The organism is Streptomyces sp. BK208, assembly GCF_004364245.1.
Classification (GTDB): Bacteria; Actinomycetota; Actinomycetes; order Streptomycetales; family Streptomycetaceae; genus Streptomyces.
The window spans coordinates 520867-578537 of sequence record NZ_SOAV01000003.1 but is presented as its reverse complement, the minus strand read 5'-3'; the positions used below and the strand labels follow the sequence as shown (position 1 = coordinate 578537).

At 71.3% G+C, this 57671-nt stretch carries 39 protein-coding genes and 4 pseudogenes (1 of these 43 running past the window's edge); 27 read left to right on the top strand and 16 right to left on the bottom strand.

Going from position 1 to position 57671, the window contains the following annotated elements; all coding sequences use genetic code 11:
* On the bottom strand, positions 1-2530 hold the 5' portion of the coding sequence (locus EV562_RS10855; protein ID WP_133886500.1) for an MMPL family transporter. It extends 11 nt beyond the left edge of the window; the window shows 2530 of its 2541 coding nt (coding positions 1-2530); it begins with the start codon at positions 2528-2530; its stop codon lies off the left edge, out of view.
* A 153-nt stretch (positions 2531-2683) separates the two neighbouring features.
* Between EV562_RS10855 and EV562_RS10850 the strand changes: the two genes are divergently transcribed.
* The 4 genes and pseudogenes from EV562_RS10850 to EV562_RS35065 form a co-directional block, all read left to right on the top strand.
* Positions 2684-3280, top strand: a complete 597-nt coding sequence (locus EV562_RS10850) for a TetR/AcrR family transcriptional regulator (protein ID WP_133886499.1) — start codon at positions 2684-2686, stop codon at positions 3278-3280.
* Positions 3281-3604: 324 nt separating this feature from the next.
* A pseudogene (locus EV562_RS10840) lies at positions 3605-4422 on the top strand (IS5 family transposase).
* Positions 4423-4483: 61 nt separating this feature from the next.
* Positions 4484-4678 (top strand): hypothetical protein, encoded by a 195-nt coding sequence (locus EV562_RS10835; RefSeq protein ID WP_003973114.1) that lies wholly within the window; start codon positions 4484-4486, stop codon positions 4676-4678.
* Positions 4675-4964 (top strand): annotated as a pseudogene (locus EV562_RS35065) (type II toxin-antitoxin system death-on-curing family toxin); the annotation flags it as partial. The gene EV562_RS10835 and the pseudogene EV562_RS35065, both read left to right, overlap by 4 nt.
* Before the next feature lie 427 nt (positions 4965-5391).
* Here the strand turns inward: EV562_RS35065 and EV562_RS10825 are convergent.
* Complete coding sequence (locus EV562_RS10825; RefSeq protein ID WP_133886498.1) at positions 5392-6957, bottom strand: ABC transporter substrate-binding protein; 1566 nt, start codon at positions 6955-6957, stop codon at positions 5392-5394.
* A 447-nt stretch (positions 6958-7404) separates the two neighbouring features.
* Here EV562_RS10825 and EV562_RS10820 point away from each other — a divergent pair, with 447 nt between their 5' ends.
* Together EV562_RS10820 and EV562_RS10815 are read left to right on the top strand one after the other, a co-directional pair.
* Positions 7405-10002 carry a collagenase gene (locus tag EV562_RS10820; RefSeq protein WP_133886497.1) on the top strand — a complete coding sequence of 866 codons (2598 nt, stop codon included), beginning with the start codon at positions 7405-7407 and terminating at the stop codon, positions 10000-10002.
* Positions 10003-10166: 164 nt separating this feature from the next.
* On the top strand, positions 10167-11402 hold the full coding sequence (locus EV562_RS10815) for a protease (protein WP_125537117.1): 1236 nt from the start codon (positions 10167-10169) through the stop codon (positions 11400-11402).
* 174 nt (positions 11403-11576) lie between these two features.
* Here EV562_RS10815 and EV562_RS10810 read toward each other — a convergent pair whose 3' ends face one another.
* Entirely contained in the window at positions 11577-12569 is a 993-nt protein-coding gene (locus EV562_RS10810; RefSeq protein ID WP_133886496.1) for a LysR family transcriptional regulator, read from the bottom strand.
* A gap of 242 nt (positions 12570-12811) precedes the next feature.
* On the opposite strand from EV562_RS10810, the gene EV562_RS10805 reads away from it, so the two are divergent.
* The 3 genes from EV562_RS10805 to EV562_RS10795 all read left to right on the top strand — a co-directional run bounded on the left by EV562_RS10805 (position 12812) and on the right by EV562_RS10795 (position 14419).
* Positions 12812-13327, top strand: coding sequence for an ATP-binding protein (locus EV562_RS10805; protein ID WP_133886495.1), 516 nt, complete (start codon positions 12812-12814; stop codon positions 13325-13327).
* Between the two features lie 508 nt (positions 13328-13835).
* Positions 13836-14030, top strand: coding sequence for a ribbon-helix-helix protein, CopG family (locus EV562_RS10800; protein ID WP_030583974.1), 195 nt, complete (start codon positions 13836-13838; stop codon positions 14028-14030).
* On the top strand, positions 14027-14419 hold the full coding sequence (locus tag EV562_RS10795; RefSeq protein ID WP_133886494.1) for a type II toxin-antitoxin system death-on-curing family toxin: 393 nt from the start codon (positions 14027-14029) through the stop codon (positions 14417-14419). The genes EV562_RS10800 and EV562_RS10795 overlap by 4 nt, the downstream gene beginning before the upstream one ends.
* 563 nt (positions 14420-14982) lie before the next feature.
* On the opposite strand, the gene EV562_RS10790 is transcribed toward EV562_RS10795, so the two are convergent.
* The 5 genes from EV562_RS10790 to EV562_RS10765 are packed head-to-tail and all read right to left on the bottom strand — an operon-like array spanning position 14983 to position 20551.
* On the bottom strand, positions 14983-15432 hold the full coding sequence (locus EV562_RS10790) for a hypothetical protein (RefSeq protein WP_133886493.1): 450 nt from the start codon (positions 15430-15432) through the stop codon (positions 14983-14985).
* A gap of 10 nt (positions 15433-15442) precedes the next feature.
* Positions 15443-16510, bottom strand: a complete 1068-nt coding sequence (locus EV562_RS35525) for a hypothetical protein (RefSeq protein WP_243860025.1) — start codon at positions 16508-16510, stop codon at positions 15443-15445.
* Positions 16507-18495 carry a hypothetical protein gene (locus EV562_RS10775; protein ID WP_133886492.1) on the bottom strand — a complete coding sequence of 663 codons (1989 nt, stop codon included), beginning with the start codon at positions 18493-18495 and terminating at the stop codon, positions 16507-16509. The genes EV562_RS35525 and EV562_RS10775 overlap by 4 nt, the downstream gene beginning before the upstream one ends.
* Entirely contained in the window at positions 18492-19244 is a 753-nt protein-coding gene (locus EV562_RS10770; RefSeq protein WP_133886491.1) for a toll/interleukin-1 receptor domain-containing protein, read from the bottom strand. The genes EV562_RS10775 and EV562_RS10770 overlap by 4 nt, the downstream gene beginning before the upstream one ends.
* Positions 19241-20551, bottom strand: a complete 1311-nt coding sequence (locus EV562_RS10765) for a helix-turn-helix transcriptional regulator (RefSeq protein WP_133886490.1) — start codon at positions 20549-20551, stop codon at positions 19241-19243. Before EV562_RS10765 ends, EV562_RS10770 begins: the two co-directional genes overlap by 4 nt.
* Positions 20552-21352: 801 nt before the next feature.
* On the opposite strand from EV562_RS10765, the pseudogene EV562_RS35520 reads away from it, so the two are divergent.
* Positions 21353-21535: pseudogene (locus tag EV562_RS35520) on the top strand (short-chain dehydrogenase); the annotation flags it as partial.
* Positions 21536-21583: 48 nt separating this feature from the next.
* Here the strand turns inward: EV562_RS35520 and EV562_RS10755 are convergent.
* A complete protein-coding gene (locus tag EV562_RS10755; RefSeq protein WP_133886489.1) occupies positions 21584-22435 on the bottom strand; it encodes a helix-turn-helix transcriptional regulator in 852 nt (283 codons plus the stop codon).
* Positions 22436-22574: 139 nt separating this feature from the next.
* Here EV562_RS10755 and EV562_RS10750 point away from each other — a divergent pair.
* From EV562_RS10750 to EV562_RS10720, 7 genes and pseudogenes are all read left to right on the top strand, one after another.
* A pseudogene (locus tag EV562_RS10750) lies at positions 22575-22841 on the top strand (Atu4866 domain-containing protein); the annotation flags it as partial.
* A gap of 118 nt (positions 22842-22959) precedes the next feature.
* Positions 22960-24396 (top strand): MFS transporter, encoded by a 1437-nt coding sequence (locus EV562_RS10745; protein WP_133886488.1) that lies wholly within the window; start codon positions 22960-22962, stop codon positions 24394-24396.
* An 82-nt stretch (positions 24397-24478) separates the two neighbouring features.
* Positions 24479-25273, top strand: a complete 795-nt coding sequence (locus tag EV562_RS10740; protein WP_133886487.1) for an SDR family oxidoreductase — start codon at positions 24479-24481, stop codon at positions 25271-25273.
* A 483-nt stretch (positions 25274-25756) separates the two neighbouring features.
* The gene (locus EV562_RS35995) at positions 25757-26575 is read left to right on the top strand and encodes a helix-turn-helix domain-containing protein (protein WP_347877069.1); all 819 of its coding nucleotides are present in this window, start codon (positions 25757-25759) and stop codon (positions 26573-26575) included.
* A gap of 242 nt (positions 26576-26817) precedes the next feature.
* A complete protein-coding gene (locus EV562_RS10730; protein WP_133886486.1) occupies positions 26818-27822 on the top strand; it encodes an asparagine synthetase A in 1005 nt (334 codons plus the stop codon).
* Positions 27823-27838: 16 nt separating this feature from the next.
* Positions 27839-28765, top strand: coding sequence for a response regulator transcription factor (locus tag EV562_RS10725; RefSeq protein WP_133886485.1), 927 nt, complete (start codon positions 27839-27841; stop codon positions 28763-28765).
* Between the two features lie 12 nt (positions 28766-28777).
* Positions 28778-30034 carry an ATP-grasp domain-containing protein gene (locus tag EV562_RS10720; protein ID WP_133886484.1) on the top strand — a complete coding sequence of 419 codons (1257 nt, stop codon included), beginning with the start codon at positions 28778-28780 and terminating at the stop codon, positions 30032-30034.
* 132 nt (positions 30035-30166) lie between these two features.
* Here the strand turns inward: EV562_RS10720 and EV562_RS10715 are convergent, their stop codons facing one another.
* The 4 genes from EV562_RS10715 to EV562_RS10700 all read right to left on the bottom strand — a co-directional run bounded on the left by EV562_RS10715 (position 30167) and on the right by EV562_RS10700 (position 36630).
* Positions 30167-33271: a non-ribosomal peptide synthetase gene (locus tag EV562_RS10715; RefSeq protein ID WP_133886483.1), complete on the bottom strand. Its 3105-nt coding sequence runs from the start codon at positions 33269-33271 to the stop codon at positions 30167-30169.
* Positions 33272-33345: 74 nt separating this feature from the next.
* A complete protein-coding gene (locus EV562_RS10710; RefSeq protein ID WP_166661706.1) occupies positions 33346-35151 on the bottom strand; it encodes a non-ribosomal peptide synthetase in 1806 nt (601 codons plus the stop codon).
* The gene (locus EV562_RS10705) at positions 35148-35372 is read right to left on the bottom strand and encodes an MbtH family protein (protein WP_133886481.1); all 225 of its coding nucleotides are present in this window, start codon (positions 35370-35372) and stop codon (positions 35148-35150) included. The genes EV562_RS10710 and EV562_RS10705 overlap by 4 nt, the downstream gene beginning before the upstream one ends.
* Positions 35350-36630, bottom strand: coding sequence for a glutamate synthase-related protein (locus tag EV562_RS10700; protein ID WP_133886480.1), 1281 nt, complete (start codon positions 36628-36630; stop codon positions 35350-35352). The genes EV562_RS10705 and EV562_RS10700 overlap by 23 nt, the downstream gene beginning before the upstream one ends.
* Positions 36631-36868: 238 nt before the next feature.
* Between EV562_RS10700 and EV562_RS10695 the strand changes: the two genes are divergently transcribed.
* Positions 36869-38035, top strand: a complete 1167-nt coding sequence (locus EV562_RS10695; RefSeq protein WP_133886479.1) for a pyruvate carboxyltransferase — start codon at positions 36869-36871, stop codon at positions 38033-38035.
* A gap of 231 nt (positions 38036-38266) precedes the next feature.
* On the opposite strand, the gene EV562_RS10690 is transcribed toward EV562_RS10695, so the two are convergent.
* On the bottom strand, positions 38267-39262 hold the full coding sequence (locus EV562_RS10690) for a TauD/TfdA family dioxygenase (protein ID WP_133886478.1): 996 nt from the start codon (positions 39260-39262) through the stop codon (positions 38267-38269).
* Between the two features lie 238 nt (positions 39263-39500).
* Between EV562_RS10690 and leuC the strand changes: the two genes are divergently transcribed.
* From leuC to EV562_RS10660, 6 genes are all read left to right on the top strand, one after another.
* Positions 39501-40898: a 3-isopropylmalate dehydratase large subunit gene (leuC, locus tag EV562_RS10685; RefSeq protein ID WP_243860023.1), complete on the top strand. Its 1398-nt coding sequence runs from the start codon at positions 39501-39503 to the stop codon at positions 40896-40898.
* Between the two features lie 122 nt (positions 40899-41020).
* On the top strand, positions 41021-42070 hold the full coding sequence (gene leuD / locus EV562_RS35990; RefSeq protein WP_133886477.1) for a 3-isopropylmalate dehydratase small subunit: 1050 nt from the start codon (positions 41021-41023) through the stop codon (positions 42068-42070).
* An 88-nt stretch (positions 42071-42158) separates the two neighbouring features.
* Positions 42159-43268, top strand: a complete 1110-nt coding sequence (locus EV562_RS10675; RefSeq protein ID WP_133886476.1) for a branched-chain amino acid aminotransferase — start codon at positions 42159-42161, stop codon at positions 43266-43268.
* Positions 43265-44533: a Zn-dependent hydrolase gene (locus EV562_RS10670; protein WP_133886475.1), complete on the top strand. Its 1269-nt coding sequence runs from the start codon at positions 43265-43267 to the stop codon at positions 44531-44533. The genes EV562_RS10675 and EV562_RS10670 overlap by 4 nt, the downstream gene beginning before the upstream one ends.
* Entirely contained in the window at positions 44530-48555 is a 4026-nt protein-coding gene (locus EV562_RS10665; RefSeq protein WP_133886474.1) for a non-ribosomal peptide synthetase, read from the top strand. Before EV562_RS10670 ends, EV562_RS10665 begins: the two co-directional genes overlap by 4 nt.
* Positions 48539-49789, top strand: coding sequence for a class I SAM-dependent methyltransferase (locus tag EV562_RS10660; protein WP_133886473.1), 1251 nt, complete (start codon positions 48539-48541; stop codon positions 49787-49789). Before EV562_RS10665 ends, EV562_RS10660 begins: the two co-directional genes overlap by 17 nt.
* A gap of 77 nt (positions 49790-49866) precedes the next feature.
* On the opposite strand, the gene EV562_RS10655 is transcribed toward EV562_RS10660, so the two are convergent.
* Entirely contained in the window at positions 49867-50460 is a 594-nt protein-coding gene (locus EV562_RS10655) for a TIGR00730 family Rossman fold protein (protein ID WP_133886472.1), read from the bottom strand.
* A 276-nt stretch (positions 50461-50736) separates the two neighbouring features.
* Between EV562_RS10655 and EV562_RS10650 the strand changes: the two genes are divergently transcribed.
* A complete protein-coding gene (locus EV562_RS10650) occupies positions 50737-51345 on the top strand; it encodes a helix-turn-helix domain-containing protein (RefSeq protein ID WP_133886471.1) in 609 nt (202 codons plus the stop codon).
* Positions 51342-52862 carry an MFS transporter gene (locus EV562_RS10645; protein WP_133886470.1) on the top strand — a complete coding sequence of 507 codons (1521 nt, stop codon included), beginning with the start codon at positions 51342-51344 and terminating at the stop codon, positions 52860-52862. The genes EV562_RS10650 and EV562_RS10645 overlap by 4 nt, the downstream gene beginning before the upstream one ends.
* A gap of 147 nt (positions 52863-53009) precedes the next feature.
* Here the strand turns inward: EV562_RS10645 and EV562_RS10640 are convergent, their stop codons facing one another.
* The gene (locus EV562_RS10640; protein ID WP_133886469.1) at positions 53010-54071 is read right to left on the bottom strand and encodes a zinc-binding dehydrogenase; all 1062 of its coding nucleotides are present in this window, start codon (positions 54069-54071) and stop codon (positions 53010-53012) included.
* 253 nt (positions 54072-54324) lie between these two features.
* Here EV562_RS10640 and EV562_RS10635 point away from each other — a divergent pair, with 253 nt between their 5' ends.
* Complete coding sequence (locus tag EV562_RS10635; RefSeq protein ID WP_133886468.1) at positions 54325-57540, top strand: cytochrome P450; 3216 nt, start codon at positions 54325-54327, stop codon at positions 57538-57540.
* The last annotated feature ends 131 nt before the right edge of the window (positions 57541-57671 follow it).

Genomic DNA, 57671 nt, shown 5'->3' with positions numbered 1-57671 from the left:
GAGTTGGGCTCGGGTCCGCGGCCGGTTGAGGGAGCCTGCCTGTGCGGCGGGCCCAGATTTCGAACGCGATAGTCATGAACGGGGGTACGGCGGCCAGCAGGGCGAAGATCGTGGTCCGGCCCAGCCGCCACTTCAGCCGGATCGCGGCCAGGACGGTCAGGAACACGTAGGCGATGAAGGCGGCGCCGTGGAGGGTGCCGAAGATCCGTACGCCCAGTTCGGTGGTTTCAGGAATGTACTTGAGGTACATCCCGACCAGTAGACCTGCCCACGTGCACGCTTCGATGACCGCGATCCAGGTGAACGCGCGCAGCAGACGCCCGGACCCGGGTTCGGCAGCCTGAGCGGCCGGCGCGTCGGCGGAAGGCGGTTCGGGAGTGGGCGTGGAAGGCGTCGGGGTGCCTGGGCGTGCGGGCCACAGGGCGCGGTCGCCGAGCAGGCGGACGATGGCGGGGACCAGGAGCGGGCGGATGAGGAAGGTGTCCAGCAGGATACCGAAGGCCATGGCGAAGCCGAACTGGAACAGCTCGCGGATCGGCTGGGTCATCAGGACGGCGAAGGTCGCCGCGAGGATGAGGCCCGCGGAGGAGATGACGCCGCCGGTGCGTGTCAGGGCGGCGGTGATCGCCTTCGCTGGGGGCTGGGTGCGCAGTTCCTGCTTGAACCGGCTCATGATGAAGATGTTGTAGTCGACGCCGAGCGCGACGAGGAAGACGAAGATGTACGCGGTGACGCGGTTGCCGATGCCGTCGTCACCGAGGACGGTCACGGTGAAGAAGGTGGTGGCGCCCAGGGTGGCCAGGAACGACAGGATCAGGGTCGCGACCAGGTAGAGCGGGGCAAGGAGCGAGCGGAGCAGCAGGACGAGGACCGCGGTGACGAGGGCCAGGACCAGGAGCACGATGAAGGTCGTGTCGCGGTCGAGGGCGGAGCGGATGTCGGCGTTCTGCGCGGTCTCGCCGCCGATGAGCACCGTGGCGTCCTGCACTCCGGCGGCCTGGGCCGCGGATTGTGTGGCCTGCTTGAGGGGACCGATCGCGTCGAGTGCCTTCGAGCTGTAGGGGTCGAGGTCGAGGACGACGTCGTAGAAGACGGTCTTGCCGTCCTTGCCCATGCGGGGGTCTGCTACACGGCTGACGCGATCGGCGTCGGTGAGCGCGGTGGCGATGTCGGCGGGTGCGGGGCCGGAGCGCAGGTTGTCCTGGGAATGAACAACGACGGTACTGGGAGCGATCTCGCCGGGCCCGAATTCCTCGTGGATGAGGTGCTGGCCGTGCTCCGACTCGGTGGCGGCGCGGAAGCCGCTGAGGGTGTTGAAGCTCTCCTGGTAGCCGAGCAGTCCCGCGCTCAGCACCACCAGGAGTGCGATCACGGCCGAGGCCACCCTGACGGGAGCCCGTGCGACCAGGGCGGCGATGCGGTGCCAGACGCCTGCGCCGCGACTGCGTTCGGCGGCCTTGTCCACGCCCCCGGGCCAGAACACGCCCTTGCCCAGCAGGAGGACCAGGGCGGGGATGAAGGTGAACGCCACCAGCGCCATGACGGCCACGCCCAGAGCGAGGTACGGTCCGAAGCCTTGAAGTGCCGGGGAGACGGCCACGAGCAGGGCAAACATGGCGAGCACGATGGTCGAGGCGCTGGCGAGGACGGACTCGGCGGTGCGGCGCACGGCGGCCTGCATCGCGCGGGCGCGGTCTGGCTCGTCGAGCAGGGTCTCGCGGTAGCGGGCGGTGATGATCAGCGCGTAGTCCGTGCCCACCCCGAACAGCAGCACGGTCATGATCGAGGCGGTCTGGGAGCTGACCGTGATGACTCCGGCGTCCGCGAGAATCGCGCCGAGAGTCTCCGCCACGCGCATAGCCACGCCCACGGCAAGAAGCGGCACGAGCGCCATCAGGGGCGAGCGGTAGATCGCCAGCAGGATGATCAGGACGAGCACGACGGTGGCCAGCAGCAGGACTTTGTCACCGCCGCTGAAGACCTTCACGGTGTCGGTGGCGATCCCGGCGGGGCCGGTCACCGCGACGTCGGCGGGCCCGGCCCGGTCGGACGCGAGGGCACGCACCTCGTCGACCGCATTCTGGAAGGACTCGTCCGAGGGGCTTCCCTCCATGGGCACGATGACCAGCTGAGCACCGCGGTCCTGCGAGACCAACTCGGCCGCAGCGTCGGGAGCGGTCACCGTGGAGACCACGCTCACGACATGGTCGGGTCGGCTGGTTCCGGAAAGGGCCGAGGTGATGGCGGCGACCGATTGCGTGGCGCTCTTCGCGGCGTCGGTGCCCTTGCCGCGGACCACGATGATCGCCGGCGTCGCGTCCTGGCCCGGAAGCTGGGCGCGGACGAGATCACGGGCCTTCATGGAGTCCGAGGCGGCGGGCGGCAGGTTGGCGGAGGCGTTGTCCTCGACGGATTCCAGGGCCGGGGCGACCCCGGCGAGGAGGCCCGCGATCAGGACCCAGAAGGCCACCACCACGGCGGCGCGCTTCTTCGATCCCAGGAGACATCGCAGCAGAGCGGGGGAGTTCATCGGTTGCATCGGGCAGCCTTCAGCAGGAAGTACGGACAGAACTTAGCGACAGGGTGTCTCTAAGTTGCGTCAAGCTAACACGCCCCCTCGGCCTCTCGGGCGTGGGGGTAGGTTGGCGGGAGACGGCACAGCGTCCGAGGTGAAGCGGAGAAAATGCCCAAGATTGAAGCCGGCAGCGTCCGGGAGCACCGGGCGCAGCGGCTCGCGCAGCTGATCGACGCGGCCGAGGAGCTCCTGGAAGAGGGTGGTGCCGAAGCCCTCACGGCCGGAGCGGTTGCCGCGCGAGCCGGGATCGCCCGCAACAGCATCTACCGCTACTTCAACTCCATCGACGACCTGCTCGAACTCGTCGTCACCCGCGAATTCCCCGCCTGGATCGACGCAGTGGAGCAGGCCATCGCGGCCGAGACCACACCCGCCGCCCAGGCTGCCGCCTACGTCAGGGCCAACCTCGAACAGGCGGCTCGCGGCACCCACGGCTGGCGGGCCGCGCTCTCGCGCGACTCGCTCTCCCCGTCGGCGCGGGAGAGGGTGAGGAATCTGCACATCTCGCTACATGAGGCGCTCGCCCGGGTCGTGCGCGAACTGGGGCTGCCACAGCCAGAGCTGACCGTGGCGGTGGTCCAAGCAGTCGTCGATGCGTGCATCCGCAGAATCGACCAAGGCGACGATCTGACGACCGTGTCCGACTTCGCGGCCGGAGCGACGCGTCGACTGCTCGCGGATGACGACTTGCCACATCACCCGTGACGCACCCCGCCCAGGCGGCTCGCAGGCCCGTCGACAGCGAAGCCCCGGCAGAACGAGCCCGATCTTGAGCCGCACGGGACCGTGACGCAGACCGCTGGTGGCTCATGTCTCGTCTCATCCGATCTTGCCACCGGGCGGCCGACCGGTCAGTGCCCGACGCCCATCGATTACGAGGTCCACGACCCGAACCAGCGCGTTCAGTGCGTTGACGTTCGTGGTGCGCTCATTGGTCACCCGGCCTCTGGGGGTCACCAGCGCTTTTACTGGCTCTAACAAAAGCTGCTGATCATGAGGCTGTCGGCCTCTCTGCTCGTATATGTGGGTATGGGAAACAGTCAGTCGCGGCCGTGGATCGTGTCGGATGAACTGTGGTCGCTGATCGAGCCGTTGCTGCCGAAGCCGGGTCCGAAGAAGGTCCAGGGCAGACCGCGGGTGCCGGACCGCCAGGCCCTGTCGGGGATCCTGTTCGTCCTGCACACCGGCATCCAGTGGGAGTACCTGCCCCAGGAGCTCGGCTTCGGCTCGGAGATGACCTGCTGGCGGCGTCTTGCGGCCTGGAACGAGGCCGGCGTCTGGGACCGACTGCACGTACTGCTGCTGAACGAGCTGCGGTCGAAGAACCAGCTGGACTGGGAACGGGCGGTGATCGACTCCTCGCACGTGCGGGCCGCCCGACGGGGCCCAAAAGCGGGCCCAGCCCGGTCGACCGCGCACGGCCGGGCAGCAAGCACCACCTCATCGTCGACGGACAGGGCATCCCGCTCGCGGTGTCGCTGACCGGCGGCAACCGCAACGACGTCACCCAGCTCGAGCCGCTGCTCGACAAGGTTCCCGCCGTCGCGGGCCGGGTCGGCAGACCCCGTCGACGCCCCGATGCACTGCTGGCGGACCGCGGCTACGACCACGACAAGTACCGCCGCCTGCTCTGACAGCGCGGGATCCGCCCCGTGATCGCGAGACGGGGCGAGCCCCACGGCACTGGCCTGGGCATCTTCCGCTATGTCGTTGAGCGCACGATCGCCTGGCTCCACGGCTTCCGCCGCCTGCGCATCCGCTGGGAACGACGCGACGACATCCACGAAGCATTCCTCGGCCTCGCCGTCTGCCTGATCACCCACCGTCACGTTCGACGCCTCTGTTAGGACCTCTTTAGGGCACGAGACTCGACGGTGGCGCGTGATACCAGGCAGGCATCATGACCTTATGGCGATGACACTCCGGCTTCCCGACGACCTGGACACGAAGCTTACGGAGCGGGCTCGTGGGGAGGGTTGCAGCAAGCAGGAGCTTGCCATCGGGGCCATTCGTGATGCCCGGGACCGGGCCGAGCTGAAGGTCGATGACGTTCTGGCCGGTCTGATGGACAGCGATGCGGAGATTCTGGACTACCTGAAGTGAGCGGCGTGCGCTACCTCCAGATCGACGAGATCCTGGCCATCGTGCGCACGGTCAACGGTGCCGAGCACAGCGTGCGTGACATGGGCCTCCTTGTGTCGGCGATCGAACGGCCCCGGACGAACGTCTTCGGAGCCGAGCTGTATCCCACCCTGCACGAGAAGCCGCGGCACTACTGCACTCCGTCGCCCGCAATCACGCGCTGATCGACGGCAACAAGCGCACCGCCTGGCTCGCCATGCGCGTCTTCCTGCGGTTCAACGGCGCCAGCGCCAGTACCGTCCCGCCGCACGGGCGCCGGCCCGACGGACCCGAGGCCCGTCACGCGCTGCTCACCAGCAGCCCTCTCCTCAGCAGCGCACTGGGACCGGCGCTGCTGATCGCCCTGTCCGCCCTGGGGGTTCTCGCCCTGGACACGGCGTTGTGGGTCTCGGTGGTCAGTGAGGTGGCGGCGCCGGCCCGGTGGGGCTTCGTGAGCGGGCTGCGTGTCGGCGCCGGGCGTCTGGGAGCCCTGATCGCCGGCGTACTCAACGCCGTGATCGGTCTTGGCGTGGTCGCTGTCAAACTCGTCGCCGGGCATGAGAGGGCCTGTGGTGGTGTTCGCAGAGCGCATACGGTGGCAGACCGGTCGGAATCCTCGGCGCCGCGGCCGGAGCGGTCCCGGCACCCCGGCGAACAGCCGCACGTCCCCGTCCGGTCGGGTCAGGTCCGAGCCGTCAGATCCAGGTCAGTCGCCACAGGCGCAGAAGCCCGGTGCCGTCCACCGCGTACTGGCCGCCGCCCACGTCCTCCCCGGACACCACGAAGTCCTTGGCCTGCCACAGCGGGACGACGGGCACGTCGCGGGCGACGATCCGCTGAAGGGCTTCGAGGTCGGCTTCGGCGTCGCTCCGGTCGGCGAAGCGCTGACTGCTCGTGATCAGCCGGTCGGCGGCCTTGCTGCCGTACCCCGTCGCCATGGTGCCGTCCGTGCCGACGAGAGGACCGCCGAAGGTGTCGGGATCGGGGTAGTCGGCGACCCAGCCGACGGCGTAGGCGTCGAGCTCTCCCTCGGCCCAGCTCTTCTGGAATTCGTCCCATTCATATCCTCTGAGGGTCACCTTGAACAGCCCGTCGGCCTCTAGTTGCTTTTTCACCTCCGCAGCCTCCTCGTGGGCTGATCCGCGTCCCGCCGCGTAACCGTAGGTGAAAGACAGCGGGATTTCCTCACCGGCCTCGACGAGGAGGCGGCGTGCCTTTTCGGCGTTCTTGTGAGGGTAGTTGTCGAAGAAGGAGGTGGTGTGGCCCGTGATGCTCGTCGGGATGAGGGAGTAGAGCGGGTCCACGGTTCCGTCGTAGACGTCGTAGGAAATCCGGTCCCTGTCTATCAGCCAGGCCGCCGCCTGCCGTGCGCGTCTGTCGTGAAACGGCTTGCCGCGGCGGTTGTTGAGATACAGGTTTCGAGTCTCCGCGCTCTGCGCCTCCGTCACGCGAAGCCCCGGATCGCTCGGGTTCAGATCGGCGAGCATTTCGGGGGGAAGCTGTCTGAGGGCGACATCGATGCGGTGGGATATCCAGGCCCGGGCGAGTGAGTCGGGGGTGTCGTAGAAGTGGAGTTCGATCGGCCGGCCGGTGTTCTCGGCGGCGCCCTTGTACCGAGGGTTGGGCGAGAGGGAGATCTTCTCGCCCTTCGCGTAGGAGACGACGCCGTACGGTCCGGTCCCGTCGATCCGGCCGTCCGAGCGCAGGGAGTCCGCCGGGTACGTGGTCGAGTCGACGATCGAGCCCGCCCCGGTCGTCAGCTTGAAGGGGAACGTGGCGTCCGGTGCGGTCAGTCGGAAAGTGACGGTCCGGTCGCGGGCGTCCATCGACTCGATGGTGTCCAGGAGGGACGACGGCCCCACATCGGAATCTATCTTCTTGACCCGTTCGAACGAGAACCGGACGTCCTTGGCTGTCATTCTGCGTCCGCTGGAGAAGGTGATGTCATCCCGCAGCCGGCATCGATAGGTGCGTAGGCCGGAATCGGTGAAGGAGCAGCTTTCGGCTGCGTCGGGTACGGGCTCCGCCACTCCGGGCTCCAGGGTCAGCAGTGTCTGGAAGACATTGCTGTACAGAGCCGTCGAGCCGGAGTCGTAGCCGCCGGCCGGGTCGAGTGACGTCGGCGGTTCCGTCGTCCCGACCTTGATGGTGGCGCCCTCCTGGTCGTCCGTCGGGTAAAGCAGCAGACCGGCTGCCAGTGCCGTGGCGATCACCGTGGGTGTGACGACGGACGCACGGATGTGCGCACGAATAGGCCTCATGAGGCTCGTCCTCGCAAGATCGAGACGAACAGGAATTCTCGTACCCGTGGGGGGAGAGTGCGTCGGCCAAGTATGCGCAGGCGTCGCTTCCTTCGGAGCCCGACGGCGCTTCCGGAACGAAGTCTTATGACTGACACGGCGGAACTGTTATGCCCCGTTCGGCGAGAGGGCCGCCAGGAGTCGGCACCCCCTCCCAGCAGCCGTTCCGACTCGTCTCCGGTGGTCCTGCGGACCCGCTTGCACCGGTCCCGCCCACGGTCTCACTCCTCGACGCCATTCCCTGTGCAATGTCACCTGTGCCATGTTCCATGTTGCAGGGCGTGGCCATGCCAAGACGGAGAGGACATCCGTCTTCCGTCAGGTGGCAGCGCGGTACTCCGTTTCCCACGCCCTCTCCCCCTTCAGTCGGCCGTGCTCCGCACGGCCGGATCCCCCATGGGAGGCGCTGTGAGAAAGTCACTGGTACGGCGAGGTCTGGGGGCGGCGCTGCCGCTGGCCCTGACCGTCGCCATGAGCGTGGGCCTGCTGTCGCAGCCGGCTGGCGCAGCCGGGAACACTGGGTCCGTCGTGCACGTCGCGGCGGACGACCCGGAGCACGCGGGACCCCCGCCCGTCGCGCAGTCCCCCACCGCCGAGACGGAGCACGTCGCGCAGGGACGCACGAAGGCGTCCGAGCTTCCGCCCGTGGCCGCGAGTAAGGACGCGCTCAAGGAGGTGTACGGCAAGACCGCGAAGGCGCCGGTCCGTCCCTCGAAGTCGACGGACAAGGCGGTCGCCGGCAAGACCGGCAACTCTCGTGCGCGTGCCGCCGCGTGCAACGTCTCCGACTTCACCAGCCGGAGCGGCGGCGCGCTGGTCCAGCAGATCAAGGCGTCCACGACCGACTGCGTCAACACCCTGTTCAACCTGACCGGGAACGACGCCTACTACGCCTTCCGTGAGTCGCAGATGACCTCGGTCGCCTACGCCCTGCGCGACGGCTCGACGTCCTACCCGGGCAACGCCTCCACCGGTATGCCGCAGCTCGTGCTCTACCTGCGCGCCGGCTACTACGTGCACTACTACAACGCCGGCACGGTGGGCACCTACGGCAGCAGCCTGCAGACCGCGATACGCGCCGGGCTCGACGCCTTCTTCGCCAGCCCGCACTCCCGCGACGTCAACGACGCCAACGGCGAGACGCTCGCCGAGGCCGTCACGCTCATCGACAGCGCCGAGGAGAACGCCCGCTACATCCACGTCGTCAAGCGACTGCTGGCGGACTACGACTCCACCTGGAACTCCTCCTGGTGGATGCTCAACGCCGTCAACAACGTCTACACGGTGACCTTCCGAGGCCACCAGGTGCCCGCGTTCGTGAGTGCCGTGCAGTCTGACCCCGGCCTGATCGACGCGCTCTACAACTTCGCGAGCGGCCACCTCGCGCTGCTGGGAACGGACCAGTCGTACCTCACGTCGAACGCGGGACGTGAACTCGGCCGGTTCCTGCAGCATTCCGCGCTGCGCTCCAAGGTCAGCCCTCTGGCCGGCGGCCTGCTCAACTCCAGCTCCATCAAGGGCCGGACGGCCCCGCTGTGGGTCGGTGTGGCCGAGATGACCGACTACTACGACAAGGCCAACTGCTCCTACTACGGCACCTGCGGCCTCCAGGCCCAACTGGCCCGCTCCGTCCTGACGGTGACCTACCCGTGCAGCTCCAGCATCACCATCAAGGCGCAGCAGATGACCTCGGGCGAGCTGTCCTCCAGCTGCAGCAGCCTGCGCAACCAGGACGCCTACTTCCACAACGTGGTCCGTGACAACGGCCCCGTCGCGAACGACAACAACAGCACCATCGAGGTCGTGGTCTTCGACTCCAGCACCGACTACCAGACCTACGCCGGCGCGATGTACGGGATCGACACCAACAACGGCGGCATGTACCTGGAGGGGAATCCGTCGGCGGTCGGCAACCAGCCGCGCTTCATCGCCTACGAGGCCGAGTGGCTGCGCCCGGACTTCCAGATCTGGAACCTCAACCACGAGTACACCCACTACCTCGACGGCCGCTTCGACATGTACGGCGACTTCAACGCCAACATCACCACCCCGACCATCTGGTGGGTCGAGGGCTTCGCCGAGTACGTCTCCTACTCCTACCGCGGTGTCCCCTACACCGAGGCGACGACCGAGGCGGGGCGTCGCACGTACGCGCTGAGCACCCTGTTCGACACCACGTACAGCCACGACACCACGCGCATCTACCGCTGGGGCTACCTCGCCGTGCGGTACATGCTCGAGAACCACCGCGCCGACATGGACACCGTCCTCGGCCACTACCGCGCGGGAAACTGGAACGCCGCCCGCAGCTACCTGACCGGCACCATCGGCACCCGCTACGACAACGACTGGTACACCTGGCTGGCGGCCTGCGCGGCCGGCAACTGCGGTGGCGGGGGCACCAACCCGCCCGGGAACCAGGCGCCCACCGCCGCGTTCACCACCGCCGTCCAGGGCCTGGACGTCACCTTCACCGACCAGTCCACCGACGCCGACGGCACCATCGCCTCCCGCTCCTGGAGCTTCGGCGACGGCACCACCTCCACGGCCACCAACCCCGTCAAGACGTACGGGTCGGCCGGGTCCTACACGGTGAAGCTGACCGTCACCGACGACAAGGGAGCCACCGCCACCGCCACGAGGACGGTCACCGTCGGCAGCGGCGGAGGCGGCGGAACCGAGTGCACCGGGACCGACACTCGGGAACTGGGCCAGAACTGCCAACGCGGCAACCAGTCCGCCACCACCGGCAACTACGCCTACCTGTACCTCTACGTCCCGGCCGGCACCACCCAGCTGAAGATCACCACCTCCGGCGGGACGGGCGACGCGGACCTGTACTACAGCACCAGCGGCTGGCCCGGCACCACGAGCTACACGCAGCGGGCCACGGGGTCCGGCAACAGCCACACCCTGACCATCAGCAACCCGCCGGCCGGCGCCAACTACATCAGCCTGCACGCCGTGAGCAGCTTCAGCGGCGTCACCGTGAGTTCCGCCTACTGACCCACGGCTCCGCACCAGGGCACGACCCTCACGACGGCCCGGGGCGGCTCTCCCCGCCCCGGGCGGCGTCCGGGGCGGCGGCAGGGGGGAGACCTCCGTCGCCCCGGACCGAGAACACATCGCCCGCCCGCACACGGGCATCCCTACCTCCCAGGAGGCACAGCGTGAAGTCATTACCCGCACGCAGGCGACGCCGCGCCATGTGGTCCCTCATCATGTCCGTCGGTCTCACCTGCGCACTCGCCACACCCGCCGTCGGCAGCGGTGACCAGGGCACGTCACGGCTCAGCGCCTCGCAACAGGCCGCGGCCGGCCAACTCGCCGCGGACCAGCACATCTCCACCCAGGAGGCACAGCGGCGCGTACTGCGGCAGGAGCGGCTCACCGGCGTCGCAACAGCGCTGCGTGAGCGCCTGGGTTCCCGCTTCGCAGGAGCCTGGATCGACCAGAAGCACGGCGGCAGGCTGACCGTCGCCGTCACCCGGTCGACGGCCACGGCCCTCGTCGAGGCCCGGTCCGCGCAGGCTCAGGCACCCGACACGACCACCGTCGTCGTCGACCGCAGCCTGCGGCAACTCGACCGCATGTCCGCAGGACTGGCCCACCGTATCGCCGCAGCGAACAAGGGCGCCGCCCACGGCCTGCAGTCCGCGGTGGTGGTGCAGGACAACAAGGTTCGTCTGGACCTGCCACGGGGCAAGACCCTCACCCCCGCCCAGCACGCAGTCGTGGAGTGGGCGAAGCGGACCCTCGGCGAGGGCCTCGAGGTCAGCACCTACGCGCATGCCTCCGAACCCTTCTACTGCGGCGGCCAGTACTCGTGCGACCCCCCGCTGCGCTCGGGCCTGGCCATCTACGGCACGAACGTCCGCTGCTCCAGCGCCTTCATGGCGTACAGCGGCAGCAGCTACTACATGATGACCGCCGGCCACTGTGCGGAGGACAGCTCGTACTGGGAGGTCCCCACCTACAGCTACGGCTACCAGGGGGTCGGTCACGTCGCCGACTACACCTTCGGCTACTACGGCGACTCCGCGATCGTCAGGGTCGACGACCCCGGCTTCTGGCAGCCGCGCGGCTGGGTCTACCCCTCGACCCGCATCACCAACTGGGACTACGACTACGTCGGCCAGTACGTGTGCAAGCAGGGCTCCACGACCGGCTACACCTGCGGGCAGATCACCGAGACCAACGCAACGGTGTCCTACCCAGGCCGCACCCTGACCGGCATGACCTGGTCCACCGCATGCGACGCTCCCGGTGACAGCGGCAGCGGCGTCTACGACGGCTCAACGGCCCACGGCATCCTCAGCGGGGGGCCGAACAGCGGATGCGGCATGATCCACGAACCGATCAGCCGAGCACTGGCGGACCGCGGGGTCACGCTGCTGGCCGGCTAAGCAGCCCGGGCGGACCGTGAGTACGCCGCCCCGGTGCTCATCACGAGGACGTCGACCGCCGCACGCGCGGTCGGCGTCTTTCCCCGTGCTCCGCTTCGTCCGCCACCCAGCGGACTGGGGGGCGGGGGCGTGGCACGTCGTGCATGCCGCAGCGCGGTGGAACCCGTCGGCCGATTAGACCGTACCGGGGAGCGCCTTTCCGGCTCCGTTCGTGGGACGGGCGGGTGCGTATGCGCGCGTCACCCATTTCTGGAAGTGCGTAGCCTGCGACAGCAGTTGCCAGTGGGCGCGTACGGCATGATGGTGCACCACCTCGACGGCCGACGCCTCGACCGAATCCCGCCGCCAGACGAGCAGATGCCGCTGCCACAGCGGATCCCCCGCGAGGGGTTTGACCAGTACTCCGCCCACCGGGCGCATGGTGGGCTGGACGGCGGCCACCCCCAGACCCTTGGCGATCATCGACTGCAGTTGGTCGAGCATGTGGAACTCGTGGGTGACGGCGGGCCTGAATCCCGCGGCCCCACAAGCGTCGTAGAAGGCGCCGGGCCAGCCCACCCCGTCGTCCGCGGAGACGAACCACGCGTCCTCCGACAGGTCGGCCAAGGGCACCTCCAGCCGGTGCGCCAGTGGGTGATCGGCAGGGGTGGCCACGAACACCGGGACGGTTCTGACAGCTCGGTGGTCCAGCTTCGGAGAGTGTCGAAGAGGAAGCCCTGGGTAGTCGCAACCCAGGGCGACGTCGAGCTCGCCGGCCTCTAGGAGATCGATGAGTTCTCCGGTCGCGTACACACTGCTGACCGAGACGGTCAGATCGGGGCAGGCTTCACGGAGGACGTCGAGCAAGGTGGGTACCACCGGTGTGTTGATGGCCCCGAGGCGAAGCCGACGTGTCGCCCCGGACGAGCGGGGAGGCCGCAGCCGTGCGAGATTGTCGGAGAGCGCCAGGATCTCCCGGGCCCGGCCGACGACCTGGGCGCCGTAGGCGGTGAGCTCCACGCCCGCGCTGCTGCGCAGGAAGACCCCCTCGCCGAGCAGTCCCTCGATGCGGCGCAGTTGGGTACTCATCGCCGGCTGGGTGTATCCGAGCGCCGCAGCAGCCCGGCCGACGCCCCCCGCGTCGGCTATCGCACACAGCACGCGCAAGTGGCGCAGCTCAAGTTCCACGGGGGCACCTCGCTCCGGGCGAACAGAGTTCCATTATGCGCCAGGAGGAAGGCGGTGGGGAATCCGGGACGGCCTGACGCCTTCGGTCGACCAGTAGCCCGAGGGTTATGGATGAGCCGGAGCCTCTGGTATGGCCTGGCCGGTTGTTCCCGGGTGACCGCCGTGGAAATCTCGGACCTGCGTGTTGGTCCGCAGAGGCGACTGCGGAAGCCTGAAGCGCACCGCCATCGAGGAGCGACATCATGCCTCACACCTGCATCAGCTTCACCGTCGAAGCGACCGGGGCCGCGGTTCACCGCGCCCGCCACCGCGTCTCCACCGCGCTGAGCTGGTGGGGAGGGCCGGTCGAGGAAGAGCTCCGCTTCAGCGCGGAACTCGTGACCTCCGAGCTCCTCACCAACGGGCTGCGGCACGCGGGCGGGCCCATGACCGTCGAGTTGACGCTGGTGCACGACATGGTCGTCGTCGCGGTCCTCGATGACAGCCGGGAGCTGCCGCGGCCTCGGCAGACGGAGGCGGACGACGAGTGCGGGCGGGGACTCGCCCTGATCGAGGACCTCAGTCTGATACGGGGAGCCGAGACCACTTCCCGCGGGAAGCGCTGCTGGGCGGTTCTGCCGCTGCGGACGCCACAGGAGCGGGCTATCGAGTCGGCTCCGGCTGAGGAGTCGGACCACGGCTTCGAGGCGGACCGGGAACGCTGGTCACTGGCTCCCCAGGGAAGCGGACTACTGGCGAGTCTGTTTCCGGCGATGTGAGCTCGTCCTCCTCGGGCGGCCCAGTAGCCGACCCAGGGCAGGCGGGTGTGCCTGAGGGCGTGATGACGCTCGTCTGACGCTCTGGCCGCTTTCAAGCTGCACAGCGAGCCGAGAAACAGCCTTTGACCTGGCCTTTTCTGCGGCTGCCTCAGGCCGACATCTTTCCGATGACGCATCATGTGGAGTGCGTGGCGATCCTCGAACCTGCTGGCAAGGGGTCCTGACCTGCGCTTTTGGTTGTCCGGGTGGGTTGCTCGACCCGTTTCCCTCCGTGTAGCGGTTCGTGTGGACGGTCGCTCTTCAGAAGCCCTATGACCTGGGAAGATGTGAGTGACGCGCTTACAACGGCGACGCCTTCGGGAATCCTTGACGCTCGGATGACGCTCGCAACGGAGGTCGCTGCTGCACCTCCGCGGTAGCGGTGCGAACGGCCATGCGTGCCCGCACTGCGCGGAGCCGAAGCGCGGCCTGACCGCGCCGTCTGATACCGGTCTGGTATCATCTCTGTATGGCGATGACACTCCGGCTCCCCGACGACCTTGACGCGAAGCTCACCGAGCGTGCTCGCCGAGAGGGCCGTAGTAAGCAGGAACTCGCCATCGAAGCCATTCGTGACGCTCAGGACCGGGCCGAGCTGAAGATCGACGACGTCTTGGCCGAGCTGATGGACAGTGACGCGGAGATCCTGGACTACTTGAAGTGACTGAAGTGCGCTACATCCAGATCGACGAGATCTTGGCGATCGCCCGCGCGGTCAACGGTACCGAGCACAGTGTGCGCGACATGGGTCTTCTGGTGTCGGCGATCGAGCGGCCCCGGACCAATGTGTTCGGGGCCGAGCTGTATCCCACGCTGCATGAGAAGGCGGCAGCACTCCTGCACTCCGTCGCTCGCAATCACGCGCTGATCGACGGCAACAAGCGCACCGCCTGGCTCGCCATGCGCGTCTTCCTCCGGTTCAACGGCGTCAGCGCCGGTACCATCCCGCCGCACGTCTCCGTCGCCGGCCCGTTTGTCGAGGAAGTCGCGCAGGACAACATCGATGTACCGGCCATTGCCAAGCGCCTGGCGGCCTGGTTCCCCGTTTCCTGACGTTCGACGAGGTGAGGGCAGGGCACGCGCGTGCCCTGCCCTCACCTGCTGTCAGCCGGCGGGGTTACCAGCTCCGGCCTGCCGGTCCGGTGCCTTGATTCCCTGCACCAACTGGCGGGACACCATTTGCTCTGCGGTATCGCACCGGGTTTCGACCGTGTCTGGCTCCCCGAAGTCCCCCACATGTGGCCGCATTGGCTGGCTCGGGAGTATCGGGGCTGTGCCGATCAAACGCCTCGACGCCCCGCATTGGGTGCTCTGCCACGGCGTCACGTACCCGGCGCCGTCACGACCGACGACTCCTTGGCCAACGCGGCGACGGGGGATATGTGAGTCGACGCACACCTCCTGCCGGTCCCCGCCCCGTCGCTCGAGGTGATGTCGACGATGACGACGACCTCGCCGGATGGATTCCGGGGCGCCGTGGCCATCAGGCACCGCGTGGCTAAGCGGCTGCCTGGGGACGGTCGATTCACGCTGCCCACGACACCCGTCTCAGCCGAGCCGGGGCAGGACCGGGTTGACCGGGTACAGGAGCGCGCGGTGCCTTCCCTGCGCTGGCGCTACTGAAAATCCTCGCGATGCACGTGATCCACGTGGAAGGTCAGCCCGGCGACGGTGCCCGACTGGACGACGGGACCGTGCTGGACTCCTCCGCTGATGCGATTGTCCACCGTGCGCCAGGCGCCTGCCGCGGACGCCGAGAGCTGCAATAACGAGGTCAGCAGAGCACGCAGGGCTTCGTCGCTGCCGTCGTCGGCTTCCGCCAGGCGGCGCAGACGGTCACCGTATTGTCGGCTGATCTCGCGGGCGGTCCGTTCGCGTTCCGTGACGTCGGTGGCGAGGAGCCGGGTCCTCGCGTCCTGCAGGTCGTCGAACGTGTCGGGGTCCGCGCCCGTGCGGGTCATGTACCGCCCGACGAGTTCCCGGGCGTGTGTCCAGGAGTCGGTGACCATGAGGGAGACCAATGTGGTGGCGCCCGACGCCGCGAGTACGGCCAGTTCGCTGTTCAAGTGTCTTCTCCTAGGCGAGGGAGGAGCCGGAGGCGGGCGTCTCGTCGTCGTCCGGAGCGAGGGACGCCGGCGGATCGAAGTGGTGCTGGATCTCCTCGGCGGTCTCGTGGCGGTCTTGCTCCTTGATGAGGCCGGCGATCTGTGCCGCGAGCATCGGGCGGCGTACATCACCGTCGGAGAAGCCGATGCTGTCGAGGAAGTCGGAGAGATGCATCGTGGCCGTCTCCCGTCCCTGCGGTGCTGAGGGAGGCTCCGCCTGGGAAAAGTCCGACGTCGTCGGCTCGCCGGCCTGCTGAGGGATCAGATTCTGAAGCCGTTCGGGAATGTCGGTGTCATTGGCCGCCGAGGTGAGCTGAGCGAGCAGGGCCAGGTCGTTCACCGTACGTTCCACGTGCTCGTCGTTCCTGGCGAGCCACCAGACCACGGCGCTGCCGGTGTCCTTGAGGACGTCCTCGCCCAAGTACCGACGCTTGCTCTGCTCGTACTTGCGCTGGTGCGCCCAGACCTCCTCGTCCTTGCGAACGTCGGCGAGCTTGTCGAGGCGCTCCTGGTCCTGCTGCGCCAGGACGAGCTGGACGCCCTCCGCCATCGCCTGGAGGTGCCCGGTGGACTCGGGCGCCATCCGGCTGAGGGCGCCGGACAGTTCCTGCTCGACGAGTGAGGCCCGGACCGGTTCTCGTTGCTCGGTGATGGAGCGGGCCCGCTTCAGGACCGCGTCGACGGCGAGGCCCGCCGGGTTGAGAACGGGGGCACTCGCGGGAGCGTCGACGAGGTACCAGCGCACCGTCGCGGAGAAGACGAAGTCGTAGTCGGGCCACTTGCTGGGCAGCACCACCTGGCTGACGCGGTGTTCCGTGCGTTCTACAGGGGCGGCCGTGAGCTGTTCCTCGAAAGCCACCGGTACCGTGCCGCGGCGCATCGCGGCGATCCGGAAGACGGCTGCGGGGACGACGAGCAGCAGCACTGCCAGCAGTGGCCAGGCCCATGCGGGCCACCGCTGCGTCAGACCGACGATGCTCAGCAGGAGACCGCTCAGAACGGTGAGGAAGATGGTTGTGGTTCTCCGTGCGGTGGTCATGCTTGAGCCCTCCTGGGTGTGGTCGTCGGCGGTGTGGCCGGAGTGATGCCTTGAGCTGCGCTGATCTTGTGGAGCAGCAAACCGGTGGTCTCCGCGGCCCGCGCCGCATCCCCCGGACCGGTGCGCTCGGCGTCGCGGGCGCACGCGTACAGCAGAGCGAAGACCTCGCCTCGATTCTTCGTGCACCGCTGTGCCGCGCTGACGAGGAGGTCGAGCAGGAGTCCGCCGTGCGGTCCGGTGCCGGCTGCCGCCCAGTGGAGCCAGCGTCGCGCTTCGGCCTGCCACTGCGGAGGTGGCAGCTCGGTCAGTACCGCGTGCCAGCAGGTTGTCAGGGAGCGCTGTGCGCTCTGCTCGTCGACCAGGGCATGCGAGGTGCCGGGGCGTAGCGTCAACAGTGCGGGGTCGCTGGCCTGGAGGAAGATCCCGAGATGCGCGGGCGAGAAGTCGGAACGGGCGAGACGGTCGAGCAGCACGCGGTGCAGCCTGCGGCTGCGCGCCACCAGATCGCACAGCGCCTGCCGGGCACGCGTCGTGCCGCGCTCACGCCGGGCCAGGTGGTAGAGCCTGACCAGGGCTTGATCGGGATGACTGGTCGCGAGGACGTCGGCACAGACACGGACCAGCACCTGCGCGAGCTCCCCCTTGAGGCGCCGGTTGGCGCACCACTGGTAGATCTGCTCGCGGAAGTCCCTGGCGTGTACCGGGTCGGCCAGCCCGCTAGTGAGCGCATGGACGGCCGCTTCCAGGCGAGGCCGACTCGTCGCACCGGTGCTCCAGCGTTCGACGAGGGCCACCAGCCCGTCCGCACGTCCGGTCCGCAGGTATTCACCGGCCACTCGTTCCACCAGGCAGTCGCGTACGACGGTGACGACGTGCGGGTCGTTCAGCTCAACCACACTCGCGGCCCAGGTGCCGAGGTGGGGGCGGAGGTCGGGCATGTGGTCCCAGAAATGGGCACGAACAGCGGAGTCGAAGTCCAGCCTCTCGAACCGGACCTGTCCGTTGGGGGCGGCAGTGGCCGAGATGTCGAGGAGTCGCTCGGCGAGGTCCCGGTGCTGCAGCGGCGAGTCGCCCTGCGACGGAGGCCCGAGGGCACTCAGCAGTTGCTCGGCCGCGCGGTGAACGACATCAGCATGAGCCCCGTGCAGCATGGACACGGCGATCAGCAGGGCTCGTTGCGGCGCCTCCCTCAGCTTGGTGACGAGCGCGGCGGCTTCCCGGCGGCCGTCGTTCCGCGCCCGCCCGGCCGCCTCGCACCACTGATTGAACCCGTCCCCGGGCTGCCCGGCCTCGCGTGCCCGGCGCACAAGGTCGGCGAATTCCGCGATCTCCCGCATCGGCCTGTTCGCCGTCAGGAACCCGGCGACGGTGCCGTCCGACTGGAGATATTCCTCAGGCGGCACACCGTGCAGGCGCAGATGCCGCCGGAGAACGCCGATACCGGGCGGCCGTTCGAGCACCACGCGGCAGTACTGCAAGTCCGGGTCGAGAACGCCGCGGTGCGGCATGACCACGACCAGATGAGCCCGCCGCTCGTGCACGGCCTTGCGCAGCGCCGGAAGATCCGCCTGGGCCGCGGCCCAGCGGCGGTCGTCCGCGGCGGACAGGTCCAGCAGCAACTGATCACCGGTCCCGACCAGAGCGGGGTCCTGGAGGGAGAGCTCGCCCTCCTCACCGGGCAGGAGTTCGTGGAAGACACCACTGTCCCGGTGGTGTTCGTGCAGCAGTACGCGGGCCGCAGCCGACCGGCCGCTGCCCGGGACACCATCCAGGATGACGGTGCCGGAGTCGGCGAGCACGGCACGCGCCTCGCCCATACCCGGCGGGGCGACCAGTACGTAGTTCAGTCGGCGGAGTTGGTCCTCGGCGACCCGGCGGAAAGCCGGTTTGTCCGAGTCCTGCAGCTGCGTGCCGATGTAGACGTCACCAGGGCCCGTGACCGTGACGCCCGAGTCCCGGACCCAGGTGCCGGTGTGCTGGTTCACCTGTCCTTGTCCTCGTGTCCGTCCCGTTCGCCGAACCGGTGCTGGATGGCGCCGTGGTGGTCACCCTCGAAGTTCGTCATCCCGTCACCCGAGTAGTGACGGTCGCCCGAGACATGGCGTGAATGCGAGTAGATGTTGCCGTTCCCAGTATGGACGGGACCGGCGGCGCCCTTGACGACCGTGCCGACGTCACCGGCGAAGTCGCGGCTCTGTACCGCTGTACCGTTCACGGTCCCGATGGAATTGCTCACGCCGCCCGGCGCGGGCGCCCCCGCCTCGGCCCCGGACCGGTCGTCGAGGCCGGGAATCAGGTCGGCCATCAGATCGCCGATGCGCGCGACACACACGTCGGTGTCACCGGAGTCGAACGCGATGGACTGAAGATCGGCGAGCCGTCGCAACGCGGGCGGAAGATCGGCTCTGCTCAGCCGGCTGGTCTTGCGTCCGTCCAGAACGGGGACCACCGGGACCTCACACGTGAAAGCCTCCTCGATCTCCTTGCGCACCCAGTCCTCGGGATCCTCCAGCCGGGCACGAAAGTTCGTCCAGCCCGGTCCGATGACGGCCAGGAGGACGGAGCTGCGCCGTACCGCGGTCAGTAGCCGTTCGGGCCAGCTTTCCCCGGGGACGATGGACTGTGACGCATGGAACGCGTGTCCCGGGCCGAAGCGGTGCGAGAGCCCTTGACGGAGCAGGGCCGCGGTCTTCTCCCCGTCCCCGGTGCGGTAGTTGATGAAGATCTCGCTCATGACGATGACTCCTTAAAAGGGGTTTCCGGGCGTGACAAGGTGCCGAGCCGCGGCGTCAGCCGGCGTACCGGTGGATGGTCCGGGTAGCGGCCCAACACCCGGACGAGCCGACGGAGATCGGTCGTGACAGTCGCAGAGCGCACCGCCGCCACGCCGTCGAGCAGGGGCTCCGTCAGCGCGCACGCGTGGTCGATCTCGCCGGCGGAGGCATAGGCGAGTGCGCGGCGTACGCCGTACCGGACCTGCGTACGCACCGCGTCGGGGCCGACCAGGGTGAGCTGCCGGTCCAGTTCCTCGCCCGCCTCGCGCGGTCGCCCGAGATCGACGAGGCACCAGCCGGTGACCATGCCGACCGAATCGGGAAGATGCATGGAGCCGATCACCGGACCGTCGGCACCGTCGTTCCGGCGGGCGAGCAGAGTACGAGCCCGGTCCAGGGCACCGAGACAGGCGCTGACATCACCGGCGAGGGCATGGCCCTGCGCTTCGCGCTGTGCGGCGAGACCGCGGATACGTGACGGCAGCACGCCGCTCTGCGCCCGGTGGGCCAGCGCGATGGTCTGCTCGGCGTCCTCCCGGTACAGCGTGACCAACGCCCTGCGGACCAGCGCATAACCGGCCAGTGCCTGGTCACCTCCGGCGGCGGCCAGGTCGACCGCACGCTGCGTCCACCACAGCGCCGCCCGCTCGTCCCCGGTCTCCTGCACCAGCCAGCCCACGTACTCGGCGTACCGGGAACCGAGCGCCAGCAGGCGGCGCCTGGTGCCGCTGTCGCTCTGCGCCGACAGCTCCCGCAGCGTGTGTGTCTGCGTGATCAGAACGGGCAGGAGCAGGCCGGGTTCCACGGCCTGACCGAGTCTGCGGTAGTGCGTGAAGAGTGAGCGCGATGCTTCCAGCATGCCTGCGCCGGCGGCCGGTGAAGCCGGACCCGATCCGTCCGACCTCCAGGTCATCAGCGAGGCGATACCGGCATTCATCACCCCACGCCGTCCCACGGGCCCGAACGAACTCGGGCCGTCCGGTGACAACTGCATCATCCAGTTCTCCTCCTCGACCCGGCCTGGCGCCGACACGGCAGGTGAATCGACAGTGATAGGGATGCTCAGGGCGATCAGCGCGCCGTCGGCGCCGAGTGCGGCGTCGCACAGCCGCGCGAGATCACGGCTGGGTGCCTTGATGCCCCGCTCGACCTTGCTGAGCTGTGCCTTGCTGTAGTGCACGAGACCGGACAGGTCCGTAAGGCTCAGTCCGGCCTCCAGACGTCGCTTCCTCAGTTCCTCGCCGAACGGTGCGGACGGATGTGGCACGGGAACCTCCCAGACCCGGTCGTCCGGGCTGAGGCGGTACTGCACGGAAGAGTGCGGCACCAACTCCCGGGCGGACAAGGCGATCGAAGCTGTTTCCCGTTTCCTTCTCCGACGGCGGGGCGCGGCAAGCCTCGTCAACAACCTTCGATCACACTGCCCCTTTGACGGCGGGCCTCTCGTACGCGCTGGGCGCGCCGACGTGACTCCACCGGCGTGAGACTCCGTACCGGTGGAGGCGTTGCGTACTACGGGGAGTCGTGACGCGCCAGAGTTCCGGTGCCGACCCGACGTAGGGCTGTGACGCTCATTTGACGCTCCAGGCGCGCGGCGGCTCTCATCCGGGGCCCAAAAACAGCTCTGACCTGCTGCTTCCCTGCCTGTGGCCACGCCGACATCTTCCCGATGACGCATCATGTGGAGTGCGTGGCGATCTTGGAGCCGGTGGCCAAGGGCTCCTGACCCGCGGTTGTGGCCCGGGTGGATGACTCGACCGTTTTCCATCCATTCACCACGTGAAGCATGGCGCACGCCCCACCGCCTTTATGACCTGCGGCTTCGCCTGACGGGATGCAGGTGCGCCTGGCTCAGGCGGGCTGGTCGGGGCAACGAGTTGACGCTCGTTCGACGTGATCCTGACGAGGCGTCATGGCCGCTGGCGTTGAACAGGCATCCGGGCCACATGCGGGCGCACCCACGTTGACGGCGCCGTGAAGGCCGCGGAGCAGGTGGACCGCTTGGACGTGCTGGTCGACGACGCCGTATCCCACCGTCACTCGCCCTGCCGATCGACACCGGAGTCGGGCCGAGGAGGGCTCCAGGGACGACGCGCTCGCCCCCGGCCTGGGGGCCACTCATCTCAACCCCCGGGCCGCCGCTGCCGGGGGCGATCCGGACGAGGCCGCCCAGGGCGCCCTCCGGACGGCCTTGCCGCCGGACGACGGCCCCGCCGGTGGCTTCTTCTCCTGGGGCGGAACGCCCGTGCCGAGGGTGCCGGCCCTCGTTCTCAGGAAGACGCGGGGCGGGCTGCGGCACTCACTGCGTGGCAGAGCCGGACGGGGCTCGCTTCTCGCCGGCGTGCAGGGTGCCGAGCAAGGTCAGGGCGTGGGCGGAGGGGCTGGCCGGTTCGGCGTGGTAGATGACGAGTTGCTGGCCCGGCGCATCGCGGACGTCGAAGGACTGGTAGGTGAGGGAGAGCGGTCCGACGTCCGGGTGGAGGAGTTGCTTGGCGTCCTGGGTTTTGCCACGCACGGTGTGCTGGGCCCACAGCCGCCGGAATGCGGCACTGTGCTCGGTCAGTGTGTCCACGAGGTGGCGCAGACGGGGGTGCTCGGGGTCGAAGCCGCTTGCCTGGCGCAGGTTGGCGACGGCGGCCTGGGCCGCACGGTCCCAGTCTCGGTAGAACTGCCGTCCCGCCGGGTCGAGGAAGGTCATGCGGGCCAGATTGTCCGCAGGAGTGAAGGGAGCGTAGAGCGCGTCCGTCAGGGCGTTGGCGGCCAGGAGGTCGAGGGTGCGGCTCATGACGAACGCCGGGGTGTGCGCGTAGCCGTCCATCAGCTGACGCAGCGCGGGACTGACCCGCTCGGTGGCGTGGAGGAGGTCGTGGCCGCCCGGTGACACTCCGGCCAGGCGGTGCAGGTGGTCGCGGGTGTCCGTGTCGAGCAGGAGGGCGCGGCTGAGCGCGTCCAGCACCTGCGGTGAGGGATGGCGCTCACGTCCCTGCTCCAGCCGGGTGTAGTAGTCGGCGTTGACGCCGGCCAGGACGGCGACCTCCTCGCGGCGCAGTCCGGCGACCCTGCGCACACCGTGGCTCGCCATGCTGACGTCCTGTGGCCTCAGGCTGGCGCGGCGCGCGCGCAGAAACTCTCCGAGGTGGTTGTCGTCCATGGCCTCCAGGCTAGGCGCTGGCCGCTCCCGCTGCCTGGGTGTGCCGCACCCAGGCAGCGAGCACCCTGGTACCCACGCGCTGACCTGCGCAGACTCGGTCGGGCACGGCACCGGTGCCCCACCGAGGAAGGGAATCTCGATGACAGACGATGCGCGGAGCGAGCGCGGTCCCGTGAACGCCGACGTGGTCGGCATGTGGGTGACCGCGGACGGTCACATCCGGCAGGAGCTGTTGCCGGACGGTCGCTACGACGAGGCCCGGGGAGACCGGCGCAGCGCGTACACCGGCCGGTACACGGTGACCGGTAACCACCTCGACTACGTCGACGACACCGGTTTCACCGCCACGGGAGACATCCGGGACGGCGTGCTCCACCACGAGCACCTCGTGCTCTACCGCGAGGACCGGGCGCGGAAGCCCCCACGAGCCGGCGCGGCAACGTCGTTTCCCGCGCCCGCGCACACGGAGGCCGGCGTGGTGCGGGCCCCGTTCCGCACAACCGCCGCCGGAGGAAGGCAGAGCCATGAAACAGACTGACGGAATCGTCACCGTCAACGGCGAGACCGGGGCCGTCGCGAAGGTCCGGCCGACACCCGGTACGGCGGCCCTGCTGGTGCTGTGCGCGGCTCATTTCATGGACGCGATCGATCTGTCCGACGTGGGCGTGGCCCTGCCCGCGATCCAGCGTGACCTCCACATGGTGTCGGGCTCCCTGCAGTGGGTCGTGTCCGCCTATGCCCTTGGTTACGGCGGGTTTCTTCTCCTCGGCGGCCGGGTCGCCGATCTGTTCGGTCGACGTCGCGCCTTCTTGACCGCGGTCGCCGTCTTCGGCGTGGTGAGTGTGCTGGGTGCGCTCGCTCCGACCGGCGGCCTGCTGATCGCGGCGCGGCTGGTGAAGGGGATCGCCGCGGGCTTCCTGGCCCCGGCGGCCCTTTCCCTGATCACCACCAACTGGCCGGAGGGCCCTCGGCGAGGCCGTGCTCTGGGGTGGTACGCCACCGCCGGGGCCTGCGGCTTCATCGGAGGGCTCGTTCTCGGCGGGGTACTGACCGAAGTGTCGTGGCGGCTCGTCTTCGCGCTTCCGGTGCCCATCGCCGTGGCGGCGCTGCTCGCAGGGCCGCGCCTGCTCCCGGCGGACCGCAGGGGCGGGGTCCGTGAGAAACTCGACGTTCCCGGTGCGCTGACGGCCACCGGAGCTCTGGTGCTCCTGGTCTACGCCCTCACGCAGGCTCCGGCGCACGGCTGGCTGTCCACCCGCACTCTCGTCCTCCTCGCCGTCGCGGCCTGCTCGCTCGCTCTGTTCCTCCGCGTCGAGTCCCGCGCACGCAAGCCGTTGGTCCCGTTGTCCTTCCTCACCCGGCGTGCGACCGCGCGCACCAACCTGACGATCTTCGCGATGTGGGGCGCCTACACGTCGTTCGCGTTCCTCGCCACGCTCTATCTGCAGAACGTGCTGGGCTGGACGCCGTTGCAGACGGCCGGTGCCTTCGTCCCGCTCGGCCTCGCCAACGGTGCGCTGGCGCCGTTCGCGGGCCGGCTCGCCGTGCGGTTCGGCGTGCACAGGACGATCGCCGTCGGGATGCTGCTTCTCGCGCTGTCCTACGCGCTGTTCTTCCGGATCGGCCCCGGCAGCCCGTTTCTCACGGTGATCCTGCCCGTCATGGTCGTCAACGGGATCGGTACCGCCGCGACGTTCCCCGCGCTGAACATGAGTGCGGTGGCCGGGGTGCCCGATCGGGACCAGGGGCTGGCGGGAGCCTTGCTCAACACCTTCATGCAGATCGGCGGTGCTGTCGTCCTCGCCCTCGTCACCGCGGTCGTCGAAGCCGGACGGCAGGCGGACCGCTCCGACCCTCTGGCGGGCTACACCCCTGGCACTGCCGTCGTCGTCGCCGCCGTACTCGCCGGTCTGTGCGCCGCCCTGCTCATCCGGCACCCGGCCGACAGCCGGAACCACTGACGCCGTGGCCCTCCGCCCCACCACGAAGCCATCCGTCGCCGGGCACCGCCACCCGAGCCCCACCCCCACAGGGAGTACCCGAATGACCTCCACACCCCTGTCCGCCGAAGCCGTCGAAGCCGTCGAAGCCGTCGAAGCTGCCGAGTTCGCCGGAAAGACCGCTCTCGTCACCGGCGCCGCACGCGGCATCGGCAAGGAGACCGTGGCTCTCCTCCATGCCCGCGGCGCACACGTCGTCGCCCTCGACACGCGTACCGAACTGGTCGCGCTGGCAGAGGAGTTCCCCGGGACCGTGACGGTGAGCGGCGATGTCACCGCGGAAGAGACCGCCACCCGCGCGGTCGGGGCCGCCGTCGACGCCTTCGGCGGACTGGACATCCTGGTCAACAACGCCGGACGCACCCTGAACAAGCCCGTCACGCACACCACGGCACAGGACTGGGACAGCGTGATGAACGTCAACGCCCGTGGTGCCTTCTTCTTCGCCCGCGAAGCCTTCCGGGCCATGGAGGAGCGCGGGGGCGGCGCCATCGTCAGTACCGGCTCCTACGCGTCTGCCGTCGGCCTGCCCGAAGGAGTCGCCTACAGCGCGTCGAAGGGTGCGCTCGCCCAGGTGACGAAGGTGCTGGCCCTGGAGGGCGGCCCGCTGGGCATCCGCGCGAACCTCGTCGCCGCCGGCGTCGTCGAGACCGACTTCCTCGACACCTTCCGCTCCGACAGCCGTGCCTATCTCGCGTCCTTCGGGAACGTCCACCCCCTGGGCAGGGTGGCGCAGCCGCGGGAGATCGCGGAAGTCCTGTGCTTCCTGGTGTCCCCGCGATCGTCCTTCGTCACGGGCGCCGTACTCGCCGCGGACGGCGGCTTCACCGCGGCCTGATCCACCGCCCGCCGCTCGCCGGCCGGCATGAGGGCCTGCCGGTCATCAAGGCGGTGTTCTCCGATTCGAGGTGCGCCGGTGTCGTATGCGCATCCTGTTGGGCCGCGACCTGGACGGCCGGGCGGCGTACGCGAACGCGTCGAGGCGGCTGACGGGGTGCTGCTCGGCACTCGCAACCCCATGCATGACCAACGAGCAGTCGTAATCGGCCATTTGGCAGATTTTACATTGGTGAGCGGGCGCCGTTCGGTGCCTGTCACCGGTGCCGTGCCGCTGGGTCGCCCATCCCGCAGCTCAGACAGGGTGCGACGGTCCGGGCCCGGTCGGGCGCGTGGTCCGGGCGGGCCGTTCGGGCGCCTCTTTGCCCGTTCGGTCAGCCGGAGTGGCTCCGTGGCCGGGAGCGGTGTCCCACCAGTGCATACGGGGCGGGGACGTCGGCCGCCGGAAGGTTGTCGCGAAGCGTAGGCGTGTGACGGTCATGACGTGGAGGCCCGGCAGGACCCTTCCTATGGTGGGGAGGAAGTCGCCGGACGCACCCAGCGCGGCGGCACCGGAGGCCGCGTACCGGATCCGGGGAAGTACGGTCCACGAGATGTCGGATGTCGGAGTCACCTCATGGAAAACCTTCAGTTCGCCGAAATGCTGATGCGCACCAGACTGCGTTCAGGCATCACCCAGCAGCAGTTGGCCGACCTCTCCACCATCAGTTCGCGCGCGATAAGAAACCTGGAGAAGGGTCATGTGCGCCATCCGCGCAAAGAGACCGTCAAGTTGCTGGCCGACGCTCTGCGCATCGACGGGTCCACTCGGTACCGGTTGCTGAAACTCGCCGTGGAAGGGGAACGCGAAGGCCCGCACGGAAGTCCGGACGGCGTCCGTCCGCGGGACTTCACACGGCCCGCCGGCCCGGGGGAGCCCTTTCACGACGCTCACGGATTCCCCGAACAGGGACCACGGTTGTCCGGTTCCTCGCACGGCCAGGGATCGATCCCGCTCGCCTCTCCCGCCACCGCCCCCGCCAAGGGAACGCGCCCCGATGCCGGCCCGGGAGCCCTCGACGGGACGGCCCGGACGGCCGCTGCCGGAACCGGCACGGACGGGGACGACCGGGACGCGGAAGCCGCCGGTGCACCGGATGTGCGGCGCCCCGCGCCCACTTGCGCGTACGAGTACAGGGCCGTGCCGCTCCCCGAGGGGCCCGGCCCCGGTGCCACCGGCGCTCTCATGGAGGTGGCCCGCGACGGCTGGCGGTTGGCCGCCGTCGACCGCGGCACCGCATACCTGGAACGTCGCACCCGCTGAGTTCACGGACGCGCCCGCCGATACGCCGGCGCCCGGCCGTGACGCTCCCGCGCGCCCTGCGCAGACCCCTCTCCCGAGCGGTGTGTCCGCAGGGCGCTTCCACCTGCCCGCGAGCCGGTCGTCCGGCCAGCGGAATTCCGGTTGTATTCCGCCGGAAAATTCCGGACCGGTCACTTCCCTCCCCTAGCGTGGATCAGGCGAAGTTCTTCCCTGATCCTTTAGAGAACGAGGGAGCACGAAGAATGTCAGCACCCGCAGTCGTCGTTGGCGCGCACCTCCCACCCGGGCCACGAGCACACCTCGGCTCCGACAGCACCCGTCGGATTCTCCGCCTGCAGAACCTGTTTCTGCGACACGCCCGGGAATTCCTGTACGAAGCCGGATTCGTGGAACTCCTCCCTCCCGTCATCGGCCCGGTCACCGACCCCGGAATTCGCGGCGCCAAACAGGTCGACGTCGACTTCTACGGCCACCGCTACAAACTCATGACGAGCGCCTTCGTCTACAAGCAGGCGGCCCTGCTCGCCTACGACAAGATCTTCTACGTCGCTCCGAACGTACGGATGGAGCCGCTGGAGACCTGCTCCACCCAGCGCCATCTCGCGGAGTTCCATCAGCTGGACATCGAGATGGCGCACACCAGCCGCGAACAGGTGATGGACCTGGCCGAGGAGCTGATCGCCACCGCTACCCGAGCGGTCGTCGCCGAGTGCGAACCGGCGCTGCGCGACCTGGGGCGCGACGTGGACGCGCTGCGGGCGATGCTCGCGGCCCCATTCGAACGGCTCGCTCACACGGACGCCGTCACCCGCCTCGTCGACGGCGGTCATGCCCAGAGCGCGGCGGCCGAGATCGACTGGGAGGGCGAGCGCATCCTCTCCGAGGGCAGCGTCCGCCCCGTGTTCCTGACCGACTACCCCAAGGGCTCGCGCGTCTTCCTGGAGCGAGAGGACAGTCAACGGCCGGGCGTGCTGCGGACGTTCGACCTTCTCATGCCGGAGGGCTACGGCGAGGTCATCAGCGGCGGCGAACGCGAGTCGGACTACCGGCGTCTGATCACCCGGATGCGTGAGACGGGGGAGAACCCCGCCAAGTACGGCTGGTACCTGGACGAGGTGAAGAAGGGCATACCGCCGAGCGCGGGCTTCGGGCTCGGTGTCCAGCGCTTCACCCGCTACCTGGTGGGTGCCGACTACGTGTGGCAGACCACCGCCTTCCCGAAGCTTCCCGGCGTCGTCTCGCCCTGACCGCGGAGGTGCCGCGATGACCCGTATCACGAGCCACCCCCAGCGCGAGACCGGCGCGAGCGCGTGGGGCGGGGTGCTCCCCGCCGCCGCGCTCCTCGACCACCCTCCCCGCCTCCCCTCACGCCCGGCCGGACCGGTCGTGAAAGGGGCTGGCCCCGTGGGGCCGGCCGCAGCGGCCACCACGGGAGGACCCGCCACCGCCGGATCCGCCACCGCCGGGCTCGCCACGGCGCCCGCACCTGCGCAGGTGTTCGCGCCGGCCGCCCCGCCGTCCGCCGAACCGCCCCGTGTCCTCCTGGTCGACGGGGACCCGGTCTCCCGCCAGGTCTTCGGCGGCACCCTGCACGCGGACGACCAGGTCAGCCTGGTCGCCACCGGCGACAGCCGCCGCCCGGCCGCGGAGTGGCCGCTGCACCGGGCGGACCTGACGATCCTGGTCTCCGGACCGCTGGAGAACCACGTCCTCAAGGCCCAGGACGTCAACCGCCGCGGCGGCAGGACCCTCCTGGTGGGCGTCGACTGGTCCAAGCACCGGCTGGACGCCGCCCTGGCCTCGGGTACCTCGGGGTGCCTGAGCAAGGACTGGGCGCTGTCCCACCTGCCGCAGGCCGCTGCCGCCGCCGCGACCGGGCACATCGTGCTCTCGCCCGACCTCGTCGGACTCTGCGTGGCCATGCAGCCCGCGGACGCCGGGCGTGACCTCGCGGTCCGGCTGCGCTGCCTGACCCGACGGGAACGGGAGGTACTGACCCTGCTCGCGGAGGGGATGTCGACCGGCGAGGTGTCCGACTGCCTCGTCGTCTCCCCGGCCACCATCAAGAGCCACGTCTCCCACGCCCTGACCAAGCTGTGCGTGCGCAACCGACTCGAAGCGGTCCTGCTCATGCAGGCGGCTCTGGGCTGCGGTGTCCAGCACGGCGAACTGCGCCCCGGAGAGATCTGAAAGGGACCGATCATGCCCCCATACGTCCTGGTGGGATACAGCGCGGACCTGCTGCGCATCCTCGACGGCTTCCTGGCGCCGGACAGCGTCCTCGTCGTGGACGAACCGGAAGTCCTCGCCGTGCGAGGCGCCCGCGACCGCACCGGCGAGATCGCCTGCTTCGCCGACGTCCTGCCCGCCCCGGTGCAGACCGACGCGGACCGGCTGCCCGCCCTCGTCGCCCCGCCGCCCGGTGTACGTGCCGTGCTGCCGGGCAACGACTACGGCGTCGTGGCCGCAGCGGTCCTCGCCGACGCCTGGGGTCTGCCCGGCCCCGGCACCGAGGCCGCCCGGACCTTCCGCGACAAGCGCCGTCAGCGACGGCTCGCCGACGAGGCGGGCATCCCCCAGCCCGCCTGGAGAGAGGTGTCCGACGCGGCCGAAGCGGCGGAATTCGCCGCCGGGTGCCCCGACGGGTTCGTCCTCAAGCCCGCCACCCTCCAGTCCAGCGAAGGCGTCCTTGTACTCGAACCCGGCGCGGACGTGGCGGCGGCCTGGCGGCACACCACCGCGCGCAACGCCATCGGCGGGACCATGCGCCTGGACGGGGCGCCCTCCCCCTGCCTGGCCGAACGACGGCTCCTGGGCGAGGAGTTCAGCGTCGAGCTGCTGCTGCGCGACGGTGACGCGCTGTTCTGCAACGTGACCGCCAAGCGCCTGCTCGGCGGTGTCCACCCGGTGGAGATGGGACACGTCGTCCCGGCTCCGCCCGAGGGCGGCGTACGCGAATCGCTGAGCGCCAGCATGCTGGCCCTGGCCCGCGCGTCCGGATTCCGTACCGGCGTCATGCACGGCGAGTGGATCGTCGAGGACGGGATGCCGCACCTGGTGGAGTGTGCCGCGAGGCTGCCCGGCGACCAGATCCACCGGCTCATCGAACTCGCCTACGACTGGGACCTGTTGCGCAACTGGTTCCGTGTCGCGGCCGGGGAGGAGCCCGCTGCGGTGCCACGGCGGCCACAAGGCGCCGCCATCCGCTTCCTGGGTGTCCCGCCCGGCCGCGTCACGTCCGTCAGCGGGATCGACGAGGCCCGGTCCACGGCGGGCGTGCGCGACGTCGCCCTCGCCGTCGACGTGGGCTCGCACGTCGAACCGATCCGCAGTTCCTGGGAGCGCTCCGGATTCGTGATCGCCACCGGGCCGGACGGCCGGGGCGCCGAACGCACGGCCCGTACGGCGTCCGAGCGCATCGTCATCGCGACCGAGCAGGACGCGCTGGCCGGCACCTGATCCGGGCCACCCGCCCCGCACCGACCCCCACACGCGCCCCGCCGGGACCCATCCGGCGGGGCGCGTGCCCGTGCCGAGGCGGGGCGCACGGCGGGACCGCCGCGCGTCGGCGCGGCGGTCCCGCCGTCCGCTTCAGGCCCGGCCGGCCCCGTGCCCGTGCCGGCCCGGCGCCGCCGCCAGTTCGCCGGCCACGCCGGCCACGGACGGATGGCGCAGCAGCGTGCGCAGCCGCACCTCGTGGCCGAACTCCGCCTTGATCCGGCCCAGCAGGCGCAGCGCCAGGATCGAGTGGCCGCCCAGCCGGAAGAAGTCGTCGTCCACACCGACCCGTTCGACGCCCAGCACCTCGGCGAACAGCACGCACAGCCGCGCCCGCACGGGATCGTCCGGAGCCGGCGAGGACGCGGCCGCCGAGCCGTACCGCGGTGGGGGCAGAGCCCGGCGGTCCAGCTTCCCGTTGGGCGTGGTGGGGAACCGCTCCAGCGTCACGTACGCCACCGGCCGCAGGTGCTCGGGCAGCACGGCGGCCGCGTGCGCGCGCAGGTCCTCCGGCTCCGCAGGCGTACCGCCGTGCGGCACCACGTAGGCGACGAGCCGCTGGTCACCCGGCCCCTCGGTGCGCACCAGCACCCGGGCACCGGAGATCCCCGGGTGCCGGGCCAGCGCCGTCTCCACCTCCGAGGGCTCGATCCGGAAGCCGCGCAGCTTCACCTGGTCGTCGCGCCTGCCCAGGTACTCCACGGCCCCGTCGGCGCGCCACCGGGCCAGGTCCCCGGAGCGGTACATGCGCGAGCCGGGCGGCCCGTAGGGGTCGGCCACGAAGCGTTCGGCCGTCAGCCGGGCCTCGCCCAGGTAGCCGTGCGCCTCGCCCACGCCCCCGAGGTACACCTCGCCCACCATGCCGGGCGGCAGCACCCGCAGATGGTCGTCGAGGACGTAGAAGTGCTTGTTGGCGACCGGTCCGCCGAGGGGGACGGAGCCGTCGAGGCAGTCCTCCAGGGTCACCCGCCGGTAGACGGTGACCATCATGCACTCCAGTGGCGAGTAGGCGTTGACCAGGGTCAGCCCGGGGCGGCGGCGCAGCAGGCGCTCCAGGTGTCCGGGGGAGGCGGCCTCGCCGCCGGTCAGGACGAGCCGGACCGTGTCGAACGCCGAAGGGTGGGCGTCCACCAGGAAGTTCAGGAGGCTGGAGGAGAAATGGGCCACGGTGACGCGGTGTTCGCCCATGAGCCGCACGGCCACCTCCGGCTCGGGCGCCCCGCCCGGCTGCAGGACACACGTGGCGCCCGCGAACAGCGCGGACAGCAGCTCGAAGGCGAAGGCGTCCCAGGACATCGGCGAGCACTGGAGCACGACGTCCGACGGCGTCACCCGCGCGAACGCCTGTCCCAGCAGGCTGCCGACGAGCGCCCGGTGCGGCGCCGCCACACCCTTGGGCCGCCCCTGCGACCCCGAGGTGAACAGCACGCAGGCGAGATCCTCCCCGTCGACCGGCGTCCCCGGATCGGTCCGGGGCGCCCCTTCGAGACGCGGATCGTCGATCCGTACGAGACGCGGGCCGTCCCGCTCCGCCACCTCGTCCGGCAGCGGGCGGTCGCTCACCACGGTCCGGCAGCCGGTCGCCCGTACGCACTCGGCGGCCCGCGCGCCGGGGAAGTCCGGGTCCAGCAGCACGTAGGCGGCACCCGACTTGAGGGCCGCGAGGAGGGCCGTCACCAGGCGGGGGCCGCGCTCCAGGCGCACCCCCACCCAGTCGCCGCGGCCGATCCCGAGGCCGATCAGATGGTGGGCCAACCGGTTCGCCTGCTGGTCCAGTTCACCGTAGGAGACGCGCTCGCCCTCGAAGACGAGGGCGGTCGCGTCCGGTTCGCGGGTGGCCTGTTCGGCGAAGACCGTGTGCACGCACGGATGCCGGGGGAGCGCGAAGCGTGCGCCCCTGCCCGCGTCCAGCATTCGCTCGGCCTCCCGCGCGTCACACGGCTCGATGTCACCGGGGTGCGCGCGGGGATCTTCCGCGATCACGCCGAGCACCCGTGTCAGCTGAGCGGCCAGGACGCGCGCGACAGCCGCGGGAACGCGGCTCGTGTCGTGGTGCACCCGCACCGAGAGGCGCTCCCCGGGCGTCACCACCACCGTCACCGGGTAGTGCGCCGTCTCCTCGCAGCCGACCTCGCCGACCCGCAGTCCGCCCGGGTCACGGCTCCACTGCGGTACGTCGGGCACCGCCTCCACGGACACCGTCGTGTCGAGCAGCGGCCCGTCCACGCCCGCGGCCCTGGCCGCCTCGCCCAGGCCCACGTGGTCGTGCGCGGCCAGCGCCAGCCGTCGCGCCCGTATGTCGGCGAGCAGGTCGGCCAGGGTCGCCGAGGCGCCCGTCCGGACCCGCACGGGCACCGTGTTGACGAGCATGCCCACCATGTCCTCGACACCGTCCAGTTCGGCCGGGCGGCCGCTGAGGACGGAGCCGAACGTGATGTCGTCCCGGTCGGTGTGGCGCGCCAGCACCAGCGCCCACGCGGCCTGGACGGCCGTCGTGAGGGTGGCGTTCAAGCTCCGCATCCTCCCGCCGAGTTCGGCGGTCCGCGCGGGTGAGAGCTCCCGCACGACCGTCGCCCAGCGCGCGGCCGTGGCACCCGACTCCGGTGCGAGCAGCGTCGGCGGCGCGTCCGCCAGTTCCTCCCGCCAGGCCCGCTCGGCGGCCGCCCGGTCGCGCCCCGCGAGCCAGCCGAGGAATCCGCGGTACGGCACCGGTGGCGCCAGCTCCTCGTCGGCGTACCCGGCGAGGATCTCGCGCAGCAGCACGGAGGCGCTCCACCCGTCCAGCACGCAGTGGTGCGCGGTGACCGCCAGGCGGTACCGGTCGACGCCGTCGCGCACCAGGTCGAAACGGATCAGCGGGCCGCCCTCGACGCCGACGCCGCCGGTGCGCGCGGCGCGCAGCACGGCGTCACCGTCGTCCGGGCCGGCCACCGACCAGTGCGGCTCCACGTCCCGGGGGACGACCTGCACGGGCTGTCCGTTGGCCCGGTGGTGGATGCGGGCCCGCAGATTGGGGTGGCGCACCAGCGTCCGCCGTACCGCGTCGCGCAGCCGTGCCTCGTCCAGCGGGCCCTCCAGCGGGACGGTGTACTGCGCGACGTAGAGCCCGCGCGCTCCGTCCTCCGCCAGGGAGTGGAACAGGATGCCCTCCTGAAGAGGGGTGAGGGGGAGTATTTCGTCGATGGCCGGTGCTGACATCTGTCCTCCGCTCAGGGACGGATCGGGGGCCCGGCCCGGGGCCGCCCGCGCGGGGGACCCGGCCCGGGCGGCGGTCAGCCGCGCGAGAGCTGCGCGGCCAAGGAGGCGTACTCGCCGGGATCCAGGTCGGGCAGCAGCTCCGGCTCCGCGGCGGTGCCGGCCGCCGGTGCCGGGGTGCCCACCGAGGCGGCGACTTCGGCCAGCGTGGCCGATCCGACGACATCGGCCACGGTGAGCGCGAGGCCCCGCGCGCGGGCCCGGTTCACCAGCCGCATCGCCGCCATGCTGTCGCCGCCCAGGCCGACGAAGGAGTGCCCCGGCGTCGCGTCGCCCGCCGGGCGCCGCAGCACCTCGTCGGTCGCGCCGCACAGCCAGGCCGTCACCTCGTCGGCGGCCTCCGCGGTGGCGGCGGCCGGTGTGGCGGCCGCCGTGCCGGGGCGCGGCGGCTCCGGCAGCGCCGTCCGGTCGAGCTTGCCGTTGCCGGTCAGGGGCACCCGCTCCAGGACCGCCCACGCCGTGGGCACCAGCGCGTCCGGGAGCGAGTCCCGCAGGTGCGTGCCCAGCGCATGCGGCTCGGGGACGGGCACGCCCGGCGCGGGTACGACGAAGCAGGCCAGCCACCGGTCGCCGTCCTGCGGCCCGGCGAGGACGGCCGCCGCCTGGGTCACGGCCGGGTGGGTGCACAGCACCGCCTCGATCTCGCCGAGCTCGACGCGCCGGCCCCGGAACTTCACCTGCCCGTCCGTCCGGCCGATGAACTCCAGTGCACCGTCGGCCCGTCGGCGCGCGAGATCGCCGGTGCGGTAGAGGCGTGAGCCGGGCGGACCCAGCGGATTGGCCACGAAGCGCTCCGCCGTCTGACCCGGACGCGCCAGATACCCCTCGGCGAGTTGCGCGCCCGAGAGGTACAGCTCGCCCGTCACCCCGACCGGCACCGGGTCGAGCCGCTCGTCGAGCACGTGCGCACCGGTGTCCGCGACCGGGACGCCGATCGGCACGCTGTCCGGGTCCGCCCCGGGGCGGCAGAGCCACGCCGTGGCCGCCACCGTCACCTCGGTCGGCCCGTACAGGTTGTGCAACTCGGCGCCGAGCAGGGCCAGGCAGCGGTCGCGCAGCGACACGGGCAGCGCCTCGCCGATGCAGATGATCCGCCGCAGCCCCCGGCAGTGGACGGCGACGTCCGCGTCCAGGAACAGGCGCAGCATCGAGGGGACGAACTGGATCGTCGTCACGCCCCGGTGCGCGACGAGCGCGGCGAGGCCGTGCGGCTCGCGCTCCAGGCCCGGTGGCGCGACGACCAGGGCGGCGCCGCAGATCAGCGGCCAGAAGTACTCGTACGTGGACACGTCGAAGCTCACCGGTGTCTTCACCAGCACCCGGTCGTCGGCCGCCAGCGGAACGGCCGCCCGCATCCACCGCAGATGCCGGGCGATGGCCTCCTGGCGCACCACGACGCCCTTGGGGCGGCCGGTGGAACCGGAGGTGTAGATGAGGTAGGCGGGGTCGTCGGGGTGCGCGCGCACCACCTCGGCCCCCGGGTCCGTCCCCGCGGGGAGGGTGGTCAGGACCCGGTCCGGCGCCGCCTCCTCCAGGATCAGCGCGGCACGCTGCGCGGGGGTGTCCTTCTCCAGCGGCAGATACGCAGCGCCGGTGGTCAGTACGCCGAGCAGGGCGACCACCAGGTCGGGGGAGCGGTCCAGGCGGACCGCCACCACACTGCCCGGGCCGATGCCGTCCTGGCGCAGGGTCCCGGCCAGTTCACGGACCCGGCGCCACAGCTCCGCGTAGGTGAGGGTGACCTGGTCGGAGACGACGGCGGTGGCGTGCGGGGTGCGCTCCGCCTGAGCGGCGACGAGCGCGGGGAGCGTGAGGGCGGTCACCGTCCCGGCCCCGATCCGGTGGGGGCCGGCTCGCCCGGCCGGGGCGCCACCACGGTGAAGTGGCGGTCCACGTACTCCAGGCAGGCAGCCCGGTCCCGGCGTGTGAGCACCACCCGCCAGCCGTCCGGCACCCGGATGCCGTCGGGCCACAGCGAGTGCCGCCCCTGGTCGTTGACGAGCACCAGATAGGGGGCCGAGTCATCCTCGAACGGATTCGCCATGGGGCACCTCTTCCTTCTGTACGGTCGGCAGCGGGCCGACGTCGTCCCTGTTCACCGCGGTCGTGTCGTACTTGCCGAGGGCGCTGATCAGCATGCGCACCTCCAGGTCCAGGCAGGCCGCCAGCCTCAGCAGCCCCTCCTCGGGGTCCTCGTCGGCGGCGACCAGCGCCGCCCGCCCCAGGCCCACCGCCCGCGCCCCGAGCGCCAGGCACTTCACCGCCCGGGTCCCCTCCCAGATCCGGCCCCCCGCGAGCAGGCACCCCGGGCCGGCGCCGGCGGCCAGCAGGCAGTCGAAGAGCGGCAGCCCCACGTGGTCGAGGAAACCGCCCGGCGCCCAGCCCGTGCCCCCCTCGGCGCCGTCCACCGTGACGCTGTCCGCGCCGGCCGCCCAGGCCACCCGGGCGGCCGCGCCGACGTCCCGGCCCGGGTGGAGCTTCACCCACACCCGGGCCCGCGGGTAGTTGTTGCGCATGAGGTTGATCTGCTGGCGCAGGATCTCCGCCGTGTACGTACCGGGGCTGGAGGCCCGCAGTGTCCGGCCGTCGCCGGGGATCGGCAGCAGCGCGTACTGCTCCGCCACCGCCGCCGCGGCCTCGGTGTCCATCAGCGTCATCCCGCCCAGGCCCGGCTTCGCGCCCTGACCGGTCTTCAACTCGAAGGCCAGCCGTCCCGCCTCGAGGAACGGCTGGGCCGCCGGGTCGCTGTAGACCAGGTTCCACACCTCCGCGTCGGCGTCCTCGGTGCTCTGCTGCACCACGATCCCGCCGTGTCGGCCGTCGCCCTCCTGCCCGTACGCCTCGATCCGGGCCAGCAGCGCCCTGGCGGGCTGCGCCCCGAGGCGGCCGTAGCCGATGACCGGCACCACGTTCTCGCCGACGACCAGCGGGATGCCCAGCCGGGCCGCCTGCCGCCCGAGCGAGGTGCCCAGGTCGCCGCGGGCCGCGGCGGTCGACCCGAACGCCGAGACGTAGAAGGGGAGCCGGGAGGGAAATCCGCCGATCACGGTCTCCAGGGACACGTCCGACGGCATCGGCTCGCGCCCGAGGTCGATCAGTTTCTCCAGGCGCTGCTCCATGAACACCGGGGGGAGCAGCCGCAGCCGCTCCAGCGGATCGTCGTGCCCCGGCCCGGACCAGCCGCTGCCGTAGAGCGTCGCGCCATAGCCGTCAAGCGGCGGAAAAGCCGCCTCGACACCCGTGCGCGCGCGATGGCGCACGGCGGCCTCCGGAAATCCTGGCGCGCGCAGCATGCCGCTCATGCGGCCTCCCGTAATGGAATGTGAGATCCCGTAGCAAAGGGTGGACACCAACGTAGCCCGCGGCGCGGACCCACCCGGAACTTCCGGTCGGAAGTTTCCCCGAAACCGCTTGGACGGGACTCGGAGAGGAGGTCATCTCCGCCCCGGGTGGAGAGAGTTGGGCGTGACAATGATTGACCGTCTCTCGATGCGCGTGGCTCGATGAGGGTTATCTGGAAGGCCGCGAAAGGGGCTACCGATGGAAAAACGTCGAGTTTCCATTTTCGACACCACTCTGCGGGACGGCGAACAGGCGCCGCGCAATTCCATGAAACCGCAGGAAAAACTGGAACTCGCGCTGCGGATCGAGGCACTCGGGGTCGACGTCGTCGAGACCGGCTTCCCCGCCTCGTCACCCGCGGAGATGGAGGCCACCCGGCTGATCTCCCGCCACCTCACCCGCGCCCGGTTCACCACGTTCTGCCGCGCCGTGCGCTCCGACATCGACTGCGCGGTGTCCGCCGGCGGCACCCGCAACCACGAGGTGCAGATCCTCGCCACCTCCAGCGAGCTGCACCTCGACCGCAAGCGCCGCATCTCCCGCAAGGAGTCCATCGACGAGATCGTCGAGTGCGTCACCCACGCCCGCCGGATGGGCGTGCCCTACATCTCGCTCGCGCTGGAGGACGCCTCGCGCGGCTCGGACGAACTGCTGCGCGCCCAGATCGAGGCGGGCGTGGACGCCGGGGTCACCTGCGTCGTGGCAGCCGACACGTCCGGCTGCATGACCCCGGCCGAGTACGGCGGGCTCATGGGCAAGGTCCGCTCCTGGACCCCACCGCCCATCAGCGTGTTCACCCACTGCCACGAGGACTTCGGGCTCTCCACGGCCAACACCCTCGCGGGCCTCCAGGCAGGGGCCGACGGCGTGCAGACCACGGTCGGCGGCATCGGGGAGCGCGCGGGCAACGCCGCGCTGGAGGAACTCGTCGCGCTCCTGTCGTACAAGAGCGACTCGCTGGGCCTGTACACCGACATCGACACCGTGGCCATGTACGGCGTGTACGAGGCGCTCCGCGGGATCATCGGGCTGGACCAGCCGCGCAACAAGGCGATCTTCGGGACGTACGCCTTCGGCAGTGCCGCCGGTATCCACCAGGCGGGGATACTGCGGGACCCCGCCACGTACGAGTTCGTGGAACCCGACCGCTTCGGCCGGGAGCGCTCCCTGCTCATCGCCCGCCACTCCGGCCGCTCGGTGCTGCGCCACTTGCTGGAGAACATGCACGTGGACGTCGACGAAGACCGGATGGAGGCGCTCTACCGCCGGCACATCACCGAACGCGTCGGCGGCGACTGCGAGGACATCTCGGTTCTGCGGCGCAGGCTCGCCGACGAACTGCTCACCGTAGGGGCGGCGCACTGAGACGCCACGCCGCGCACGAGGGCGGTGGGAGCCGGACTTCACGGTCCGGCTCCCACCGCCCTCGTCGTGCCCGGAGCGGCCTTCGCGCGTCTTCGTGAGCTTCCGTTCGACCTGGTGCGTCTTCGTACCGGGCCGGGTCCGGCTGCCGCGTTCGGTGCGGGCACGTGCGTGGGCGGCCCGTCGTCGGCGACGAGCCGCCCGGGGGCCCCGCGCGCGGGGCGGGCCGGCGTGTCAGTCGTCTATGAGCCCCGGCACCCCGTCCTTCCAACGGCCACTGAACGAGTCGGCCCTCGCCTGGTCGCGGAACGCGTACGTCTTCAGCAGCCAGCGTGTGGCGGCCCGGTCCGCGTTCAGGATCTCGATGCGGTCCCGGCTGTGCAGCCCGTCCTGGTTGGCGAAGAGCAACAGGTCCCCGTCGCGCAGGCGATGACGCTGCTTCTCGGCGACGACCAGGGCGTTCTTCATGGCCAGCAGCGCGTCCTTGGCCTCGCCGGGGGCGTCGGGCAGCACGGTCGTCGTCGTCTCCAGGTAGCGGATCGAGTGGTCGCCCTCCAGGATCGGGTGCGCCCCCGAAGACCGCTGAGTGCTGTTGGTGGCCCGGGAGAAGACGTCGAACGAGGTCGTGAAGTACGGCTGCCGCAGGATCTCCTGGTCCTCGTCCGACAGACACCGCAGCAGGGCACGCCCGCTGACGAACGTCGTGTAGATGACCTCGTCCTGCGGGCAGCGCATGCCCAGCAGAGCGATGTGGTCGGCCCGCGCCCAGTGCGCGGTGCGGTCGTTGTGGAAGGGCAGCTCGCTGTCGCTGAACCCGGTCTGCATGCCGCTGTACTTGTTGATCGCGATGACGTCGGTGAAGAAGTCCCCGTTGTTCCTGCTGCCGTACGCCATGAGCGGCGTCCGGGTGAGCCGGGCGATCAGGGCGAGGAACGCCTCGCCGACGAAGGTCGTCTTCTTGCGGTACTTGTCGGCGACCGGGTCGTCGAGGTCGAGGTCGGGGATCTGCGGGTCGACGGGGCAGTTGCGCAGCACGTGGGCTTCGCTGAGGCCGTTCAGCCGGTCCTGCCGGACGCGCTCGCAGACTTCCACGAGGAACCGCGGGGCGTCGACCTCCGCCACATCCGCGACGAATTCCCGGTGGTCCCGGTACGGATTCCCTGGCACGGCGCCGAGCACGGCGGTCAGTTCGTCGCGCTGGTCCGGGGTGAGTACGTGAATCGGTTCCATTCCGCCATGCTGCGCCCGCGACCCGGGCGATGCATCGGTCGGGCGGCCGAGCGAACTCCACCCCGGGGCGAGCGAGTTCATCACGGCTGTCGATTCCCGGCTTCCGACCCCGGTGTTTCGATGGGCCGGCAGGCCGGACAACCGGGCGAGGGGTTACGAGACCCCGGATGAGACGATCACCAGGAATGCGGAGGTGCCCACCGTGTCACCCCAGGCAACGGCCCCAGACGGGTCATCCGTGACCACGGCCGCGGACGTGTCCCCCCGGACACTCGCGGCGAAGGTGTGGCGCGAGCACGTCGTGCGCCGGACCAAGGCCGGCAACGACCTGCTCTACATCGACCTCCACCTGCTGCACGAGGTGAACACACCCCAGGCCTTCACCGGGTTGCGCGACGCCGGCCGCACCGTACGCCGTCCGGACCTCACCCTGGGCACTGAGGACCACAGCACCCCCACGCGCTCCGTCGACCACGTCGACCCGGACGCGGCACGGCGGCTCCAGCGGCGGACCATGGCCCGCAACTGCGCGGAGTTCCGTATCCCGATGCACCGGCTCGGCAGTGCCTCGCAGGGCATCGTGCACGTCATCGGACCCGAACTCGGCCTGGTGCGGCCCGGGACGACGGTCGTCTGCTGCGACTCGCACACCACGACCCTGGGGGCGTTCGGCGCGCTGGCGCTCGGTATCGGCACCAGCCAGGTCGAGCACGTGCTGGCCACCCAGACCCTCGCCCTGGCCCGCCCGAAGGACATGGCCGTCACGGTGACCGGCACCCTGCCCGCGGGCAGCACGGCCAAGGACCTGGCCCTCGCGGTGATCCACCGGGTCGGCTCGGCCGGCGCGCAGGGCCACGTGGTGGAGTTCCGCGGCGAGGCCGTGCGGGCGCTGTCCATGGAAGGCCGTATGACGCTGTGCAACATGGCCGTCGAGATGGGCGCACGGGCCGGGATCGTGGCACCGGACGAGGTCACCCGGGACTACCTGCTCCGGGCCGCCCCCCGCGACGCCGGGCGCTTCGACGGCCTCGCGCCGGTCGGGGACGACGACGCGGTCTTCGACCGGGAGGTCACCCTCGACGGCGCGGCCGTACTGCCCCGCGTCTCGTGGGGCACCAACCCGGCCCAGAGCGTGCCGTTGGACGGCCGGGTGCCCGACCCGGCCGAGCTGGGCGACGCGGCCGAGGCGTCCGCCGCCCGCCGCGCCCTGGACTACATGGCCCTGGCCCCCGGCACCGCCGTACGCGACATCGCCGTCGACACCGTCTTCGTCGGCTCCTGCACCAACAGCCGGATCGAGGACCTGCGGGCCGCCGCCGCCGTGCTGCGGGGCCGCCGGGTCCGGGTGGACACCGTGGTGGTGCCCGGCTCGGCCCGGGTGCGCGCCGAGGCGGTCGCGGAGGGCCTGGACGAGATCTTCGCCCGGGCCGGGGCCGACTTCCGGGCCGCGCCGGGCTGTTCCATGTGCGTCGGCCTGGGCGAGGACCGGCTCGCCCCCGGGACCCGCTGCGCCTCCACCACCAACCGCAACTTCGAGGGCCGCCAGGGCACCGGATCGCGCACCCACCTCGTCTCGCCCGCCGTCGCCGCGGCCACCGCCGTGCGCGGCCGGATCGCGAGCCCCGACGACCTGTGACGGACGAGCGGCGCCTGCCTGGGGCGTGACCTCACGGTGGCGCCGGTCGGCACACCGGTCGCCGCACCCGCCACCACCCCTGCGACCCACCCGAGGACCCCACCGACGAGGAGGAGACGGCGATGACGCCGACGACTTCGGCCCCGCCACCGGCCAGCGCACCCACGGCCTGCCCGCCCGCCGGCGTACACGTGGGGACCGCGGTCCCGCTGCGCGTACGCGACGTGGACACCGACCAGATCATCCCGGCACGCTTCTGCACCAACACCGAACGGACCGGCTTCGCCGACGGCCTGTTCGCCGACCGGCGGGCCGACGACTCCGGCTTCGTCCTCGACGACCCCCGCCACCGCGGCGCCAGCGTGATCGTCGCCGCCGAGAACTTCGGCACCGGCTCCTCGCGCGAGGCCGCCGTCTGGGCGCTGGCCGAACACGGCATCCGCGTGGTCCTCTCCCCCCGGTTCGGGGACATCTTCCGCGCCAACGCCTGGTTCAACGGGCTGTACGCCGTCACCGTGCCGCAGAGCTTCGTCGACGCCGTCTGGCGGGCCGTCGACGCCGACCCGGCCACCGAGGTCCGCGTGGACCTGGCGGACCTCACCGTCACCGGCGCGGGAATCGTCCAGCCCTTCGCGCTCGACGCCGACACCCAGATCCGGCTGCTGCGCGGCCAGGACGCCATCGGCGCCACGCTCCACCACGAGGACGACGTGCGCGCCTACGAGACCCACCGGGCCCCCACCCCGACGACCACGGCCCGCTTCCCGGCGGCCGGTCCGCGCCGTGCGCGGCGGCCCCGCCCCGCCCAGGAGACGCCCATGTCACCCGAGGACCGCGTCCACGCCCTGTACCGCCGCATCGACGAGGGCGACTTCGCCGGCTTCGCGGCCCTCTTCCACGAGGACGCCGTCTACCACCGGCCCGGCAGCCCCGCGCTGGTCGGCCGCGACGCCATCGAGGCGTACTACCGCGACGAGCGCACCGTCGCCGACGGTACGCACACGCTCTCCCGGGTCCTCCTGAGCGACGGCGCCCTGGCGGTCGACGGTGCCTTCAGCGGCCACCTCACCGACGGCCGGGAGCAGGCCCACCGGTTCGCCGAGATCTTCGAGTTCGGCCCGGACGGGCTGTTCACGCGCCGCGACTCCTTCCTGTTCGTCCTCAACTTCTGATCACCCGCCGCTGTCGACGCGCCCGCACCCCGCGGCGCGCCCGCCCCTCAGGACCTCTGCCAGCAACCGAGCACGTGAGGACCACCAGATGACCGTCAGCAGTGCCGCACCCGCACCCACTCACGCCGCCGGCGCGACCTCGCCGGGCGAGTCCGGCATCGGGAAGGCGGAGATAGGCGACTTCACCCCGCACATGGTGACGCTGCGGTGGACCGAGGACGACGGCTGGACCGCGCCCCGGCTCGGCCCGCACGAGAACCTGTCCGTCTCCCCGGCGACCGCCGCGCTCCACTACGGCCAGTCCATCATCGAAGGGCTCAAGGCGCACCGCCAGCCCGACGGCTCCTTCGCCGTCTTCCGGCCCCGCGACCACGCCCGTCGCTTCCGGAGCTCGGCCCGCCGCCTGGCCATGCCCGAGTTGCCCGACGACCTCTTCGTCGATGCCCTGGACCGCCTCGTCGAGGCGAACACCGACGTCGTCCCGGACCGCCCCGGGTACAGCCTGTACCTGCGGCCGTACATGTTCGCCTCCGAGGCCAACGTGGTGCCGCGTCCGGCCCGCGAGTACACCGTCGTCGTCATCTCCTTCCTGATCGGCAGCTACTTCGGGGACAGCCCCGACGGCGTCTCCGCGTGGGTCTGCCGCGACCACGCCCGTGCCTTCCCCGGAGGGACGGGAAGCGCCAAGACACCCGGCAACTACGCGCCCACCATGCCCGCCCAGCTCGCCGCCGGCCGGGCCGGCTGCCAGCAGGTGGTGTGGCTGGACGCGGTGGAGCGCCGCTGGGTGGAGGAGATGGGCAGCGCCAACCTGTTCTTCGTACGCGGCAGCGGCGACGACCTCACCGTCGTCACCCCGCCGCTGAACGGCAACTTCCTGCCCGGCATCACCCGCGACTCGGTCATCGCCGTCGCCACCGAACTCGGCTACCGCGTCCGTGAGGAGCCCGTGGCCCTCGACGAATGGCGCGAGGCGTGCGCGTCGGGACTGATCACCGAGACGTTCGGGTGCGGCACGGCCGCCGTCGTCACGGCCGTCGGACACGTCCGCGACGGCGACCGCGAGTGGACCGTCGGAGACGGCACCACGGGACCGGTCACCAGCGCCGTCAAGGAACGGCTGCTCGCCCACCACCACGGGCTGATCCCCGACGTCCACGGCTGGCGGCACTCCACGACGACGGGGGCACGGCGATGACCACGACCACCACCTCGCTCAGTCCGGCGCGCGTCGACGCGGCCCGGCTGCTGGACACCCTGGAGCGGCTGCGCGCCATCGGGGCGACCGGCGACGGCGGCGTGACGCGCCGCGCCTTCAGCCACGAGGACGTCAAGGGACAGGAGTTCGTGGCCGGGCTGATGCGCGAGGCCGGACTCACGGTCCACGTCGACGCCGCGGCCAACCTCGTCGGCACGTGCCCGGGCCGCGACCCGGACGCCCCGACGCTGGTGCTCGGCTCCCACCTCGACACCGTCCCCGGCGGCGGCGCCTACGACGGGGCGTACGGCGTCCTCGCGGCCGTCGAGACCGCCCGCACGCTGCACGAACGCGGCACCCCGCTCGACCGGCCGCTGACGGTGATGGCGTTCAGCAACGAGGAGGGCACCACCGGCACCCCCGCCATGTTCGGCTCCCGCGCCGTCGCCGGCTGCCTCACCCCCGGCGAACTGGAGCTGCCCGTCGCCGGGGAGAACCGCTCGCTCGCCCAGGTCCTGGACGCCGCCGGGGGCGACAGCCTGCGCGTCGACAACGTCCGCCGGAGCGCCGGCTCCGTCGCCGCCTACCTCGAACTGCACATAGAACAGGGGCCGGTGCTCATCGGCTGCGGCGCCGAGATCGGCATCGTCGAGGGCATCTCCGGGCGCCTCACCGCCGAGGTCACCGTCCGGGGCCAGGCCAATCACGCGGGCACCACCCCCATGGCCGACCGCCACGACGCGCTGCTCGCCGCGGCCCGGATCACGGTCGGCGTCCCCGGGCTCACCGGCACCGACGGCGTGGTCAGGGTCGCCACCGTCGGCGACTGCCGGGTCTCGCCCGGCGCGTGGAACGTCGTCCCCGGCGGGGCCACGCTCGTCGTCGACCTGCGCGACATGTCCGAGGACAACCTGGAGGCCGGCCTCGACCGGCTGCGGGTCCTGGGCGAAGAGGCCGCCCGGGCCACCGGCACCCGCGTCGACGTCGCCGAGGTGCAACGGGTGAGCCCCACCCCCTGCGACGCGGATCGGCGGGACACCGTGCGCCGCGCCACCGACGCCCTCGGCCTGTCCAGCGTCACCCTGCCCAGCGGGGCCGGTCACGACGCTCAGTGGATGGCCCGCGTCGCCCCCACCGGCATGATCTTCGTGCCCAGCGAGGAGGGCGCGAGCCACGTCCCCTACGAGCGCACCGCGCCCGCCGACCTCGTCCGGGGCGCCGACGTGCTGCTCGGCTGCGCCCTCCTGGAGGGAACGACGTCATGACCACCGCGACCCGGCAGCCCGCCCACCCCATCCAGCGGGGCATGTGGCTGGCCTCCCAACTCGACCCGATCAGCTCCGAGTTCACCGTCTCCACCGCCGTACGCCTGACCGGGCCCCTGGACCGGAGCGCACTGCGCGCCGCACTCGGCGACGTGCTCGCCGAACAACCCCTGCTGCGTTCCCGCTTCGCGCGCTACGGCCACAACGGCCTGTCTCTGGTCGTCGATCCGGACCTCGCCGCCCCGCTGGCGGAGACCGACCTCGGCACCCTGCCCGCGACCGCCGCCGAGGACACCGCGCGGGAGCGCGTCGCCGCCGCCGCACGCGTCCCCTTCGACCTGGAGAACGGCCCCCTGCTGCGGGCCATGCTGGTACGCCTCGGCCCCGAGGACCACGTCGTCGCACTCCATTTGCACCACGCCGTCTGCGACGGCGACTCCGTGCAGATCCTGTACGACGCCTGGAGCCGCGCCTATGCGAACCGCACCGGCGCCGGCCCGTCCCCGGCGACGCGGCCGGCCCCGCGGCCGGCCCCGTACGACGACACCCCCGAGTACTTCCGCCACGCCACGGTCTCCGAGAAGGAACACGCCGAAGGACTCGCCTACTGGAGCCGTCGCCTCGACGGCGCGCAGCCCCTGGCGCTGCCCATGACCGGTACCCCCGGCCGCACGGACCGGGAAGGGGCCGGACACCGCTTCGCGCTGTCCGCGCCCCTGGTCCGGCGGGTCGACGCCTACGCCCGCGAGGCGCACACCACGCGCTATGCCGTCCTGCTCACCGCGTACGCCGCCCTGCTCGCGCGGCTGTGCCGCACGGAGGAGGTAACCGTCGGCACGACCGCGTCCACCCGGCTGACCGAGGAAGCGCGCCCGGCCGTCGGCCCCCTGTTCAACACCCTCGCCCTGCGCACCGGCGTCCGGGCGGACCTCACCTTCCGGGACGCCACGGAGACGGTGACCGACACCGTGCTCGACGCCTTCGAGCACGTACGGGTGCCGTTCGAGGACGTCCTGGACACCGTGCGCACCGCCGCCTCCTCCGGGCTGCGCAACCCGCTGTTCAACGTGTTCTTCGAACTCGACCACGACACCGCGCCCGCCCTGTGCCTGCCCGGCTGCGCGGCGACCGCGTTCCCCTTCCCCGACCACGCGCCCAAGACCGACCTGATGCTCGTGCTGAGGCCCGACGCCGAGGGCCTGACCGGCGAGTTCACCTACCGCACCGCCGTCTGCGACGCCATCGGCGTGCGCGCGCTGGCCGAAGGCTTCACCGCGCTGCTCGACCGCGCCCTGGCGACGCCCGACACCCCCCTCGCCGACCTGCCCGTCATGCCGGAGCACCGCCGAGCCGAGGTGCTGGAGCGGTTCGCCGAAGGAGGCAGCGTGCCGTTCGAGGACCGGTGCGCGCACCGGCTCTTCGAAGAACAGGTCCGCCGCACCCCCGAGGCCGTGGCCGTACGCGAACTCGGCGACGCGCAGCGGACGTTGACGTACGCCGAGCTGAACGGCCGGGCCAACCGGCTGGCCCGCTACCTGGTGGACCAGGGGGTGGCCGCGCACGACCGCGTCGCGCTGCTCCTGCGCCGCTCGCCGGACCTGGTCGTCGCCTGCCTCGCCGTGTGGAAGGCCGGCGCCGCGTACGTACCGCTCGACCCGGCCTTCCCCGACCCCCGGCTGGCCTTCGTCGTCGAGGACACCGACGCGCGCCTGGTCGTCACCGAATCCTCCCTGGCCGGACGGGCCGCGGCCCTCGGCGGCGACGTGGTCGTGCTCGACGAGGCGTGGCCCGCCATCGCCGTCCACGCCGAGAGCGACCTGCCCGGAGGGCCGGACTCCGGCGCGCTCGCGTACGTCATCCACACCTCCGGCTCGACCGGCAGGCCCAAGGGCGTGCTCGTGGAGCACCGCGGGCTCGCCAACTTCCTCGCCTGGTGCGTGAGCCGGTACGCGGCCGACGGCGACGGCGGTGCCCCGCTCTTCTCCTCCATGGCCTTCGACATGGTGGTGCCCGACCTGTACACCCCCCTGCTCACCGGCCAGTCCGTCGCCCTGGCCCCGGACGGTCTTCCGCCGGACCGCCTCGGCGAGGTCCTCGCGGGCGGAGCCCCCTACAGCTTCATCAAGCTGACCCCGGGCCATCTGGAACTGCTCACCGCCCAGCTCACCCCCGCCCAGGCCCGCGGCCTGGCCCGGCTGCTCGTCGTCGGCGCCGACGCGTTCCCGCCCGCCGCCCTCGCCGCCTGGCGCGCGCTCGCCCCCGACGTACCGCTGCTCAACGAGTACGGACCGACCGAGGCGACCGTGGCCAACAGCGCGTACGAGATACCGCCCCCCGCGGCGCCGGGAGCGCGCGAGACCGACGCACCGGCCACCCTGCCCATCGGACGGCCCATCCCCAACACGACGCTCCACGTCCTGGACGGCGACGGCGCACCCGTGCCGCCCGGTGTCGTCGGCGAGATCCACATCGGCGGGGCCTGCGTCGCCCGCGGTTACGCGAACCGGCCCGCCGCCACGGCCGAGCGGTTCCTCGACGACCCGTACGGCCCGCCCGGCGCACGGCTCTATCGCACCGGTGACCTCGGCCGCTGGCTGTCCGACGGGCAGGCGGAGTTCCTCGGCAGGTCCGACCACCAGGTCAAGATCAATGGTTACCGGGTCGAACCGGGCGAGGTCGAGGCCGCCCTCGTCGCGGCGCCCGGCGTCCGCCAGGCCCTCGTGGTCACCGCCGACACGCCCGCCGGCGCCCCCGCCCTGGTCGCGCACGTCGTGCCGGACCCGGGAAGTGCCTTCGACGCCGCCGCCCTGCGCGCCGAACTCGCCCGCACCCTGCCCGCGCATCTCGTGCCCGCCCGGATCCTGGAGCTCGCCACGATCCCGCTCAACGCCAACGGGAAGGTCGACCGGGCAGCTCTGCCCGAGCCCGAGTGGGGCGGCGGGGCCACCGGCGGACCCCGGGGCCCGCGCACGCCCGCCGAGGAAGCCGTCACCCGGGCGTGGGCGGAGGTCCTGGGCCTCGCCCCCGACGCGTTCGGCCCGGACGACAACTTCTTCGGCCTCGGCGGCAACTCCCTGCTCGTCCTGACCGTGGTCGCCCGCCTGCGCGGTCTGCTCGGCGCCCAGCTCAGCTTCGCCCGCTTCCTCCAGGACCCGACGGTCGCCGGGATCGCCGCCGCGCTCGGCGAGACAGCGCAGCCGGCCGGCGGCGGCCGCAGCCTGGCGCCGCTCGCCCCCGACGGTGACGGCGTGCCCACGGTGTTCGTCCACCCCCTGGGCGGCACGGTCTTCTGCTACCGCCACATCGTCGAGATCCTGCGCGGCGAGGGTCCCCTGTACGGGCTCACCCTCGGGGCGCTGCGCGGCGAGGACCCCGAGGGCGACGACCGCCTGGAGGACACCGCCGCCCGCTACGCCGCGGAGATCCACGACACCGTGTCCGGTCCGGTCAACGTTGTCGGCTGGTCGGCGGGCGGCGTCATCGCGTTCGAGACCGCCCGGCAGCTCCGCGCGCTCGGCGGGGACGTCGCCCACCTGGTGCTGCTCGACCCTTCCACCCCGCACGAGAACACCCGCTGGCGCGGCTACGTACGCCAGCTGCGCCGGATCCGGACCAGGCTGGGTCTGGCCGACGACGAGGAGCGGGAGGCGGAGTTCCAGGCGGTGCTGCGCGGCGACCTGTTCCAGGCGATGGGCATCGACCCCGCCACCTGCCGCGACTACTCCCTCTTCCCCCAGGACGTGCTGCTCATCTGGCAGCGCCAGCTCGAGACGCTCGGCGGTTACGAAGTCGGCTTCTACGACGGACCGATGACCGTCCTGACCTCCCAGGAGAAGGACGGCGACGACCAGATCCTCCTCGTGGCGCAGTGGCAGGAGCACGCCGGGGGACCGGTCAAGCACATCCAGGTGGGCGGCGACCACCTGCAAATGATGCAACTGCCCGCCGCGGCCTCCTCGGCGGCCGCGCTGCGGGAACTGATCACCCGGGGAGGGAAGGCACGCGATGACCACGCACGCTGACAGGGCCGCCGGCACGGACGCCGAACAGATCATCGGTGAGTTCTACTCCGAGTTCCCCTACCCCTGGCACGCCACCCGTCTCACCGCACCCGACGACCCGTCTCTCCATCCCGCCCTCCTCGCACAGGAGCTGGGTGACTTCACCCACGGGCGCCTCCCGCCTGACGCCCGCGTGTGGGTGCCCGGCTGCGGCGTCAACCAGGCGCTGATCGTCGCCCTGCGCTTCCCCGCCGCCCAGGTCGTCGGCAGCGACGTCTCCACGGACTCCCTGGACCTGTGCCGCACCGCACGCGACCAGATCGGCGCGACCAATCTGACTCTGCGTGAGGAGGGCATAAGCGACGCCCCGTACCGGGAGGAGTTCGACTACGTCGTGTGCACCGGGGTGATCCACCACCACCCCGACCCGGGGATGCTCCTCGCCCGCCTCGCCGCCGCCCTGAAACCGACCGGCGTCCTGGAACTCATGGTCTACAACGCCTACCACCGGCGCGAGATCACCGCGTTCCAGGAGGCGATGCGGCTGCTCGGACGCGAACAGGACCTCTGGTTCGCCCGCCGCGTCGCCGGCTCCCTCACCCGCGACAGCGAACTCACCCGCCAGCTGCGCGCCGACCTCGGGGAGCCGGAGGAGCAGTTCGCGGACAGCTGGCTCAACCCCTGCGAGCGCAACTTCACGGTCCGTACCCTGCACGAGACGGCCGGCACGGCCGGGCTCGCCCTGGAGGCACCCTGCGCCAGCCCGCTCGCCACCGGCCTCGATCTCTACGACTGGCGGGTGCCCTGCGACGACGCACAACTCAGGCGCCAGACCGCCGGGTTGACCGACGTGGAGCGCTGGCAGGTCACCCAGGCGCTGAGCGTCGACCGAAGTCCGCTGCTGTGGTTCTACCTGCGCCGCACGGACAACCCGTGGCCCGCCCTGCGCGAGTCGGACCGCGACGAGGCTTTCCTGGACACCGCGTTCGTCCCCGTGACGACGGGCGAGCGGGTGTGGGTGATGGGACGCGCGGGCGGCTACCAGCCGCTGGACGCCCCCCAGCCCCTGGTCGCCGGCCCCGCGCCGGTCGTGCCGTGGCTGCCGGACGTGGCGGACGGCGAACGCACGGTCCGTGAGCTGCTCACCGACCGCGGCGGAGTGCCGAACCGCGACGACCTGCGCGAGCTGCGCATCCGGCTCACCACCCCGTCGTTCCCGCACCTGCGGGCCGTGTCGGACCCGTCGGGAGCGTAGGCGGCCGCGGACGGGAGGAAAGGGGGTGGGCCCCACACCGACCGGTGTGGGGCCCACCCCCTGACCCTTCCCCCCGCTCAGGCGGGGGCCATCTGGGTCACGGGCGCCGGGCGGGGGAGCCCCAGCAGGTCGAGGGCCGCGTCCGGAGCGTCGGCCACCTTGACGATGGAACGCTCCCGGGGCGTGAAGAAACCTTCCTCGCACATACGGTCGAGCATCGATATCAGCGGCTGGAAGAATTCCCGGACATTGACGAGGACAACCGGCTTGCGGTGATATCCCAACTGGTTCCAGGTGGCCACCTCCATCAGTTCGTCGAGCGTGCCGAAGCCGCCCGGAAGCACCAGGAACGCGTCCGACAGCCGGTACATCAGCGCCTTGCGCTCGTGCATGCTGGGCACCACGAAGATCTCGCCGCACGCCTCGACCGCCCGCTCGCGCTCGTGCAGGGCGTGCGGGATCACGCCGGTCACCTTGGCTCCGGACCGGTGCGCGGCCTGGGAGACGGCGCCCATGACGCCGGCTCCGCCCGCACCGTAGACCAGGTCGGCACCACGGAGCCCGAGCCCCTCGCCGAGCGCGGTCGCCATCTCCACGTAGTGCGACGAATTGCCGCCGCGTGAACCGCAGAGCACGCCGATGCGCCGCGAGCTCGATGTGGGAAAAGCCATGTCGAATTCCCTTCCTGGGACGGTGGTCGGGTTCTCTTCGGCAGGCTAGAGGAATTCTCCGGAAATCTCGCCGCGCACCGGCGTATTTCCACCCGAGGGGGAGGGCCCCGCATTGTCCGGCCGTGTCCACACAGTGAAATAGATATTTCACATCGGGCGAGAACCCTCGCCCTGGAGCGAGCGGACAGGGGTAAATCAGGCCAAAACGGTGCCGATGAGATCGTGTCCGCGAGGCGGGGCCTTGCGCCCGATGGCGTGCCGACGCAGTATTGAAAGATGTCTTTCAAGTCCCGAGCGAACCCCGCTGCCCGCCCCGGACGAGTCCCGATCACTGATGTGCGCGTCCTGGGCGCCTTCGCGCACCCTCTGCGCCTCCGCCTGCTGCACCACCTCATGCGCAAGGGACCGGACACCGCGAGCCGCTGCGCGGAGGCGGTCGACGACTCGGCCTCCAACTGCAGCTACCACCTCCGCCTGCTCCACCGGTACGGACTGGTGGAGCGCGTCGAGGCGGAGGACGGCTCCGACGCCCGTGACCGGCCGTGGCGCGCGGTCGCCACCGGTTTCGACTTCCTGCCGGACGGCCAGGGCCCCGAGTCGCTCGCCGCCCACTCGGCGGTAGTCGGGGCCGAGCTGGGCGAGCTCACCCGTCTCGTGCGGCACTTCCTCGCCAACTTCGGCTCACTGGAGGAACCCTGGCAGCGGGCGGCGGTGTTCGACTCCTACGCGCTCGCCCTCACGCCGGACGAGCTCCTCCACCTGACCTCGGTGATCGACCTGCTGGTACGCCCGTACATCATCGCCAACCGCCGTGACGTGCCGCCCGACGCGGCCGAGATCAGCTTCAGCGTCCAGGCGTTCCGCCGGCCCAAGGAGCAGAGTTGACCCCCGTACTCCGCCGGAAGAAGCCCGCCGGGCCCACAGGTTCTGCCGGGTCCGTCCGGGACTCCGCGAACTCCCCGATACGCAACCCGCGCTTCCGCGCCTTATGGGCGGCCGGGCTGCTCGACGACACGATCGACTGGATGCTGGTCACCGCCATCCCGATCTTCGTCTACCGCATGACCGAGTCGGCGATGACGACGTCCCTCGCCTTCCTGATCGAACTCGCCCCGGGCGTCCTCGTCGGCTCCCTTGCCGGGATCGCCGCGGACCGGTACGACCGCAGGAAGCTGCTGCTCGTCTGCACGCTGCTGCACGCGGCCCTGGCTGCCCTGCTCCTTCCGGTCACCTCCGGCGACCAGCTGTGGCTCGTCTATGCGGTGATCGCGGGGCGCGCGGTGTGCGCGCAGTTCGTCCTGACGTCGAAGAACGCGCTGCTGCCCGACCTCGTGGAGCCCGGGCAGAGGGCGGCGGCCAGCAACCTGGTCGTCCTGAACTCCAACCTCGGCCGCCTGGGCGGCAGTCTGCTCGGCGGCGTCGTGGTCGCCGGGGGACTGCGCCCGGTGGCGGCGGGCTCGGTCCTCGGCCTGCTCCTGACGGCCGGGGTGGTCAGCCGGATCCGTCGGCCCGAACGCGCGCCTGTCAGGCCCGGGCCGGAGGCGGCCGCGACGGAGAGTGCGCCGGGGGGACCGATGGCCACGTCGGCGTCCACGGGCTCGGCGTCCACGGACTCGGCGTCCACGGACTCGGCGTCCACGGACTCGGCGTCCACGGGCTCGGCGGCCGGCGAGAGGGCCCAGCGCGCCGAGGCGACCGCTCCTGCGGCTGCCGCGGGCTCCGGCCGGATGTTCCGGCACTGGCGCGAAGGCGTCGCGGTGATCACCGACGACCGCCGCCTACGCGTGTCCTTCCTCGCGGCCATCCTCTGCGCCATAGGCCAGGGCCTGTTCGTCGTGCTGTTCGTCGTCTTCGTGGCCACCACCCTGCACGGCACCGACGCCGAGATCGGCCTGCTGCGCAGCATCCAGGGCATCGGCGGCATCGCGGGCGGCCTGGCGCTGGGCTTCCTGGGCACCCGCGTGCACCCGAGGCCGCTGATCACCTGGGGAGCGCTGTCCTTCTCCGCCCTGGCGCTGCTGATCTGGAACGCGCCGACGGTCACGACCGCCTTCGGCGTGTACGTCGTCCTGTTCGCCGTGGTGGGCCTGCCCGGTGGCGTCTACTACGCCGGGATGCTCGGGATGGTCCAGCAGCGGGTCCCCGCCGACCACCTGGGCCGGGCACTCGGCTCCTTCTACACCGTGTCCAACGGCGCCCAGGCCATCGGCATGGCCCTCGCGGGCCTGCTCACCGACCGCCTGGGCCCGGTACCGCTGCTGAACGCGCAGGCAGTCCTCTACCTGGCCGCCGGCCTGATGGCCCTGTTCGTACTGGGCGCCCGCAACACCCCGGAGACCCCGGCGACCGCCACACCCCCCGCGCCCCGGCGCAAGGCACCGCTGCCCGACCCGCACGGATAGCACCGCAGCCCGTACCGGCACCTGCCGCCGTCCAGCGAGGTGATGCCGGCGTCGCTGCTGACCTGCGGTTCTCTGAATCCCGTTCGGGCCGACATCTTGCCGCAACGCCCGTGCCGGGCGCGGTGAGCCGGCCACCGCCCCTCCCGCTCAGGGGGTGAGCACCAGGCGGATCGGGTCGCCGGCCTTCTTCTCCAGGCGGGCGACGGCGTCCGCGGCCTCGGCCAGCGGGACGTGGGCCGTGATGGAGGGGGCCAGGTCGATGCGTCCGGCCGAGGCCAGGCCGACGAGCTGCTCCACGTGCTCGGGCTCGGAGCCGTAGTGGCCGCGGACCTGGTTGACGTTGAAGCAGAATCCGATGCTGTCGGCGATCGTGACCGGCTCCGGGGTGAGTCCGGCGAGGACGAGTGAACCGAACGGGCCGAGGACCGACGCGGCCTGGGCGCGGGCGTCGCCCACGCCGGCGAAGTCGAAGGCGACGTCGAGGCCGCGCCCGGCCGTCGCCTCCCGCACCGCCTCGGCGAAGGCGGGGGCGAGCGGGTCGAGGGCGACGTCCGCGCCGAAGACGAGGGCTCGTTCGCGGGCCGAGGGCAGCGGGTCGATCGCGATGATCGGGGCCGCGCCGACCATCCGGGCGAGCCGTACGGCGTGGGCGCCGAGGCCGCCCGCGCCCCAGATGCCGACCGCCTGGGCGGGGCGGACGGCGCCGGTGCCCACGATCGCGGCGTACGGGGTGGAGACCGCGTCGGGGATGATCGCGGCCTGGTCGAAGGGCAGGCCGTCCGGGATGGGTAGCAGGGTGCCCTCGCGGGCGATCGTGTACTGCGCCCAGCCGCCGTCGTAGTCCAGGCCGCGGGTGAGTGGTCGGTGGCACGTCATCCGGCGCAGGCAGCCGCCGCAGTCGCCGCACGCCTCGCCGGCCTGGAGGACCACGCGCTGCCCGGGCGTCCAGCCGCCCTTCACGTCCGGGCCGAGGGTGTGGACGACACCGGCCACCTCGTGGCCGAGGGTGACGGCACCCGCCTCCGTGACCGCGTCGATGGGGAAGAAGGGGCTCAGGCTGCCGTCGATCAGGTGGACGTCCGACAGGCAGACACCCGCTGCCCGCACCTCGACGAGGACCTCGCCCGGGCCGGGGACCGGGATCGGGACCTCTTCGACGGCGAAGGTACGGGTGTCCAGGCGCAGCCGTCCGGCCTGCATGGTGTTCATGCGGAAACCTCGATGTGCTCGGTGGGAAGAAGCGCGCCCGCAGCTCAGGCGCTCGACATGGTCGCATGACCATGTCGTTTAACCGTGTCCACTGACGAGGTCATCTGTCAAGCCGCTTCCGCCGGACGTTCGCGGGCGGTTCCGAGTTCCGCCCGACGGCTGTGTCGTTCAATACAGTCACTCGACATGTTCGATCGACAAAGTCGTGTGTAAGTTGGCCGGTGACTGCTGGAGTGCAACGAAAGGCACGCTCATGACTCAGGTGTCCGCAGGCGCGGCACGGGCGATTCCCGAGCGCCCCCCGCTGCCGCTCGTAGGCCACGCGTTCAACGTTCCCGCGGGTGCGGACGGACTGGCCCACCTGCTGAAGGAGTTCAGGGAGTTCGGCCCCGTGTACCGGCTGCGCATCTTCGGGAGGGACACCGTCATGGTCGGCGGCCTGGACCTCGTGGCTGAACTGTCGGACGAGACCCGCTTCCGCAAGCACGTCCACACCGACCTGGTCGAGGTCCGGGCCCTGGCCGGGGACGGCCTGTTCACCGCCTACAACCACGAACCGAACTGGCGCAAGGCCCACGACATCCTGATGCCCGCGTTCTCGCTCGGCGCGATGCGCAGCTACCACGACCCCATGCTCAAGGTCGCCCGCTCACTGATCGGCAAGTGGGACCGGCTGGCCGGGGCGCAGACGGTGGACGTGCCCGACGAGATGACCCGGCTGACCTTCGACACGATCGGCCTGTGCGGCTTCGGCTACGACTTCCGGTCCTTCCGCCGCGACGACCTGCACCCGTTCGTCGAGGCGATGGCCAGGGCCCTCGTCTTCGCCCAGGAGAAGGGTGAGTCCATCCCGGGCTCCGAAATCTTCAAGAGGAAGAAGGTCGAGCAGTTCCGCGCGGACATCGACCTGATGACGGACCTCGTCGACGACGTGATCAGGGAGCGCCGCGCCTCCGGCGACACCAGCACGGACGACCTGATGGGGCTGATGCTGCACACGAAGGACCCCGTCACCGGCGAGCCGCTGGACGACGTGAACATCCGGCACCAGGTGATCACCTTCCTGATCGCCGGCCACGAGACCACCAGCAGCGCGCTCTCCTTCGCCCTGTACTACCTGACCAAGCATCCGGAGGTGCTCGCCCGGGCCCAGGCCGAGGTGGACGCCCTGTGGGGCGACACCGCGTCCCCGGACCCCCAGTACGGCGACATCGGCAGGCTCACCTACATCCGCCAGGTGCTCAACGAGAGCCTGAGGCTGTGGCCGACCGCACCCGCGTACGCCGTCGAGCCGATCGAGGACACCGTCATCGGCGGCAAGTACCCCGTCCGCAAGGGCGAGTCGCTGATGGTGATCACCTCGGCCCTTCACCGCGACGCGGCCTGGGGCGAGAACGTCGAGCTGTTCGACCCCGAGCGCTTCACTCCCGAGCGGGAGGCGGCCCGCTCGGTCCATGCCTTCAAACCGTTCGGCAACGGCGAACGAGCTTGCATCGGCCGCCAGTTCGCGCTGCACGAGGCCACCCTGCTGCTGGGCCTGCTGGTGCACCGCTACCGTCTGATCGACCACACCGACTACCAGCTGAAGATCAAGTCGACCCTGACCATCAAGCCCGACGGGTTCAGCCTCAGGCTGGCCCGCCGCACCGGCGACGAACGGCGCCTGCCCGTCGCGGCGAAGGCGGACCCCGTCGCGGGCCGGACCACGGCCGTGACGCGCCGGGCGAGCGGCACCGCGCTGACGCTGCTCCACGGTTCCAACCTCGGCACCTGTGCCGGCATCGCCCGCGACCTCGGCACGGACGGTGAGGAGCACGGCTTCGCCCCGACCGTCGCCCCCCTCGACGCGTACACGGAGCGGCTGGCCGGCTCCGAGGGACCGGTCGTCATCGTCGCCGCCTCCTACAACGGCCGCCCGACCGACGACGCCGCCCGCTTCGTCGCCGCCCTGGAGAACCTCGCCCCCGGCTCGCTGACGGGACTGCGGTACGCCGTCCTCGGTGTCGGTGACCGCAACTGGGCAGCCACCTACCAGTGGATCCCCACCCTGATCGACGAGCGCCTGACCGCCGCCGGCGCCGTCCCGCTTCTGCAGCGCGGCAGCGCCGACGCCTCCGGCGACTTCGGCGGAGTGGTCGACCGGTGGACCGAAGACCTGTGGAAGGCGCTCCTGGACGAGTACGGCGAGGCGACCGCCGGTGAAACGGCCGCCCCCGGGCCCGAGGCGGAAGGGGAGGGGCTGTACGAGCTGGAGGACACCTCGGAGTCGGTCCTCGGCGGTCTCGCCGAGCGCCACGGCGTCCAGCCGATGGAGGTCCTCGAGGCGTACGAACTCGTCGACACCGACCACGAACTGGGACGCTCCAAGCGGTTCCTGCGGCTCCGGCTGCCCGAGGGCGTCACCTATCGCACCGCCGACCACCTGGCCGTCCTGCCCGGAAACCCCGACGGCCTCGTCCAGCGCGTCGCCGACCGCTTCGGCCTCGATCTGGACCGCACCGTCCGGCTGCGCGCCCGCCGCCGGAGCCGGGGCGCCCTGCCCGTGGACCGGCCACTGACCCTGCGCCGTCTGCTCACCGACTTCGTCGAGCTCCAGGACGCGGCCACCCAGGAGCAGGTCGCCGTGCTCGCCGAGCACACCTCCTGCCCGCCCGAGAAGCAGCCGCTCACCGCCTTCGCCACCGCCGGTCCCGAGACCTTCCGGGAGCAGGTGACCGCAGGGGGACTCAGCGTCCTGGACCTCCTGGAGCGCTACCGCGCGTGCGAACTGCCCTTCGAGCGCTTCCTGGAGCTGCTGCCGGTGCTGCGTCCCCGGCACTACTCGATCTCGTCGTCCGCCGCGGCCCGGCCCGGTGAAGCCGACCTGATGGTGTCGCTGCTCGCCGCGCCCCACCGGTCGGGGGAGGGCACCTTCCGGGGGATCGCCTCGCACTTCCTGCAGACGGTGCACGCGGGTGGGGCGATCCAGGCCCGGGTCCTGCCGTGCAGCGAGTCCTTCCGCCTGCCCGAGGACACCTCCGTGCCGGTGATCCTGGTCAGCGCGGGCACCGGCCTCGCGCCCTTCCGCGGCGCGGTCCTCGACCGCCACCACACCGGCTCGACCGGCACCCTGCTCTGCTACTTCGGCTGCGACCACCCCGACGTGGACTTCCTGCACCGGGAGGAGTTCGAGGCGGCCGAGGCGGCCGGCGCCGTCAGCATGCGCCCCACCTTCATGCACGCGCCCGAGAACGGCGCCCGCTTCGTCCAGGAGCGCATCGCCCGTGAGAGCGAGGAGGTGTGGTCCGTCCTGGAGGCCGGCGGACGCGTCTACGTCTGCGGCGACGGCCGTCGTATGGCCCCCGCCGTCCGGGAGGCGTTCATGGCGGTCTACCGCGAGCGGACCGGTGCGAGCGACGAGCAGGCCGTGGCATGGCTCGCCGCGCTCGTGGGATCCGGACGCTACGTCGAGGACGTCTGGGCCGGCTGATCCTCACGAGGAGGCGGAAACGGTGGTGGGGGGGGGGGGGGGGGGGGCCCCCCCCCCCCCCCCCGCGGGGGGGCCCCGGGGGCGGGGGGGGGGGGGGGGGGGGCGCCCCGCCGCGGGGGGGGGGGGGGGTG

Coding starts and splice junctions, on each gene's coding strand:
- EV562_RS10850 (WP_133886499.1), top strand. CDS start 2,684: ATGCCCAAGATTGAAGCCGGCAGCGTCCGGGAGCACCGGGCGCAGCGG.
- EV562_RS10835 (WP_003973114.1), top strand. CDS start 4,484: ATGGCGATGACACTCCGGCTTCCCGACGACCTGGACACGAAGCTTACG.
- EV562_RS10825 (WP_133886498.1), bottom strand. CDS start 6,957: ATGAGGCCTATTCGTGCGCACATCCGTGCGTCCGTCGTCACACCCACG.
- EV562_RS10805 (WP_133886495.1), top strand. CDS start 12,812: ATGCCTCACACCTGCATCAGCTTCACCGTCGAAGCGACCGGGGCCGCG.
- EV562_RS10800 (WP_030583974.1), top strand. CDS start 13,836: ATGGCGATGACACTCCGGCTCCCCGACGACCTTGACGCGAAGCTCACC.
- EV562_RS35525 (WP_243860025.1), bottom strand. CDS start 16,510: ATGACCACCGCACGGAGAACCACAACCATCTTCCTCACCGTTCTGAGC.
- EV562_RS10770 (WP_133886491.1), bottom strand. CDS start 19,244: ATGAGCGAGATCTTCATCAACTACCGCACCGGGGACGGGGAGAAGACC.
- EV562_RS10755 (WP_133886489.1), bottom strand. CDS start 22,435: ATGGACGACAACCACCTCGGAGAGTTTCTGCGCGCGCGCCGCGCCAGC.
- EV562_RS10745 (WP_133886488.1), top strand. CDS start 22,960: ATGAAACAGACTGACGGAATCGTCACCGTCAACGGCGAGACCGGGGCC.
- EV562_RS10740 (WP_133886487.1), top strand. CDS start 24,479: ATGACCTCCACACCCCTGTCCGCCGAAGCCGTCGAAGCCGTCGAAGCC.
- EV562_RS10730 (WP_133886486.1), top strand. CDS start 26,818: ATGTCAGCACCCGCAGTCGTCGTTGGCGCGCACCTCCCACCCGGGCCA.
- EV562_RS10725 (WP_133886485.1), top strand. CDS start 27,839: ATGACCCGTATCACGAGCCACCCCCAGCGCGAGACCGGCGCGAGCGCG.
- EV562_RS10720 (WP_133886484.1), top strand. CDS start 28,778: ATGCCCCCATACGTCCTGGTGGGATACAGCGCGGACCTGCTGCGCATC.
- EV562_RS10715 (WP_133886483.1), bottom strand. CDS start 33,271: ATGTCAGCACCGGCCATCGACGAAATACTCCCCCTCACCCCTCTTCAG.
- EV562_RS10705 (WP_133886481.1), bottom strand. CDS start 35,372: ATGGCGAATCCGTTCGAGGATGACTCGGCCCCCTATCTGGTGCTCGTC.
- EV562_RS10700 (WP_133886480.1), bottom strand. CDS start 36,630: ATGAGCGGCATGCTGCGCGCGCCAGGATTTCCGGAGGCCGCCGTGCGC.
- EV562_RS10695 (WP_133886479.1), top strand. CDS start 36,869: ATGGAAAAACGTCGAGTTTCCATTTTCGACACCACTCTGCGGGACGGC.
- EV562_RS10690 (WP_133886478.1), bottom strand. CDS start 39,262: ATGGAACCGATTCACGTACTCACCCCGGACCAGCGCGACGAACTGACC.
- leuD (WP_133886477.1), top strand. CDS start 41,021: ATGACGCCGACGACTTCGGCCCCGCCACCGGCCAGCGCACCCACGGCC.
- EV562_RS10675 (WP_133886476.1), top strand. CDS start 42,159: ATGACCGTCAGCAGTGCCGCACCCGCACCCACTCACGCCGCCGGCGCG.
- EV562_RS10670 (WP_133886475.1), top strand. CDS start 43,265: ATGACCACGACCACCACCTCGCTCAGTCCGGCGCGCGTCGACGCGGCC.
- EV562_RS10665 (WP_133886474.1), top strand. CDS start 44,530: ATGACCACCGCGACCCGGCAGCCCGCCCACCCCATCCAGCGGGGCATG.
- EV562_RS10660 (WP_133886473.1), top strand. CDS start 48,539: ATGACCACGCACGCTGACAGGGCCGCCGGCACGGACGCCGAACAGATC.
- EV562_RS10655 (WP_133886472.1), bottom strand. CDS start 50,460: ATGGCTTTTCCCACATCGAGCTCGCGGCGCATCGGCGTGCTCTGCGGT.
- EV562_RS10650 (WP_133886471.1), top strand. CDS start 50,737: ATGTCTTTCAAGTCCCGAGCGAACCCCGCTGCCCGCCCCGGACGAGTC.
- EV562_RS10640 (WP_133886469.1), bottom strand. CDS start 54,071: ATGAACACCATGCAGGCCGGACGGCTGCGCCTGGACACCCGTACCTTC.
- EV562_RS10635 (WP_133886468.1), top strand. CDS start 54,325: ATGACTCAGGTGTCCGCAGGCGCGGCACGGGCGATTCCCGAGCGCCCC.